We start from the raw sequence: 56,026 nt of genomic DNA on the forward strand, positions 1-56,026 counted from the left end.
GACCCAGCACCTTCGCCGCGCCTTGCGAGGAAAAGTACATCGACATCGCAAGGCCGATGAACGCGTACATCGGCGCGGCGGTCGAGAGATATTGATGGCTGGTCGCCCGCACGTGCGGATCATTGGTGAACAGATTGACCCAGAGGTCGGGGAAGACGGCGATGAAGCTGCCGACCACGCCGACCGCAAGGAACGACACCGTGCCAGCGGTCCAGGCAATGCGCCGGGCCCGCGCGACACGCTCGGCGCCGACCGCCATGCCGATCATCGGTACTGAGGCGATGCCGACCGCGAAGGCAACCGAAGTCAGCATGAATTCGAGCCGCGCGCCGATGCCGTAGCCGGCGAGTACCGCAGTGCCGAACTGCGCCAGCATGTGGGTGAAGATCGAGATCGTCAGAACCGACTGCAACGGCGAGAAGCAGGACACCGCGCCGACCTTGAGGATGTCGATCAACATCGCCCATTGCACGCGCAGCCCCTTGAATTTCGGCTTCACGCGCGCGCGGCCCGAGAACAGATACCAGCCCATCACGGTGATGCTGATCGAATAGGCGATCAGCGAACCCGCGGCGACGCCGCGCATGCCGAATTGCGGCACCGGACCGAGGCCGAGCCCGAGCGTGCCGCCGAGAATGATCTGCCACACCGCAGACGACAGGATCATGGTCGACGGCAGCTTCATGTTGCCGGTGCCGCGCAGGATGCCGGCCATGGTGTTCATCAGCCAAGGCAGGATCGCGCCGCCGAAGAAGATTTGCGAATAGGCGATCGCCTGCGCCAGCACATTGCCGCGGCCTCCGAGCAATTCGAGCAGGCGCGGGCCGAAGATCAGCATGCCCAGCATGAACGTCAAACCAAAGGTCAGGCCGATCAGCAGCGCATGCATCGCGAGCGTCGAGGCGCGCTCGATCTCGCCGGCGCCGAGCGCACGTGCGATCGCGGATGCCACGCCGCCGCCCATCGCGCCGCCGGACATCGTCATGGTGAGGATCACGCAGGGAAACACCAGCGCCATCGCCGCAAGCGACTCGACGCCGAGCCGGCCGATATACGAAGTCTCCGCGATGACGACGCAGGTGCCGGCGGAGAGCGCGATCACATTCGGCCAGGCGAGCCACAGCAGCGTGCGCAGGATCGGCCCGTCGAGCAGCGCATTGCGCGCCGGCTTGGTCACCGGCGGCGGCAGCGGCCGCTCTTGTTCGTCGACAGGAATTTCGGCGAGGCCGAGATCGGACATTTCTACTCCCACGCGCGATCTGGGGAGCCGCGCCATGGTGTTTCCCTACCATGGCAGCGGCGGAATCCACGTGCGCGGGGCGCAAGGGGGGCCTGCGCGATTGCAGGTGAACCCGGATGAACCTTGGCGCTAGCCGATCGACCAGACGAACGGCGCGCCGGCGGTGCGGTTCGGCTTCAGATGCACCGGAATATGCCGCCCGCAGCCGGCGGCCAGCCCTTCGAACAGGCCGGTCAGCACGCTGGCGCAGGCCGGATGATAGTCGGCGACATCGGCCATCAGCTTCCAGCCCTGCTGGCGGAATTCGAACTGGCCCTCGGATTCGCTGACGTCAGCGATATCGTCCTGCGACTCGAAGAGAGTGCGCAGGAATGCGGCAAATTCCGTGGCACGGCCACGGCGGCCGCCGAGCGCCTGCGCGACCTCGTCGTAATACTGCATGCCGATCAGTCTGCCGGTGAGATGCAGCAGATAGCTCGCATCCTCGGGGCCGAACACCTGCACGATGACCGGCGCGGCCGTCTTCACATATTCCATCGCGTAGTTGCGATAGGCCTTTTCCAGCCGCGGCTTCGGCCAGCTGTCGACCGGCAGCGCCGGCGCGGTTCTGGAATCGAACAGCGGCGCCTCGAGATGGCGCGCGAACACCAGGCGCTGGTCGAGCTCGAGCGGATGATCGTACTCGCAGTAATAGCCCTCGAGCCCGTCCTGGCCGTCGACACTCTGCTTGGTGCAGACGAAGCCGAGCCGCAAGTCCCCGAGCGCGACGCCGTTGTTGGCGTGCCAGCCGCGCAGCATCGCGCGCGAGACCTCGCCGGGCACGCCGCAGATCGCCGTGCCCTTCCAGATCCAGCGCGGCGGCGGATAGCGGATCCAGGCCTTGCGATCCGTCTCATACATGTATTCGACATGCACGCCGCCGATCCAGTTGGAGAGGTAATGATATTGCGCGGCCGCGACCGCCGGCGGCAGGCCGTCGAGGCCGAGCTTCTTCAAGCCGGGGAGAAAGCGTTCCTGCTGCTGGCGGCGAAACACACGGAAGACAAATTCCGCTGCATCAGCCGTGCCGCGCCGCGTGACCACGGTGAGGATCAGCCCGGTGAAGAAGGCATGATAGAGATCGGCGACGCTGCGCCACTTCCGCCACTGCGTTTCGCGCGCGTCCTGCTCTCCGGTCATGTCTGCTCCCGCTGTTCTTGTTGGCGAGATAAAGCTTCGCGCGCGCAATCGTAGCCCGGATGGAGCGAAGCGCAATCCGGGGCAGCTCAATGCGCGTATGCAGCGTCCCGGATTTCGCTAGCGCTTCATCCGGGCTACGGAATTAAGCGCGCACGAAACGGAATTAGACGCGAAAATGCTTGGAGAGCTTCAGGCCCTGCGCCTGATAGTTCGAGCCGATGCGCTGGCCGTACAGCGCATCGGGACGCTCCAGCATCCGCTCATAGACGAGACGGCCGACGATCTGGCCATGCTCGAGGATGAACGGCACCTCGCGCGAGCGCACCTCCAGCACGGCGCGCGCGCCCTTGCCGCCGGCGCCGGCATAGCCGAAACCGGGATCGAAGAAGCCGGCATAGTGGACGCGGAATTCCCCGACCAGCGGATCGAACGGCACCATCTCCGCGGCGTAGTCCGGCGGCACCTGCACCGCCTCTTTCGACGCCAGGATGTAGAACTCGCCGGGATCGAGAATGAGACTGCCGTCGGGCCGGGCCTTGATCGGCTCCCAGAAGTCGTCGACGGCATAGCCGCCGCGGCGATCGACATCGACCACGCCGGTGTGGCGCTTGGCGCGGTACCCGACAAAGCCGCCCGAGCTCTCGCCGGAAAGATCGACGGAAAGCGCAACGCCATCGGAGAGATCGGCATCGTCGATATCGACCAGCCGCTCGGCGGCATGCAGCGCATCGAGCTCGTCGGCGGTCAACGTGGCCTCGCCGATCCGGAAGCGGACCTGGCTGAGCCGCGAACCCTCGCGCAGCAGCACGGGAAACGTCTTCGGGCTGATCTCGGCATAGAGCGGGCCGTGATAGCCGGCGCCGATCATGTCGAAGCGGCGGGTGCCGTCGGCGATCACACGGGTGAAGACGTCGAGCCGTCCGGTCGAGCTCTTCGGGTTGGCCGCGGCCACGATCTCCGGCGGCAGCGCCAGGCTCTCCAACAGCGGCACGATGTAGACGCAGTTGGTCTCCAGCACCGCGCCGTCGGACAGATCGATCTCGTGCAGCTTCAGCTCGTCGATCCGCTCGGCGACAGTGGCATCGGGCCCCGGCAGGAAGCTGGCGCGGACCCGGTAGGCGATGTCGCCGAGGCGGAGATCGAGGCTGGCCGGCTGGATCTGGCTCTCGACGAAGTCATAGGCGGGCAGAATGAGGCCGGCCTCCGCCATCTCCGCGATCATGCGGTCGGGCAGGATTCCGTTGGATTCATCTTCCAGCGTGAACGACACGATGCGGTCCCTCGGCGATCCCTCGAGATGGCCCAAAAATCATACTCCAGGCGGCCATCAAGCCCCAAAATATGGGCTTTTACGGGTTATCCGATGACCGTCTTGACGGAAAGGGCGCGAGGGAATATCAGCTGCACTTATCCCGTGGTGATTTGAGCCGGCCGGCTTGCAGCCACGTTAAATAAGTCGCTAAACAGGCCGGGGACAGTGTGATCCCGGCTTGTGGAGGTTGCTCCAGGCCGGTTTTTTTGTGGCCATTCTCCAGGGAAAATGGCCACCTCGGAGGTCACATGTCTGAATCTGAAACCACGGCCCGCTTTCGTCCCGAAACCCGCCTTGTCCATGGCGGCACGCTGCGCTCGCAATTCGGGGAGACGTCGGAAGGGCTGTTTCTCACCCAGGGCTACGTCTACGACACCGCCGAGCAATGCGAGGCGCGCTTCAAGGGCCAGGACCCCGGCTTCATCTATTCGCGCTATTCCAACCCGACCATTGCGATGTTCGAGCGCCGCATGATCGAGCTCGAGGGCGCGGAAGCCGCGCGCTCGACCGCGACCGGCATGGCCGCGGTGACCACCGCGATCCTCGCGCCGCTGAAGGCCGGCGATCATGTGGTGGCCTCGAAGGCCCTGTTCGGCTCCTGCCTCTACGTGGTGCAGGACCTGTTGCCGCGCTACGGCATCGAGACGACGCTGGTGGACGGCCTCGACCTCGACCAGTGGCAGCGCGCATTGCGGCCCAACACCAAGACCTTCTTCCTGGAGAGCCCGACCAATCCGACGCTCGACGTGCTCGACATCGGCGCGATCGCAGAGATCGCGCATAGCGGCGGCGCCCGGCTGATCGTCGACAACGTGTTTGCGACGCCGATCTGGCAGAGCCCCCTGTCGCTCGGCGCCGACGTCGTGGTCTATTCCGCAACCAAGCATATCGACGGCCAGGGCCGCTGCCTCGGCGGCGTCATCCTGTCGTCGGAGGCCTTCATCGCCGAGCACATCCACAATTTCATGCGCCAGACCGGGCCGTCGCTATCGCCGTTCAACGCCTGGGTGCTGCTGAAGGGGCTGGAGACGCTCGGCGTCCGCGTCCGCGCCCAGACCGAGAACGCGGCGAAGATCGCCGAGGCGCTGGCCAAGCATCCGAAGATCACGCGGCTGGTCTATCCCGGCCGCCCCGATCATCCGCAGGCCGCGACGGTGAAGAAGCAGATGGGCGCCGGATCGACGCTGGTCGGCTTCGAGGTGAAGGACGGCAAGGCCGGCGCCTTCCGCTGCCTCAACGCGCTGAAGATCTCGCGCATCTCCAACAATCTCGGCGATGCCAAGAGCCTAGTCACGCATCCCGCGACCACGACGCATCAGCGCCTGACGCCGGAGGCCCGCGCCGAGCTCGGCATCAGCGAAGGTTTCATTCGCTTCTCGGCCGGGCTCGAGCATCCCGACGATCTGATCGAGGATTTCGAGCGGGCGCTGGAGCGGGTCTAGGGCGAACGCCTCTCGCGGGCGGCGTGCGCTGTTCCTTCGGCATCGTCATGGCCGGGCTTGTCCCGGCCATCCACGTCTTGCTCGCAGCAACCGCCAAAGACGTGGATGCCCGGCACGAGGCCGGGCATGACGAGATCGTGGGACGATTGCGCGCGATCTCTTAAAGCGATTGACCTTAGGTCGCCGCCGTCGTGACGCCACCGTCGACCACGATGGTCTGGCCGGTCATGAAGGTCGAGGCATCGGAGGCGAGATAGGCCACGGCGCCGGCGATCTCGTCGGGCTCGCCGATGCGGCGGAGCGGCGTCGACGCGGTGCGGCGCTTCAGATTATCCGGATCCTCCCACAGCGCGCGGGCGAAATCGGTCTTCACCAGACCCGGCGCCACGCAGTTGACGCGCACGCCCTTCGGGCCCCATTCGCCGGCAAGGCTGCGGCACAGCGCGAAGTCGGCGGCCTTGGAGATGCCGTAGGCGCCGATCACGGTCGAGCCGCGCAGGCCGCCGATCGAGGAGATGATCACGACCGAACCCTTGCCGCGCTCGGCCATCTGCGGGATCGCCAGTGCGGACAGCCAGATGTTGCTCTTGACGTTGGAGCCCATGATCTTGTCGAACGCCTCGTCGGTGATGTCGAGCAGCGGGCCGTAATACGGGTTCACCGCGGCGTTGCACACCAGGATGTCGATCTTGCCGTAATGCTTGATCGTACCCGAGACCAGCGCCTCGACCTCGTTGCGGCGCGCGATGTTGCAAGGGATGACGAGCGCATCGCCGCCCGCCTTCTTGATGCCGTCGGCGACTTCCTGGCAGGCATTCGCCTTGCGCGAGGAGATCACGACCTTGGCGCCGAGTTTTGCCAGAAGCTCGGCCGAGGCGCGGCCGATGCCGCGGCTCGAGCCGGTGATGACCGCAACCTGGCCGGTGAGATCGAACGGGGTGTTTTTCATTGTTGTTGTTTCCCTGAGTTCTACGAAGACTCGTCATGCGCGGGCTTGACCCGCGCATCCATCTTTTGAAAAGCGATGGGTTGCCGGGTCAAGCCCGGCAACGACATCTCAGGCCAGCAGCCCGCCGCCCTCGCTGACGCGACGGAGGTGGTAGTCGGTGTCACCGAGCGTGTTCTCGATCATGGTCAGCCGCTTGAAGTAGTGGCCGATCTTGGCTTCCATGGTCATGCCGATGCCGCCATGAAGCTGGATCGACTGCTGGCCGACGAACTTCAGGGACTTGCCGACCTGCACCTTGGCGGCCGCGACCGCGGATGAACGCTCCTTGGCATCGCTGAAGTCCGACGCCATGGTCGCGAACATCGACATGCTGCGGGCCTGCTCCAGCGCCACGAACATGTCAGCGGCGCGGTGCTGCAGGCTCTGGAACGAGCCGATCGCAACGCCGAACTGCTTGCGGGTCTTGATGTACTCGACCGTCTCCTTCAGCGACTCGTCCATCGCGCCGACGGCTTCCGCGCACAGCGCAATGCGGGCTTCGTCGGCGACGCGCTCGATCAGCGGCAGGCCGTTCTCGGGATCGCCGATCGCGGCGTCAGCACCGACCTCGACATTGGTGAAGGTGATGTCGGCCGCGTGCAGGCCGTCCTGGGTCGGATAGCCCTTCCTGGTGACGCCCTTGGCGTCCGCCGGAACCAGGAACACGCCGATGCCGGTCCTGTCGCGCTGGCCGCCCTTGGTGCGCGCGGTCACGATCAAGGTGTCGGCGTTCTCGCCGTTGAGCACGACGAACTTCTCGCCGTCGATCACGTAAGCGTCGCCCTTCTTCTTGGCCGTGGTCACGACGTCGAACAGGTCGTAGCGCGAGTTCTTCTCGAGCTGGGCGAAGCCGAAGGTCTTGCTGCCGTCGATGATGCCGGGGATGTACTTGGCCTTCTGCTCGGCCGAGCCGCCATGGCGCAGGAAACCGCCGGCGACCACAACGGTGGCCAGATAAGGCTCGACCACCAGCGCCTTGCCGAGCGCTTCCATCACGATCATGGTCTCGACCGCGCCGGCGCCGAAGCCGCCGTCGGTCTCCGCGAAGGGCAGACCAAGCAGGCCCTGCTCGGCGAGCTTGCCCCAGACGGCTTTGCTCCAGCCGCCCTTCTCCTTCATGTACTTCTTGCGCGCATCGAAGTCGTAGGCATCCGCCAGCAACCCGTCGACGCTTTCCTTGAGAAGCCGCTGCTCCTCGGACAGATCAAAATCCATTTTATCATCTCTCCAAAATCACGCGGGCGCCTGCCCTGATCTCCACTCGTCATTCCCGCGAAAGCGGGGATCCAGTACGCCGCGGCCCTCATTGGGAATCACGATCGGCTCGGCGTACTGGGTCCCCCGCCTGCGCGGGGGACGACATCGAACTTGTGGCTTAGAGCCCCAGCACGGCCTTGCTGATGATGTTGCGCTGGATCTCGTTGGAGCCGCCGTAGATCGAAACCTTGCGGTTGTTGAAGTAGCTCGGCGCGATCTGCGCGGTCCAATCCATGCTCTCGTTCGAGCCGGCGTCGCCGTGCTCGTCATAGGGCGCGGCGAACGGACCGATGATCTCCATCAACAGCTCGGTCGTGGTCTGCTGGATCTCCGAGCCCTTGATCTTGAGCACCGAGGACGCCGGATTGGGCTTGCCCTTGCCGTGCTTGCCCTCGTCGGCGACGACGCGGAGCTGGGTCAGCTCGAGCGCCTTCAGCTCGATCTCGCAGGCCGTGAGCTTCTCGCGGAACGCCGGATCCTCGATCACCGGACGGCCGCCGGCCTCGACCTTGGAGGCCAGCGCGCGGATGCGACGCAGCCGCTCCTTCGAAACGCCGACCCGGGCGATGCCGGTGCGCTCATTGCCGAGCAGGAATTTTGCGTAATCCCAGCCCTTGTTCTCCTCGCCGATCAGGTTCTCGTAGGGCACCTCGACGTCGTCGAAGAACACTTCGTTGACCTCGTGGCCGCCGTCGATGGTCTGGATCGGGCGCACGGTGACGCCCTTCGACTTCATGCTGAACACGATGAAGGAGATGCCCATCTGCTTCTTCGCGGCCGGATCGGTGCGGCAGAGGCAGAAGATCATGTCGGCGTGCTGGGCGAGCGTGGTCCAGGTCTTCTGGCCGTTGATGATCCACTTGTCGCCACGGCGCTCGGCCTTGGTCTTCAGCGACGCGAGGTCCGAACCCGAACCCGGCTCCGAGAAGCCCTGGCACCACCAGTCGTCGACATTGGCGATGCGCGGCAGGTATTCCTTCTTCTGCTTCTCGTCGCCGAAGGTGTAGATCACCGGGCCGACCATGCTGACGCCGAAGGCGAGCGGCTGCGGCGCGGGATAGGACTGCAGCTCCTCGTTGAAGATATAGTGCTGCACGGTGCTCCAGCCGGTGCCGCCATATTCCTTCGGCCAGTGGGTGACGCCCCAGCCCTTCTTGTTGAGGATGCGCCACCAGGTGACCATCTCGTCCTTCGACAGATGGCGGCCTTCCTGCAGCTTGCGCCGGGTCTCCGGCGGCACGTTGTTCTTGAAGAACTCCCGCACCTCCTCGCGAAACGCTATCTCTTCCTTGGTGAAAGCGAGATCCATCGGATCCTCCTTTTGAGCGAAACCTAACGTCTTGTTTTATCGTCGTCCTGGCGAAAGCCAGGACCCATTACCACCGGCCTTCGTTGTCTTGCGAAGGCGACTACCGTCCGTGCCCCTTACCCCGGCCGCGGGGTATGGTCCTGGCTTACGCCAGGACGACGGTGAATTACTGCAGCACCTCGAACAGGCCGGCCGCGCCCATGCCGCCACCGACGCACATGGTGACGACGGCGTATTTGGCCTTGCGGCGGCGGCCCTCGATCAGCGCGTGGCCGGTGAGCCGCGCACCCGACATGCCGTAGGGATGGCCGACCGAAATCGCGCCGCCATTGACGTTGATCTTCTCCGGATCGATGCCGAGCTTGTCGCGGCAATAGAGCACCTGCACCGCGAAGGCCTCGTTGAGCTCCCAGAGATCGATATCGTCGACCTTGAGGCCATGGCGCTTGAGCAGACGCGGCACCGCGAACACCGGACCGATGCCCATCTCGTCCGGCTCGCAGCCGGCGGAGACGAAGCCGCGGAAGATGCCGAGCGGCTTCAGCCCGCGCTTGGCGGCTTCCTTGTCGCTCATGATCACGGAGGCGCTGGCGCCGTCCGAGAGCTGGCTGGCATTGCCGGCGGTGATGGTGAAGCCCTCGCCGCGCACCGGCTTGAGGCTGGCAAGCCCTTCGGCCGTGGTCTCCGGCCGCGGACCTTCGTCCTGCGACAGCGTCACCTCTTTCATCGTGACCGCACCGGTCGCCTTGTCGATGACCGCCATCATGGTGGTGATCGGCGCGAGCTCTTCCTTGAACTTGCCGCCCTGCTGCGCGGCCGCGGTGCGGCGCTGGCTTTCCAGCCCATACTCGTCCTGCTTCTCGCGCGAGATGTTGTAGCGCTTGGCGACGATCTCGGCGGTGTCGATCATGGGCATATAGACCTCGCCCTTGATCTTGAGCAGCGCCGGATCCTGGGCGTGGAACGAGTTCATCTTGTCGTTCTGCACCAGCGAGATCGATTCACCGCCGCCGCCGACCGCGATCTCGACGCCGTCGAAGATCACCGAGCGCGCGGCAAGCGCAATCGCCTGCAGGCCGGAGGCGCACTGGCGGTCGATCGTAGTGCCGGCGACCGTCACCGGCAGGCCGGCGCGGAGCAGCGCCTTGCGCGCGATGTTGCCGCCGGTCGCGCCCTGCTGCATCGCCGCGCCCATCACCACGTCCTCGATCTCCTTCGGATCGACCTTGGCGCGCGCCACCGCTTCGCCGATCGCGTGCCCGAGCAAGGTCGCACCCTCGGTGACGTTGAGCGCGCCGCGATAGGCCTTGCCGATCGGCGTGCGGGCGGTGGAGACGATAACGGCGTCGGTCATGAGCGGGATCCTGATGCGGTCTGTTGTTGCGTGGATTGAGATGTCTCGGTTTGAGCGGTCTTGGGCCGCTGCTGGCGCAATTCGTGACGCGACAGCTTGCCGACCGGGGTACGCGGCAATTCGTCGACGAACTCGACGGCCGCCGGCAATTCATGCTTGCCGACCTTGCCGGTGAGGAACGCGCGCAGCTCGTCGATCGAGAACGCCGGCTGCCCGTCGCGCAGCTTGATGAAGGCCTTTGCCGCCTCGCCGCGGTAATCGTCGGGAATGCCGATCACGATCACCTCCTGCACGGCGGGATGGGTGTAGATCGCCTGCTCGATCATCTGCGGATAGACGTTGAAGCCGCCGGAGATGATCATGTCCTTCTTGCGGTCCACCAGATAGAAATAGCCGTCGGCGTCCATGTAGCCGATGTCGCCGGTGAGGAAGCGGTCGCCGACGAAGGCCTCGGCGGTCTCCGCCGGCCTGTTCCAGTAGCCCTTGGTGACGTTCGGGCCGCGGATACGGATTTCACCGACCTCGCCGACCGGCATCACCCTGGTGGAATCCTCCAGCGACACCACGTCCATCTCGATGCCGGGCAGCATCAGCCCGATCGAGCCCGGCTTCTCCGGTCCCTCCTTGGGATGGCCGGTGCCGGGCGAGCAGGTCTCGGTCATGCCCCAGCCGCTCTTCAGCTTCATGCCGACGCGGCGCTCGAAGATCTTCGCGACCTCCACCGGCAGCGGCGCGCCGCCGGAGCCGGCGACCACCAGCGAAGAGAGATCGCGCTTGTCGAGATCGGGCAGCGAGGCGATCGCGATCCACATCGTCGGTACGCCGGGAAACACCGTCGCGCGCTTGACCTCGATGTCGCGCATCACGGCCTCGACGTCGAAGCGCTGGTGCAGCGAGATCAGATGACCGCGCCTGATTGCCGACAGCAGCACGACGGTCAGTGCGTAGATGTGAAACAGCGGCAGCACGCAGATCACGCGCTCGATCGCATTGCGTTCGAGCCGCCCGGGCTTGCCCCAGACGTCGTAGATCGACACCGCCGCGGTGAGATTGCCGTGGCTGAGCATGGCGCCCTTGGGCAGGCCCGTGGTGCCGCCGGTGTATTGCAGCAGCGCGACGTCCTCGACGTCGACCGCCGGCCATTGCGACGGCCTGGTCGCGCCGTCGATGAACTGGCGATGGGTGATGATCGCGGGATTGTCGGGCAGCGCGGTTTGCGGCGTGCCGACCTTGCCCCAATTGTCGTCCTCGCAGACGATCAGACGATCGAGCAGACCCTTGGCGACGAATTTCAGCGCGGTCGGCAACAGCGCCGATAAATTGCTGGTGACCAGCACCCGTGCGCCGGAATCGGACAGCTTGTGCGACAGCGCGATTTCGCCGTCGAGCGGCGACAGATGCACGACGCGGGCGCCGGCCTTCAGCGCACCGAAGAAATTGATCGGATGGTCAGGCGAATTGCCGAGGAACAGCGCGACCGACGTGCCCTTGCCGTAGCCGGCCCGCATGAAGGAAGCGGCGGCGGTCTCGACCAGGGCCTCCAGTTCGGCGTAGCTGATCGGCCGGTCGCGGAATTCGAGCACCGGGCGCGCGCCGAACTCGGCGGCGGCGCTCGAGAGCAGGTCCGGCAGCGTGCCGCGCGTGATCTCGTCGCTCCACTGCACGCCCTTGGGATAATATTGTTCGCCGGGATAGGTCATGAAAACCAGACTCTGGAAACTGTCATTCCGGGGCACGCGCAGCGTGAACCTAAGATGCGCAATTTGCGCATCGGGGAATCTCGAGATTCCGGGTCTGCGCCTTACGGCGCATCCCGGAATGACACGTGGTTACAGTCGCTCGATCACGCCGCCTTCGACGGCGCGGCGAGCGAGGCGAAGGTCTTGCCCTCGTCGGCGAGCTTCTTGAGCAGCGGCGCCGGCTCGAGCGAGGGATCGTTGGTCTCCTTGGCGTAGAAGGCCAGGCGATCGGCGATGTGCTTGAGGCCGACAGTGTCGGCCCAGAACATCGGACCGCCGCGATAGATCGGCCAGCCATAGCCATAGAGCCAGACCACGTCGATATCCGACGGACGCGCCGCGATGCCCTCGGCGAGGATCTTCGCGCCTTCGTTGATCATCGGGTACATCATGCGCTCGAGGATCTCGTCGTCACTGACGACGCGCTTCTTGCGGCCGAGGCGCGCCAGCGTCTCGTCGATCAGCTTCTCGACCTCCGGATCGGGCAGCGCCGCGCGCGAGCCCTGCTCGTACTTGTAGTAGCCCTTGCCGGTCTTCTGGCCGAAGCGGCCGGCTTCGCAGAGCGCGTCGGCGATCTCCGACTTGATGCCGCGGTCCTTGCGCGAGCGCCAGCCGATATCGAGACCGGCGAGATCGCCCATCGCGAACGGGCCCATCGGCATGCCGAACTTGGTCACCACGGCGTCGACCTGCTGCGGCAGGGCGCCTTCGAACAGCAGCTTCTCGGACTGCTTGCCGCGCTGCGCCAGCATGCGGTTGCCGACGAAGCCGTCGCAGACGCCGACCACTGCCGGCACCTTGGCGATCTTGCGGGCGATCGAGACGGCGGTGACCAGCGCGTCCGGCGCGGTCTTGTCGGCGCGCACGATCTCGCACAGCTTCATGACGTTGGCCGGCGAGAAGAAGTGCATGCCGAGCACGTCCTGCGGACGCTTTGTCGACTTCGCGATCTCGTCGATGTTGAGATAGGAGGTGTTGGAGGCCAGCACCGCGCCCGGCTTGGCGTACTGGTCGAGCTTGCCGAACACTTCCTTCTTGACCGCCATGGTCTCGAACACCGCCTCGATCACGAGATCGGCGTCGCCGACGTTCTCGATGCCGACGACGCCGTTGATCAGCGCCATCCGCTTGGCGGGCGCGTCCGCCGGGATGCCACCGCGCGCGGCGGTCGCCTCGTAGTTCTTCTGCATGATGCCCATGCCGCGCTTGAGCTGCTCCTCGCCGGTCTCGATCAGGGTGACCGGGATGCCGGCATTGGCGAACGACATCGCGATGCCGCCGCCCATGGTGCCGGCGCCGAGGATAGCGACGCGCGCCACGTTGCGGCCCTTGGTGCCCTCGGGGACACCGGAGATCTTGGCGGCCTCGCGCTCGGCGAAGAAGGCGTAGCGCTGTGCCTTGGACTGGTCGCCGTTCATCAGCTTGAGGAAGCCCTCGCGCTCCTTCTTCAGGCCCTCGTCGAACGGCAGGTCGATCGCGGCGCCGACGGCGTCGGCAGCGGCGAACGGCGCCTCGAGGCCACGCGACTTCTTGGTCAGCGCAGCGACCGCATTGGTGAAGATCGAGCGATCGGCCTTGGCCGCGGCGAGCTTGCTGTCGTCATCGCGCAGCTTGCGCAGCGGACGCTTCTCGGCGACCACCTTGCGCGCAAACGCCTCACCGCCCGAGGCCGGACCCTCGACGATCTCTTCTATCAGACCGGCCTTCAGCGCCGCGTCCGCGCCGATCGGATCGCCACCGACGATCATCTTGACCGCGAGCTCGGGACCGACCGCACGCGGCAGGCGCTGGGTGCCGCCGGCGCCCGGCAGCAGGCCGAGCTTCACCTCGGGCAGACCAAGCTTGGCGTCCTTGGTGGCGACACGGTAGTGGCAGGCCAGCGCGACCTCGAGGCCGCCGCCGAGCGCGGTGCCGTGGATCGCGGCAACGATCGGCTTCGGCGAGCTCTCCATCAGGCTCAGCACTTCGGCGAGCCCGGGCGGCTTCGGCGGCTTGCCGAATTCGGTGATGTCGGCGCCGGCGATGAAGGTGCGGCCGGCGCAGGTCAGCACGATGCCCTGGACCTGCGCATCATCGATCGCGCTCTTGATGCACTCGAAGATGCCGCCGCGCACCGCGGCGCTCAGCGCATTCACAGGCGGACTGTTAACCGTGACGACGGCAATATTGTCATGACGTTCGAGCTTGACGACTTCACTCACCGGGACTCTCCCTGGATGCTTGTTCTTGGACTTGTGTTGAGTAGCTGCACGACTTGCGTTGAGCCGCTACGATTAGACCAATTTCGCACTGCGAAATTTAATTCCACATCTTGACATGGAGGGTTATTTTGAAGCACGTGCCTTGTCAACGAGCATGACAAGGGCAGGGCAAGGATAGGGATGAAGCGCGCTAGCAAGAAAGCCGCGACCGATCGCAATTTCGTCGTCGCGCTTTCCCGCGGACTGGACGTCCTGCGCGCATTCCAACCCAATGACGGGCTGCTCGGCAACCAGGAGATTGCGGCCCGCACCAAGTTACCGAAGCCAACCATTTCCCGGCTGACCTACACGCTCACCAAGCTGGGATACCTTACACCTGTACCGAAGTTCGAGAAGTACCAGCTCGCGCCGTCGGCGATGGCACTCGGCTACGCCGCGCTCGCCAATCTCGGCGTTCGGCATTTGTCCGAGCCCTATCGAGAAGAAGTGATGCGCGCGACCGGCGGCGCGGTCGCCGTCGGCGGCCGCGACCGCCACAGCATGATCTATTTCGGCCAGAGCCGGAACGGCCTGGCGCTCGGCGTGCAACTCGACGTCGGCTCGCGGGTACCGATCGCAACCACCGCGATGGGACGTGCCTATATTTGGGCATTGCCGCCCGACGAGCGCGCGGCTTTACTGCGTGAGCTGCGGGATCACTACGGCAGCCGCTGGGCCAAGATGCGCGACGGCATCGAGCGCTCCGGCGAGACGGTCGCGAAGCACGGCTTCACGATGTCCGCAGGCGACTGGCAGAACGACGTCGCCGCAGTCGGCGTTGCATTGAGATTGAACGACGGAACCGGTCCTTACGCCTTCAATTGCGGCGCGCCGGCATTCCGCTTCACGGAAGACAGATTGCTCAACGACATTGGACCTCGTCTTGTCGCGATGGTAAGGAACATCGAGCAGGCGCTCGGTGGAATGGCGCCGCAATCCAAAAAAGAAGAACGCAAAAAGACCAGAGTAGGAGGGAAAGTTGCACGTTTGGCCGAGGGGATCAGATAGCCTCCATCACGTCCAGCGAAACGCATCGCAGGGCCGCTCGCACCGCTCGAAGACGGCGGGCGAGACGAGATGACGCAGGCACAGCTCGCGCAGGGGAATGATCCCCTGCTCGCGGTTCGCGACGTCAGCGTCGTGTTCGGCGGCATCATCGCATTGAACGGCGTGTCGTTCGACATGCGCCATGGACAGATCCTCGGGCTGATCGGGCCGAACGGCGCCGGCAAGACGACGCTGTTCAATTGTCTGTCGCGGCTCTATCAGCCGTCGTCCGGCGATATCCTGATGGAAGGCAAGAGCATCCTGTCGCGCCCGCCGCACCGGATCGCCGAGATCGGCATCGGCCGCACCTTCCAGAACGTCGCGCTGTTCCCCAACCTGTCCGTGATCGACAATGTGCGCGTCGGCGCGCATGCGCGCACCTCGAGCGACATCGTCAGCGACTCGCTGCGCCTCGCCTGGGTCCGCCGCGGCGAGACCGACATGAACAAGAAGGTGCACGACATCCTCGGCTATCTCGATCTCGAGGACGTCGCCCACACCGTGGTCTCGGGACTTCCGTTCGGCACCCAGAAGCGCGTCGAACTGGCGCGCGCCCTGGCCGCGGACCCGAAGATCCTGCTGCTCGACGAGCCGGCCGGCGGCCTCAATCACGAGGAAGTCTACGTGCTCGGCGACCTGATCCGCAAAATCCGCGACGACCGCAAGATCACCGTGCTGCTGGTCGAGCATCACATGGGTCTCGTGATGTCGATCGCCGACCACGTCGTCGCGCTCAATTTCGGCCGCAAGCTTGCCGAAGGCACGCCGGCCCAGGTCCAGGCCGACCCTGATGTCATCAAGGCCTATCTGGGGAGCAAGGACCAATGACCACGATGCTCAACGTCAAGGACCTGCGCGCCTATTACGGCCAGGTCCAGGCCCTGCACGGCCTCTCCTTTTCGCTCAACGAGGGCTCGCTGACCACGCTGCTCGGCGCCAACGGCGCCGGCAAGACCACCACGCTGCGGGCGATCTGCAACATGGTGCGCTCCACCGGCGCGATCGAGTTCGAGGGCAAGCCGATCGGCACGCGCTCGACCGAAAACGTGGTCCGCCTCGGCATCGCCCATGTGCCGCAGGGCCGCGGCACCTTCACCAACATGACGGTGGAGGAAAACCTGCAGCTCGGCGCCATCAGCCGCCCGGACAAGAAGGCGATCGGCGCTGACATCGAACGGATGTACGAGCATTTCCCGGTGCTGAAGCAGCGCTACACCCAGCAGGCCGGCACGCTGTCCGGCGGCGAGCAGCAGATGCTCGCGGTGGCGCGCGCGCTGATGCTGCGGCCGCGCCTGATGCTGCTCGACGAGCCGTCGTTCGGCCTCGCGCCGCTGATCGTGCGCGACCTGTTCCGCATCCTCGGCAAGATCAATCGCGAGGAAAAGGTGACCATCCTGGTGGTCGAGCAGAATGCGCAGCTCGCGCTCGAGCTCGCCGACCAGGCCTACGTGATCGAAACCGGACGGATCGTGATGTCGGGCAATGCCAAGGACATCGCGAACAACGAAGACGTCCGCAAATCCTATCTCGGCTACTGAGGGAGCTGGCACAATGGAGCTTTTTGCCAACCAGGTCCTGGCCGGCATCGCCACCGGCGCGATCTATGCCTGCATGGCGCTCGCGGTGGTCATGATCTACCAGGCCATCGACCATCTGAATTTCGCCCAGGGCGAAATGGCGATGTTCTCGACCTTCGTGTCCTGGCAGCTGATGCAATGGGGCGTGCCATATTGGGGCGCCTTCGTGCTCACCGTCGCCTTTTCGTTTGCCGCCGGCATCGTCATCGAGCGGTTGCTGTTCAAGCCGCTGGCGAAGGCGCCGATCCTGACCAACGTCGCCGGCTTCATCGCGCTCTACGCGATCATCAACTCGGTCGCCGGCCTGATCTGGGACTTCACCATCAAGCAGTATCCGACGCCGTTCGGTTCTTCACCGTTCCTCGGCAGCCAGCTGATCTCGACCCATCAGGCCGGCATGATCGGCATCACGCTGTTGATGCTGCTCCTGCTGTTCTTCTTCTTCCGCTTCACCCGGGTCGGTCTTGCGATGCGCGCCGCCGCATCGCTGCCGGAATCGGCCCGGCTGGTCGGCATCAACACCTCGTGGATGATCGCGCTGGGCTGGGGCATGGCCGCCTCGATCGGCTCGATCGCCGGCATGATGATCGCACCTGTGGTGTTCCTCGAGCCTAACATGATGCTCGGCGTGCTGATCTATGGATTTGCCGCAGCCGTGCTCGGCGGCCTGTCGAGCCCGTTCGGCGCCGTCATGGGCGGCTTCCTGGTCGGCGTCTTCGAGAACCTCGTCGGCACCTACATCCCCGGCGTCGGCAATGAACTGAAACTTCCGATCGCGCTTGCGCTGATCATCGTCGTCCTGGTCGTGAAACCGGCAGGCCTGTTCGGCCGCGCCATCGTGAAGCGAGTTTGATCATGAGCGCCGCTGAAGAAGTCGAAGTCGTCACCGAAGGCCAGGCCGTCGAGGCCGTTCCCAAGCGCGCCATGACGCTGGGCTACGGCACCTCGTTCGTCGTGCTCGCCGCGCTGATCCTGATCCCGCTGTTCGTCAAGAACTTCATCATCTTCCAGATGACGATGCTTCTGATCTACGGCCTCGCGGTGCTGGCGCTCAACATCCTGACCGGTGGCTCCGGCCAGTTCTCGCTCGGCCAGAGCGCATTCTACGCCGTCGGCGCCTACACCTCGGCGATCCTGATGGAGCATGCGGGCATGAACTATGCCCTCACGCTGCCGATCGCCGGCATCGTCTGCTTCGGCTTCGGCTTCCTGTTCGGCCAGCCGGCGCTGCGGCTTTCCGGCGTCTATCTGGCGCTCGCGACCTTTGCGCTAGCCACCGCGATGCCGCAGCTTCTGAAGCTGGGCTATTTCGAGCACTGGACCGGCGGCGTGCAGGGTCTCGTGGTCACCAAGCCGGATGCGCCGTTCGGCCTGCCGATGGGGCAGGACATGTGGCTGTATTACTTCACGCTGGTGGTCACGATCGCGATCTATATCGCTTCGGTGAACCTGCTGCGCTCGCGCTCGGGCCGCGCCTTTATGGCGATCCGCGACAACGAGATCGCGGCTTCCGCGATGGGCGTCGACGTCGCGCTGTACAAGACGCTGGCGTTCGGCGTCTCGGCCGGCATCACCGGCGTTGCCGGCGGTCTCGGCGCCATCGCGGTGCAGTTCGTGGCACCCGACGGCTACACCATCCAGCTCGCGATCTCGCTGTTCCTCGGCATGGTGGTCGGCGGCGTCGGCTGGCTGCCCGGCTCGATCGTCGGCTCCGCCTTCATCATCTTCGTGCCCAACATCGCCGAGGGTATTTCGAAGGGCCTTTCGGGCGCGGTGTTCGGCGTGCTGCTGTTCCTCGTCATCTTCCTCGTGCCGCACGGCGCCAGGCAGGTTGCGATCGTTGCCCAGCAACTGGCCGCAAAGTTCAAGAAAAACTGACAGCCTATAGAAGCAAACCAGGAGATATTATGCTTTCTACCGTTCGGATCGCCGCGATTTCCGCGGCGATCGTCGCTGTTGCCGCGACGTCCACTGCCGCATTCGCCCAAAAGAAATACGACACCGGCGCAAGCGATACCGAGATCAAGGTCGGCAACATCATCCCCTATTCGGGACCAGCCTCCGCCTACGGCGTGATCGGCAAGACCGAAGAAGCCTACTTCAAGATGATCAACGATCGCGGCGGCATCAACGGCCGCAAGGTCAATTTCGTCAGCTATGACGACGCCTATTCGCCGCCGAAAGCGGTCGAGCAGGTGCGCAAGCTGGTCGAGAGCGACGAGGTATTGCTCGTCTTCAACCCGCTCGGCACCCCGTCCAACACCGCGATCCAGAAATACCTGAATTCCAAGAAGATCCCACAGCTGTTCGTCGCGACCGGCGCCACCAAGTGGAACGACCCGAAGAACTTCCCGTGGACCATGGGCTGGCAGCCGAGCTACCAGAGCGAAGCGCAGATCTACGCCAAGTGGCTGATGAAGGAGAAGCCCGACGCCAAGATCGCGATCCTCTATCAGAACGACGATTTCGGCAAAGACTACCTCAAGGGCACCAAGGACGGCTTTGGCGCCAAGGCGGCCTCCAGCATCATCATGGAGGAGAGCTACGAGATTTCGGAGCCGTCGATCGACGGCCACATCGTCAAGATCAAGGCCGCCAATCCCGACGTGCTGCTGATCTACACCACGCCGAAGTTCGGCGCGCAGACCATCAAGAAGACCGCCGAGCTCGGCTGGAAGCCGCTGCAGATCATCACCAACGTGTCGGCCTCGGTCGGCAGCGTGATGCAGCCGGCCGGCTTCGACAACGCGCAGGGCGTGCTGTCGGCGGCCTACGCCAAGGACGGTGCCGACGCACAGTGGAACAACGACCCCGGCATGAAGAAGTGGGCCGAGTTTCTCGACAAGTACATGCCGGGCGCCGACAAGACCGACGGCGGCTATGTGTACGGCTATGGCGCCGCACAGACGCTCGCCAAGGTGCTCGAAATGTGCGGCGACGATCTCACCCGCGCCAACGTCATGAAGCAGGCGGCGAGCCTGAAGGACTTTACGCCCGACACCCTGCTGCCCGGCGTCAAGATCAACACGTCGGCCACCGACTTCGCCCCGATCGCCCAGCTGCAGATGCAGCGTTTCAAGGGGCAGAAGTGGGAACTGTTCGGTGACATCATTTCCGGCGACGTCCCCTCCGAGTGACGTTGCACTGCGGGAATAAAACAACAGCCTCCGCGATATCCGTCGCGGGGGCTTTTTGTTGACGCCCCGCGCCGATGGTATTGAATACTCCAAACAAAGAACCCGAGGTGGGGAAACCATGACTGCCGCACGTCCGTCCCTGACGGCGCTGTTGTCCGCATTCGCTCTGATCCTGACGAGCTGCAATGTCGCGCTGGCGCAGAAGAAATACGACACCGGGGCCAGCGACACCGAGATCAAGATCGGCAACACCATGCCCTATAGCGGCCCCGCCTCGGCCTATGGCACGATCGGCAAGACCGAGGCCGCCTACTTCAGGATGATCAACGATGCCGGCGGCATCCACGGCCGCAAGATCAAGTTCATCTCCTACGATGACGGCTACTCGCCGCCCAAGACGGTGGAGCAGGCGCGCAAGCTGGTCGAGAACGACGAAGTGCTGCTGCTGTTCGGCTCGGTCGGGACCGCGACCAATGCGGCGATCCGGAAATACATGAACGAGAAGCAGGTGCCGCAGCTGTTCATCGCCTCCGGCGCCTCGAAGTGGAACGACCCGAAGGATTATCCGTGGACCATGGGCTGGCAGCCGTCCTACCAGGACGAGGCGCGGGTCTACGCAAAATACATCATGAAGCACAAGCCCGACGCCAAGGTCGCCGTGCTCTACCAGAACGACGATTTCGGCAAGGACTACCTCAAGGGCCTGAAGGACGCCTTCGGCGACAAGGCATCGATGATCGTCGCCGAGGAGGCCTACGAGACATCCGAGCCCACGATCGACAGCCACATCGTCAAGCTGAAGGCCACCGGTGCCGACACCTTCGTCAGCATCACGACGCCGAAATTCGCGGCACAGGCGATCAAGAAGGCCGCCGAGATCGCGTGGACGCCGTTGCAGATCGTCGCCAACGTCTCGGCCTCGGTCGGCGGCGTGATGCAGCCGGCGGGCTTCGAGAATTCGCAGGGTATCCTGTCGGCATCCTATCTCAAGGACGGCGCCGATCCGCAGTGGGACAAGGATCCCGGCATGGAGAAATTCCTCGCCTTCCTCAAGAAGAATTATCCCGACGCCAACAAGCTCGACGGCGCCACCTCGTTCGGCTACGCCGCCGCACAGACCATGGTGCAGGTGCTGGAGATGTGCGGCGACGACCTCACCCGCGCCAATGTCATGAAGCAGGCCGCAAGCCTGAAGGATTTCGTCCCCGGCACGCTGCTGCCGGGCATCAGCATCAACACCTCGGCCACCGATTTCGCACCGATCAAGCAACTGCGCCTGATGCGGTTCAAGGGCGAAAAGTGGGAGCTGTTCGGGGACATCATTTCGAGCAATCTGAGCAACTGATCGACACGTCGGTCTGTTCGATCCGCGTGCTCAACTCAACGGCGTCGCTTTACTCGTCCGCAATCTCTGCGGTTGGCTTCACGCACACGCGAACGCGTTGGCGGATTTTTGAGCAGCGGCCCGCCTTGAGGGTGGTCGACTAAAGACGCAGCCCCTGCGGCAACGCCGCAGGGGCTTTTCATTGAGACACCCCAGGTAAGATGATAGTTTTTACGACCAATAATGAGCCCTCGAAACAGGGGGCCGCGACACATCATCGGCAATCAGGGAGAGAAACGGCATGTCTGCAATACGACAATTGACGGCATTTGCTGCTGCGCTTGCGCTCGTCGCCGCATCCGGCAGCGCTGCGCTTGCCCAGAAGAAATACGACACCGGTGCCAGCGATACCGAGATCAAGATCGGCAACATCATGCCCTATAGCGGAGCGGCCTCTGCCTATGGCGTGATCGGCAAGACCGAGGAGGCCTATTTCCGTAAGATCAACGCCGAGGGCGGCATCAACGGCCGCAAGATCACCTTCATCAGCTACGACGACGCCTACACTCCGCCGAAGACGGTCGAGCAGGCGCGCAAGCTGGTCGAGAGCGACGAGGTACTGCTGATCTTCAATTCGCTCGGCACGCCACCGAACTCGGCGATCCAAAAATACATGAACCAGAAGAAGGTGCCGCAACTGTTCGTCGCCACCGGCGCCACCAAGTGGAACGACCCGCAGAATTTCCCCTGGACGATGGGCTGGCAGCCCAACTACCAGAGCGAGTCCATCATCTATGCGAAGTACATCCTGAAGAACAAGCCGGATGCCAAAATCGCGGTGCTCTACCAGAACGACGACTACGGCAAGGACTATCTGAAGGGATTCAAGGACGGGCTCGGCGCCAAGGCCGCGTCGATGATCGTCGCCGAGGACAGCTATGAGGTGACGGAGCCGACCATCGACTCCCACATCGTCAGGCTCAAGGCCTCCGGCGCCGACGTATTCTTCAACATCACGACGCCGAAGTTCGCCGCGCAGGCGATCAAGAAGAATGCCGAGCTCGGCTGGAAGCCGCTGCACTTCCTCAACAACGTCTCCGGATCGATCGGCAGCGTGATCAGGCCCGCGGGCTTCGAGAACGCCCAGGACATCGTCTCGTCGCAATATTTCAAGGATCCGACCGACGCGCAGTGGAAGACCGACAAGGCGATGATCGCCTGGAACGAATTCCTCGATAAGTACTATCCGGAAGCGAACCGGGCCGATGCCTCCGTGATGTACGCCTATATCGTCTCGCAGGGCCTGGTCCACGTGCTCAAGGCCTGCGGCGACAATCTGACCCGCGAGAACATCATGAAGCAGGCGGCCAGCATTCGCGATTACGAGCCCGGCGGCCTGCTGCCCGGCGTCAAGGTCAACACCTCGGCGACCGATTTCGCGCCGCTTTCGCAACTGCAATTGATCCGCTTCAAGGGCGAGACCTGGGAGCGCTTTGGCGAAGTCTTGAGCGCCGACGTCGGCGGTTAGGCCGGAAAGGTCGACCAAAGATACCGCCCCTGCGGCGTTTGCCGCAGGGGCTTCTCATTGAGACGAACCGCCTAAAATGATAATCACTGCAGCCAAATAAAGAGCTCTCCAAGCAAGAGGGCCGAGACACATGACAAACAGGGAGAGAGACATAGATGTCCGCTACCAAAAAACTTGCGGTCCTCGGGGCCGCGCTCGCGCTCGTCGCGACATCCGGCAGCGCTGCGCTTGCCCAGAAGAAATACGACACCGGCGCCAGCGATACCGAGATCAAGATCGGCAACATCATGCCCTACAGCGGCCCGGCGTCCGCCTATGGCGTCATCGGCCGCACCGAGGCTGCCTATTTCAAGAAGGTCAACGACGCCGGCGGCATCAATGGCCGCAAGATCAACTTCATCTCCTACGATGACGCCTACTCGCCGCCGAAGGCCGTGGAACAGGCCCGCAAGCTGGTCGAGAGCGACGAGGTGCTGCTGATCTTCAACTCGCTCGGCACGCCGTCGAACTCGGCGATCCAGAAATACATGAACTCGAAGAAGGTGCCGCAGCTGTTCGTCGCCACCGGCGCCACCAAGTGGAACGACCCGAAGGACTTTCCCTGGACCATGGGCTGGCAGCCCAACTACCAGAGCGAGACCCAGATCTACGCCAAGTACATCCTGAAGAACATGCCGAACGCCAAGATCGCGGTGCTCTACCAGAATGACGATTACGGCAAGGATTATCTGAAGGGCCTGAAGGACGGGCTCGGCCAGAAGGCCGCCAGCATGATCGTCGCGGAAGAAAGCTTCGAGACGTCCCAGCCGACCATCGACAGCAACATCGTCAAGCTGAAGGCGAGCAACGCCGACGTCTTCATCGACATCGCGACGCCGAAATTCGCGGCGCAGGCGATCAAGAAGGTCGCCGAGATCGGCTGGAAGCCGACCCACTTCCTCAACAATGTGTCGGCCTCGGTCGGCAGCGTGATCAAGCCGGCCGGCTTCGAGAACGCGCAGGACATCATCTCCGCCGCCTACCTGAAGGACGCATCCGACAAGCAATGGGACAATGACCCCGGCATGAAGGAGTTCTACGCCTTCATGGCCAAGGACTTCCCCGAAGGCGACAAGCTCGACGGCGGCACCGTGGTCGGCTTCGGCGTCGCGCAGACGCTGGTCCAGGTGCTGAAGCAGTGCGGCGACAACCTCACCCGCGAGAACATCATGAAGCAGGCCGCAAGCCTGAAGGACTTCCGCACCGAGGTGCTGCTGCCTGGCGTCAAGATCAACACCGCGGCAAACGATTTCGCGCCGATCAGCCAGCTGCAGCTAATGAAGTTCAAGGGCGAGAAATGGGAACTGTTCGGCGAGGTCATCAGCGCCGACGTCGGCGGCTGATTTCCCGCCGCCCCTCGACCGGGAAAGGCCCCCTGCGATACCGTCGCAGGGGGCTTTTTGTTGGCGCGTTTTCGAACGAAGCGGGCACCGGTCCGCGCGGAGAAAACGCGTCGGAAACCGGAATTTAAAGCCATGGCCCTGCTCGCAGGCCGGCCCGGGCAATGCCTGCTTACACTTTACCCGGCAATACGCTAGGTAAACCGGCAAGACCCCCGACAAGAAACCGGCGCCCTTGCGCGGCGGCAACAACAAGGAGATTTCGGGAAATGCCGATGCCGATCCGACACCGTGTCGCAACCGCCCTGCTCGGCCTCGCCGTCGCCGCCGCGACCGGCAATGCCGCATGGGCGCAGAAGAAATACGACACCGGTGCGAGCGACACCGAGATCAAGATCGGCAACATCGTGCCCTATAGCGGCCCGGCGTCGGCCTATGGCGTGGTCGGCAAGGCGATGGCCGCGGTGTTCAAGAAGGTCAACGACGACGGCGGCATCAACGGGCGCAAGATCACTTTCGTCTCCTATGACGACGCCTACTCGCCGCCGAAGGCCGTCGAGCAGGCCCGCAAGCTGGTCGAGAGCGACGAGGTGCTGTTCCTGTTCGGTACGCTCGGCACCGCCTCCAACACCGCGATCCAGAAGTATCTCAACGCCAAGAAGGTACCGCAGCTGTTCGTCGCCACCGGCGCGACCAAGTGGAACGATCCGAAGGCCTTCCCATGGACCATGGGCTGGCTGCCCAGCTACCAGAGCGAGTCGCGGATCTACGCGAAATATCTGCTCAAGGAGAAGCCCGCCACCAAGGTCGCGGTGCTCTACCAGAACGACGACATGGGCAAGGACTACCTCAAGGGCCTGGAAGACGGCTTCGCCAGCGACCCCGCGCGCGTCGTCGCCAAGGAGAGCTATGAAGTCGCCGAGCCGACGATCGATTCCCATGTGGTGCGGCTGAAATCCTCCAATCCCGACGTCATCGTCTTCTTCACCACGCCGAAATTCGGCGCCCAGGCGATCAAGAAGCTCGGCGAGATGAACTGGAAGCCGGTGACCATCGTCTCCAACGTCTCGGCTTCCACCGCGACCGTGATGCGTCCGGCCGGCCTCGACAATGCGCAGGGCGTGATCTCGGCCGCCTACGCCAAGGACGCCAGCGATCCGCAATGGAAGGACGACGCCGGCATGAAGGCGTTCGACGAACTGCTCGCCAAATACATGCCCGACACCAACCGCGTCGATGCCTCCGCGATGACCGGCTACAACATGGCGACCACGATGGTCGAGGTGCTGCGCCGCTGCGGTGACGACCTCACCCGCGCCAATGTGATGAAGCAGGCGGCGAGCCTGAAACAATTCGCGCAGGGCGGCCTGCTGCCCGGCGTGACGCTGTCGACCGGGCCTGCCGACTTCCAGCCGATCGAACAGCTGCAACTGATGCAGTTCAAGGGCGAACGCTGGCAATTGTTCGGCGACGTCATCAGCGGCGAAGTCGGTGGACACTGACCGCGTTACATAAGGCACAACCATGACCGACCGTCGTCCTTTCCTGCGTTCGATCTTCGATGCCGCGGTGGCGGCTGCGCATCCCGATGTCGTGCTGGCTTCGCGGTTGCGGCCGGTGCCGAAGGGACGGGTGATCTGTCTCTGCGCAGGCAAGGGCGCCGCGGCGATGGCCGCGGCGGCCGAGCGGCATTATCTCGACGCGCTCGAGCTCGATCCGTCGCGGCTGGTCGGCATCGCCACCACCCGCCACGGCCATGGCGTGCTGACCCGCCGGATCAAGGTGGTCGAGGCTGGCCACCCGGTGCCCGACGAGGCCGGGCTCAAGGCGGCGGACGACACGCTGCGGCTCGCCGCCACAGCGACCCCGGACGATCTCCTGCTGGTGCTCTTGACCGGCGGCGGTTCGGCGAACTGGATCGCGCCGGTCGACGGCGTGAGCTTTGCCCAGAAGCAGCAGGTCAACCGCGCGCTGCTGCGTTCCGGCGCGCCGATCGGCGAGATGAACACCGTGCGCAAGCATCTCTCGCGCATCAAGGGCGGACGGCTGGCGCGCGCCGGCCAGCATGCGGCCGAGATCGTCACGCTGGCGATATCGGACGTGCCGCATGACGATCCCTCCGCGATCGCCTCCGGGCCGACGGTGCCGGATCCGACCACGCTGGCGGACGCCCGCGCACTGGTCGCCAAATACAATCTCTCCATCGACGACGCGGTCCGCCGCGCGCTCGACGATCCCGCGAACGAAAGCTGCAAGCCCGGCGATGCCGCCTTCGCGCGGGCGACATTCGAACTGCTGGCAAAGCCGAAGGCCTCGATCGACGCCGCGGTGAAGGTCGCACGGGACGCCGGCTACGAGACCATCGCGCTCGGCGCCGATCTCGAAGGCGAGGCCCGCGAGATCGCGGCCGAGCATGCGCGGCTGGCGCTGAAGGCGCGCAGCGAAGGCAAGCGCGTTGCGATCATCTCCGGCGGCGAGCTGACGGTGACGGTGCGCGGCAATGGCCGCGGCGGCCCCAACCAGGAATACGCGCTGGCGCTGGCCGGCCTGCTGAAGGATACGCCCGACGTCGCGGCATTGGCCGCCGATACCGACGGCGCCGACGGCGGCGCCGGCAGCGCGACCGACCCGGCCGGCGCCGTGATCGACCAGGCGACATTCGCGAAGATGAAATCGATCGGCCTCGATCCGAAGGCCTATCTCGAGAACAACGATGCGACGGGGTTCTTCGCCCAGACCGGGGATTTGTTGCTGACCGGACCGACGCTGACCAACGTCAATGACGTGCGGGTGATTTTGGTGGATTAGGCCGTATCCTTGACGGACCCAAGGCCAGTCTCGGGCTGCGCCCAAAGCTCCTGATAGTTACGAAACTTCGCAAGCGTCTCGTCATATCGCGTCGGCTCGAGCACCGGCAAAATGCGCTTCAACACTGAGTTGATTGGCGCGGAGGTGTGCCGAACGTATAAGTCGATCGGATCAAGCAAGTGCCTCAGGTGCAGCTTTGGATCATAGTTCAGCCCGCTGCTGCGAAACCATTTGTACCCGTTGGCGATTGCCCAGCTCACCATGTCGCGAAACACATAATGATAGAGGTGCAGGTCTAAGGCGACATCGTAGTCGAGACCTATGTACTCCGCATAGATCGCGTCACCATGTACCATGCATGCGGCAAACGCGACGATCCGCTCGTTCTGACGCCAGAGGAAGAAGCGGACCTTGTCCCCCATCCGCCGCCCCAAGTCGCAGAAGTATTGTTCCGTCAGCCTCTCGAAGTGCAGTTTCGAACGCTGATAGACTTGGAAATACAATGGATAGATCTGCGCGATCACCGGCGTCGCGTCGTTGACGACGTTCATCTCGACGGATGGAGAGGCCCGCGCTGTCGCCTCAAACTTCTTGCGAAGTTTCTTGCGGGTTGCGCTGTTGAGCGCATGATTCATATAGTCATCGAAATTGGCGTAATCGATGCAAAGCCTGGTCATGGGCAGGCTGGGGATGCGGGTGAAGCCGTGAGCGATCAAGCAGTCGAGGATTGGTCGGTATCGCGCCGGAAACTCCTTGAGCACGATCAGCCGCGCCCCGAGCCTGCGAGCATGTATTGCAATCGTAGAGGCCAGCAGTTCCGCGCAGCCTCGATGGCAGGCCTCGTCCCCGTCAAGATGACCTTCCCCTGCGACACACCCCACCATGAGCGCACGGGCGCGCATCAAACCTGGCCACATCCGGCGAATGGCGTCGATGAGTACGCCAAACCGCGGGCTCGCACCGGCCAGCAAATCCAGGTCCATTAGGAAGAATGGCTGTACAGCACAAACCTGATCAACCGCATCTTTGATGAGGAAATACCGGTAATCGAACTCGGGATGAAGGGTATCCTCGACCAACTCATAGTATCGATGATCCTTGCGCTCGCTCGCGAAGGCCAGCTGCCAGCGCGGACAATGCTCCAAATCGTTCCGCACGATGACTTGGAGACGCGGCGGACATTGCATCGGCTCGCGTCTCGTGAGGTCGCCGATTTGGCTCGTCAAGTGTGCTGTTGCAGCTTCCGGCACGATCTCACGCTCGCCACGGATCCCTGCCCTAGGCAGCATTTATCATGGCGCCAAAACAAAGCAGCTAACATATCCGTCAGAAACTAACTCGTTAGTCATTTGCGATTTGGCGTTGGAGCAGAACACTCCTGATACGACCCGCATGCGCGGACACCCGCCGTCCAGCGCGTCATCCGGGGAGCGGACTCATGGCAGCGGTGATTGGAGTCACGGGACTTGCATTTGAGGCGCGGATCGCTGCAGACCTGCATACGCAGGCGATCTGCAGTGGCGATGGCAGCACGCTCGCGGAGTCTCTCGCGTCGGCAATTGCTGAGGATTGCTACGGTCTTATCAGCTTTGGCGTCGCGGGCGGCCTTTCGCCCGACGTCCCGGCAGGCGCATGCGTCGTAGCATCGACGATCGTTTCGGAAACGATTCAGCTCTTCACTGATCGGGACTGGTCGCAAGCCTTGCTTCGACTCATCCCCGGTTCGATTTATGGCCCTATTGCTGGTGTGACCACGGTCGCCATGCATCCAGAAGCGAAGCGCTCGCTGCATATGAGTACAGGCGCGCTGGCGGTCGATAACGAATCCCATGTGGCGGCGAGTGTCGCTGCAGCGCGCGGCCTCCCTATGGCTGCCGTCCGCGTGATCATGGATCCGGCCGGTCGGCAGCTTCCTGCCGCCGCCCTGTCCGCAGTGCGTGCAAACGGGACGATCGATCTCGCCGCGCTGGTCCGTGCGACAATGAAACAGCCGAGCGAGTTACCGATGCTGCTTCGGACCAGTCTCGACGCACTGTCCGGATTTGCGGCGCTGCTTCGCTGCCGTCAATTGCTTGGCCCTGGATTAGGGCTGCCTTCCTTGCAAGCAGAAGAGTCGGAGCCAAGCTCAAGTATCGTAGCGGAAGATCGTATGATCGCCCTCTAGTCGCTTTTTTAGCCGAATGGGCTGCCATACCTGCCGACTGCGTGACCTCAACGCGCACTGAAAGTGAGGCCGGCGCGCTCCTTTAGACGCTTGCGCAAGGCCGGCCCCATCAGCGCGCCCGGCGTCCAGATGCCGCCCTCGCCCTGCACATCGCGCACGACGCAGAGAGCGCTTTCGGTGATCATCTTGCTGGTCGAGCCATAGCCCGGATCGCGGTCGCCGGTGACAACGGCTTCGACCCGTCCGCCATCCGGCACCTCGCCCAGAAAGAAGATGTCGTAGAAGCCCCTCTCGCGCGCTTCCCGGGTCGGGCCTGCGCCGCGTTTGAGACCGCCGGTCCCGAACAAGGACACCACCGTGGCGAACGTCTCCGTCGTCACGCTCGCGATGTCCCCAAGTCCCGGCGCCACCATCATCTCGTCATAAACGAAGTCCCTGCCGTAGGGATGGCCCAACAGGAAGTTCGTGCGGTGCACGTTCTTGGTATTGATCGGCGCCATCGGGAACGGCACGAGCCACGCGTGCATGCTTGTGTCATATTCGGGGACGAGGCCCGACGGCTGAGACGGCCCAGTGAAGCCCGGCGTCAACGCGAAGGGATCGGTCAGCAGCCGGATCAGGGCCGGGTCGCGCGCCGCGGCGGCCAGCGTCGCCTGAGCGCTCGCCGCGGTGCCGCCAGACATGCCACCCCTCACCTTGCGTAGACGGGCCTTCACCCGCCGCGCCGGGCGTCCGAATTTCTCGCGCGCCTTCTCCTGCAACGTGAGCACACCGAGATCGAATGGGATGGAATCGAAGCCACAGGAGAAGACGATGCGCGCGCCGGTCCGTTTTGCCTCTTCGTGATGGGCGTCGATCATAGCCCGCATCCAGCCCGGTTCGCCGCAAAGATCAACATAGGCCGTGCCGGTGGCCGCGCATGCCGCCACTAGCTCGGGACCGTGAAGCTGATAGGGCCCGACCGTGGTGACGACCACGGTCGCGCGCTCGCACATCGAACGCAGGCTGGCCGGCTCGGCGGCATCCGCCTTCACTAGCGGCAAATCGTCCGGTGCGCCGATGTCGGCACGCACTTTCTGGAGTTTGTCGGTCGAGCGTCCCGCAATTGCCCAGGACGGAGCATCGTCGCCGCGATAGGATGTCGCCAGATATTCGGCGATGAGACCCCCGGTGTAACCCGTCGCGCCATAGACGATGAGGTCGAAGTCCCGCTTCACGGCGTTGATCCTCCTCGAGCCCCCGGAAGCGCTCCCTTCAGATCCGTTAGCAACGCTCGGTACGCTTCGCGGCCATTTGCGAGGGGCCGGGCAACATACGGGCCATCGCGCTTGACGGAGGATACCACAATTGCCGCCCTTCGGCGCGCAACCTCCCGGCGATTTCCGGTCCCCCTTGAGAGCCGTCGTGAGTACGGACGCTGGTCGGCGTGAGCCGAAGCAGACAGCCGGCACATTTGAGCGCCTGTGGCCGCTTGCAAACGCCCTCCGACGGCCTACCATGGATTGGGGAGTTCGCGTGCAGGAGCGAAGCCATGGAACTCACCGTGGTGCCCATCGTCAAGCCGGATGAGACCAACTTCATCTTCGGCCAGTCGCATTTCATCAAGACCGTGGAAGACCTTCACGAAGCGCTGGTGGGCACGGTTCCGCGCATCCGCTTCGGGTTGGCTTTCTGCGAGGCCTCCGGCAAGCGGTTGGTGCGCTGCTCCGGTAACGACGACGCCTCGCTCGCCCTGGCACGCGACAACGCATTGGCGATCGGCGCCGGTCACACCTTCCTGATTTTCCTCGGCGACGGGTTCTTTCCCGTCAACGTGCTGCCGGCGGTGCGCGCAGTGCCGGAGGTCTGCCGCATCTATTGCTCGACGGCCAATCCAACACAGGTGATAGTCGCGCAGACGGAGCTCGGGCGCGGCGTGCTCGGCGTGGTGGATGGCGCCTCGCCGCTGGGTGTCGAAACCGACGCCGACATTGCGTGGCGGAAGGATCTGCTGCGGAACATCGGCTACAAGCTTTAGACCGCGATGGTTCGCCGCCTGGCGGCGCCCGCATGCCGGATATGTGTCAACCCAACGCGTCATTGCGAGCGGACGGGCCGTCACGCCCCCTCAAAACTCCTGCGCGAGCTTCGCCAGCATCTCCAGCAGCGCGGCGTGGTTGGCCGGACCGAGCACCTCGATCAGCCGCGCCTCGTGCTTGTTGGCGACCAGCTTCTTGGCGCGCGCCAGCACGGCGCGGCCCTTGTCGGTCAGGACGAGGATGTGGGAACGGCGGTCGTTGGTGGAGCGCATCCGCGCGCAAAGGTCGCGGCTCTCCAGCGCGTCGAGCATCGCGACGAAATTCGGCCTGAGGATGCCGAGCGTGTTGGCGATCTCTGTCTGGTTGCGGCCCGGATTCTTGTCGAGCAGAAGCAGCACCGAGAACTGCGCCGGCGTCAGCTGCAGCGGCGCGACGCAGCGCAGGAAGTCCTCGAATACCCTGAGCTGCGCGCGCTTCAACGAATAGCCCAGCAATCCGGACAGTTCGCCCAGTTGCAGCATGCTGTCGTCCCCGGCAGAATCGGCCGGTTCCCTGCGCAGGGCCCGCGACGAACGGAGGGCATCGGTGGCGGTCTTGGAAACAGTCATCGCTCCAGGCTCGCAATCCCGGTACAAGAATCCCGCACGACACTCGGGGACCTTGAGATTATATCTAATAATTGTTATGGACTATATCAAATGTCGGCAGCTTTCAACAGCCGATATCGGCCGACCTGACCGGCACAACCGGTCGAGGCGGTCCGACGCTTGAGGGGGAGCGCTCGGCCTTGAACACAACGATCATGCTGTTCCTGCTGCAGGACGGCATCACCAATGGCGCGATCTACGCACTGCTGGGGCTGGCCCTGGTGCTGGTGTTTGCAGTCACGCGGGTGATCCTGATCCCGCAGGGCGAATTCGTCACCTACGGCGCGCTGAGCTACGCCATGCTGGCGACCGGCCAGGTGCCCGGCACCGCACGGCTTGCGGTCGCGATGGGCCTCGTCGCCTTCGCCCTCGACCTGTTCTTCGCCCGCAACGCGCTGCATGCGCGGCTGGTGATCCGCTCGGTCGCGCTCAACATCGCCTTTCCCGTCGCGCTGCTCGGTCTGATTTACGCGCTGGTCGGTCCCGGCACGCCGATCGCCGTCAACATCGCGCTCGCGCTCCTGATCGTGGCGGCGATCGGGCTGTTCCTCTACCGCATCGCGTTCCAGCCGATCGCGCACACTTCCGTGCTGGTGCTGCTGATCGCCTCGGTCGGCTGCCATCTGGCACTGCAGGGCCTTGGCCTGGTGTTCTTCGGCGCCGAAGGCCTGCGCGCGCCTGCGCTGTCGAATGCCGCAGTAACCGCCGGCCCGCTGCGCTTCACCGGGCAGAGCCTTGCGGTCTACGGCCTGACGATCGGCTTCATCGTCGCCCTGTGGCTGTTCTTCGGCTACACCAAGACCGGCAAGGCGCTGCGCGCCACCGCGGTCAACCGCCTCGGCGCCCGCCTGGTCGGCATCCGCACCACGCTGTCCGGCCAGATCGCGTTCCTGCTCGCCTCCGTCATCGGCGCGATCTCCGGCATCCTGATCGTGCCGATCACCACGCTCTATTACGACACCGGTTTCCTGATCGGCCTGAAGGGCTTCATCGCCGCCATCATCGGCGGCCTGGTCAGCTATCCCCTGACCGCGGTCGCCGCCATCGTGGTCGGCATCGTCGAAGCCTTCTCGTCGTTCTACGCCAGCAATTTCAAGGAAGTCATCGTGTTCACGCTGATTCTCCCCGTGCTCGTGTTGCGCTCGCTCGCGGCGCCCGAGGTCGAAGAAGAGAAGGATTGAGCGCGATGACGCAGCGCCTTCCCCTCATCATCTTCGCGCTCGTGATGGCGGTGATTCCGCTTGTCCCGGGCATCCCGCCGTTCTGGATCGTGCTGCTCGACAATATCGGCCTCGCCGCGCTGGTGGCGATGGGCCTCGTGCTGCTCACCGGCGTCGGCGGCCTGACCTCGTTCGGCCAGGCCGCGTTCTGCGGGTTCGGCGCCTACACCACGGCGGTGCTGACCACCGCCTACGGCGTCTCGCCCTGGCTGACGCTGCCGGCTTCGCTCTTGGTCAGCGGCATCGCCGCCGTGCTGCTCGGCATCGTCACGGTACGGCTATCCGGCCATTATCTGCCGCTCGGCACCATCGCCTGGGGCATCGGGCTGTTCTATCTGTTCAGCAAGCTCGAATTCCTCGGCCGCAACGACGGCATCTCCGGCATTCCCCCGCTGTCGATCGGCTCGTTCAAGATGCTGGGCCCGGATGCGATCTACTACGCGATCTGGGTCGCGGTGCTGCTGTCCGCGCTGCTGACCATGAACCTCTTGGACTCCCGCACCGGGCGCGCGATCCGCGCCTTGCGGCGCGGCCATGTTGCGGCGGAAGCGTTCGGCGTGCAGACGCCCCGCGCGAAGCTGCTGGTGTTCATCTATGCCGCGGTGCTGGCCGGCCTGTCCGGCTGGCTCTATGCGCATTTCCAGCGCGCCGCCAACCCGACGCCGTTCGGCGCGCAGGCCGGCATCGAGTATCTGTTCATCGCCGTGGTCGGCGGCGCGGGCTACGTCTGGGGTGGCGTGCTCGGCGCCGGCATCGTCGTGATCCTCAAGGAGGTGCTGCAGAGCTACCTGCCCTACATCTTCGGCGGCCAGAGCCAACTCGAGACCATCGTGTTCGGCATCATGCTGGTGCTGCTGCTGCAACTCGCGCCTCAGGGCGTCTGGCCCTGGCTGATGTCGCGGCTGCCGTTCAAGCCCGCCCGCAAGACGCCGGACACGTCCGTGAAGCTGGAGCACCGCGAACGGGCGCCCGGAACGTCTCCGATCCTTCTGCACATCGACAAGGCGCGCAAGCAGTTCGGCGGCGTGCTCGCGGTCAACGACGTCTCGTTCGACGTCAACGCCCGCGAGATCGTCGCGCTGATCGGCCCGAACGGCGCCGGCAAGAGCACGACCTTCAATTTGATCACCGGTGTCCTGACCGCAACCAGCGGCAAAATCTCCGTGCTCGGCAACGAGGTCGCGAACGCTCCGCCGCAGGAGGTGGTCAAGCTCGGCGTTTCCAGGACTTTTCAGCACGTCAAGCTGGTGCCCGACATGACCGTGCTGGAGAATGTCGCGATCGGCGCGCATCTGCGCGGCAATTCCGGCGCGATCTCCAGCATGCTGCGGCTCGACCGCGCCGACGAGGCGAAGCTGCTGGCGGAAGCCGCGCGGCAGATCGCGCGCGTCGGCCTGTCAGACCAGATCGACCAGCTGGCGGGCTCGCTGTCGCTCGGACAGCAACGCATCGTCGAGATCGCCCGCGCGCTGTGCGTCGATCCGATGCTGCTGCTGCTCGATGAGCCGGCCGCCGGCCTGCGCCACATGGAGAAGCAGCGGCTCGCCGCGCTGCTCCGGCAATTGCGCGACGGCGGCATGTCGGTGCTGCTGGTCGAGCACGACATGGGGTTCGTGATGGATCTCGCCGACCGCATCGTGGTGCTGGATTTCGGTACCAAGATTGCCGAGGGCACGCCGGCCGCGATCAAGCGCAACCCCGACGTGATCAAGGCCTATCTCGGAGCCGCCGCATGAGTGCGCTGCTATCGGTGACTGACGTCCACATCTCCTACGGCAAGGTCGAGGCGGTGCGCGGCGTATCGCTCGACGTCGCCCAGAACGAGATCGTCACCATCATCGGTGCCAACGGCGCCGGCAAGACCACGCTGCTCAACGCCATCATGGGCGTACTGCCGCTGAAGGGCCGCACCAGCTTCGCCGGCGTCGACATGGCGCCGCTCGACATCGAGGACCGCGTCGCCACCGGCCTCAGCCTGGTGCCCGAGCATCGCGAACTGTTCGGCACCATGAATGTCGAGGACAATCTCGAGCTCGGCGCCTTCCGGATTGCGAAGGCCGTCGCGGCGGCGTCGCTGGAGCGGGTCTATGCGCTGTTTCCGCGGCTCAAGGAGCGGCGCAAGCAGCTTGCCGGCACGCTGTCCGGCGGCGAGCAGCAGATGCTGGCGATGGGCCGCGCGCTGATGGGCGCGCCGAAGCTCCTGATGTTGGACGAGCCGAGCCTCGGCCTCGCTCCGATCATCGTCGCCGACATCTTCCGCATCGTCGGCGAGTTCCGCGCCGCCGGCGTCTCGGTGCTGCTGGTCGAGCAGAACGCCCAGGCCGCATTGCAGATCGCCGACCGCGCCTATGTCATGGAGCTCGGCGAATTCGTGCTGTCAGGCCCCGCGACGGAGATCGCCGCCAACAAGGGCGTCGCCGCGAGCTATCTCGGCTTCCAGCACGAAGGCGAAAGTGCGATTTAGGACGCGCAACTCCACCGCGGAGAGACCGTCACCCCACCTCGCCGCGCATTACATGCGCGGCGATCCTCTCCCTCCAGGGGAGGATGAAGGCAGGTGCGCCTTCCGGGAAATGATTTCTGACCGCGCTTGCATTCGCGCAAGGATTGCGCTCCACTTCGCCCTCCCCTGGAGGGGGAGGGTCGATTGCGCGCGCGATGCGCAGCATCGCGGGTGCGATCGGGGTGGGGTGAAGCCACACAAATGGTCTCAACATCAATCCGCAGAGCCGCCGCGAAGAAGCTGCGTGCCAACACGACGCCGCATGAACGAATCCTGTGGCGCGCGCTGAGAGAGCTGCCAACGGACGGAACGCATTTTCGAAGGCAGGCACCGATTGGCCCTTACGTCGTCGATTTCTTCTGCCCGGCCAAGCGACTCATCGTCGAGCTGGACGGTGGACACCACAGCGACGATGAAGTGGCGAAGCGCGATCGTGCGCGACAAGAGTGGCTGGAGCGGGAAGGATATCGCGTCGTCAGGTTCTGGAATTCGGAGGTCAGTGAGGTTTTGAATGCCGTGCTCGAACGGATCTATGTCGAGCTCTATGGCGCTCGCGAAGCGGAAGCTGTGCCGCTGAAGCACTACCGACGGCGATAGACCACCACCCCACCCCGCTTCACATCGCTACTTGCGATGCGAAGCGACCCTCCCCCTCCAGGGGAGGGTAAGAAAAAGCCGGCCCATTATCGGGACCGGCTTCTTCGTTTCAGAGATCGCGACCGGCTTACATCGCCGGGACGTATTTGCCGTCCTTGACCGTCAGCAGGATACGCGAACGGTCGTCGAGGCCGTAGCGATCCTTTTCGGTCCAGTTGTAGACGCCCTGGGTCGCGACGATCTCCTTCTCGGAGATGAAGGCCTTGCGGATCGCCTCGCGGAATTCCGGCGTGCCGGGCTTGGCGGTCTTCAGCGCCACCGGGATGATGCGCTTCATCACCTCGAAGGCATCGTACGAGTGGCCGGCGAACTGGCTGCGGCTGTTGGCGCCGTACTTGGCTTCATAGGCCGTATTCAGCGCGAGGCCGGGCTTCTTGGTCAGCGCGCTGTCGGGCTGGGTTTCCGGCGACATGATCGGGCCGGCCGACATGATGACGCCTTCCGCGGCCGCACCGGCGATGCGGATGAAGTCCATGCTGGCGGCGCCGTGGGTCTGGTAGATCAGACCCTTGTAGCCGCGCTCGCGCAGCGCGGTCTGCGGCAGCGCCGCGGCGGTGCCGGAAGCACCGACCAGGATGGCATCGGGATTGGCGGCGACGAGCTTCAGCACCTGGCCGGCGACCGAGGTATCCGGACGCGCGAAGCGCTCCTCGTCGGTCATGGTCAGGCCCATCGGCACGGCCTGCGCCTTGAAGTCGTTGACCCAGAGATCGCCGTAGGAATCCGAATAGCCGATATAGCCGACGGTCTTGATGTTGTGCGCCTTCATGTGCTCGTAGAGCACCTTGCCCATGATCGGAATCGACTGCGGCAGGTCGACCGACCACTTCATGCGCGCCTCGTTGATCGGGAACGGCGCGAGGCCGAAATGCGGGATGCCGGCCTCGTTGGCGACCGTCGACACCGCGATCGACGGCGGCGTGGTGCAGGAGCCCATGATGATGTCGGCCTTGGACTCGGTGACGAAGCGCCGCGCGTTGGTCGTCGCGGCCGTCGGATCGCCACCGTCGTCGAGCACGATCAGCTTCAGCGGCACGCCGCCGATCTCCTTCGGCACGAAATCGAGCGCATTGCGCTCGGGAATGCCGAGCGCCGCGGCGGGCCCCGTGGTCGAGATCGAGATGCCGATGGTGATTTCATTGGTCTGCGCCAGTGCGGGCGCGCCCGGCAGCGCGATGGCTGCTGCGAGCGCCGCGGCGACAAGAGTGGCCTTCCTCATTCATTCCTCCCTGCAGTTAAGTTTTTTGGGTTTAAACCGGTTTTGCGGGCCAATTCAGCCCCTTCTTTAGAGCATGATCCGGAAAAGTGGAAACCGGTTTTCCGAGAGGATCATGCTCCGAAAGTCGAGTCATGAGCGGGTGCGAGTCAGCCCTTCATGAAGCGGTCAATGATCTCCTGCGGAAACGGCGCCGATTTCAGCTTGGCGGGATCGTCCGGGTGGCGGCCGACCAGCACCCTGGTCTCGAACGCCTCGATCGCCAGCGCCTCGCCCTTGAACACGCGGTGTACCACCTCGAAGCTCGAGCGCTTGATGCTCTCGACCCGGCTCTCGATGGTAATCCAGTCGCCATGGGTCGACGGGATGTGGAATTTCGCCCGCGTGTCGACCATGGGAATGCCGACCAGGCCGTATTTGTGGACGAGGTCCTGCTTCGAATAGCCGGCGGCCTCGAACATGATCGAGGTCGAGTCGTCGAACATCGCGAAGTAGCGCGGGTAGTAGACGATGTTGGCGGGGTCGCAATCGCCCCATTGGATCTGCACGTCGCGCCGATTGACGAACATGGTTTATCCTCGATCGAGCATGAGCGATCCGGAAGGGCGTTCATGCTCTTCCGGATCATGCTTCAGCGCGGCGCCATCCGGAGCGCGGCATCGAGCCGCACCACTTCGCCGTTCAGATAGGGGTTGTCGATCATGTGCAGCGCCAGCGAGGCGAACTCGTCGGCCTGGCCGAGCCGGCGCGGGAACGGGATCGCTGCGGCGAGCGAATCCTGCGCTTCCTGCGGCAGGCCGGCCAGCAAGGGCGTCATGAACAGGCCGGGCGCGATCGTGAGCACGCGGATGCCGAATTGCGCGAGCTCGCGCGCGATCGGCAGCGTCATCGCGACGATGCCGCCCTTCGATGCCGAATAGGCCGCCTGCCCGATCTGGCCGTCATAGGCCGCGACCGAGGCCGTCGAGATCACGACGCCGCGCTCGCCGGTTGCGAGCGGCTCGAGCTTGGCCATGTCAGCGGTCGCAAGCCGCAGCATGTTGAAGGAGCCGATCAGATTGACCTTGATCACCTTGTCGAAGTCGGCCAGTGCCATCGGCCCCTCGCGGCCGATCACGCGTTTTGCCACGCCGATGCCGGCACAGTTCACCAGCACGCGCGCGGGGCCGTGCGCCTTGGCGGCGGCGGCCACCGCGGCCTCGGCCGCCGCAGCATCGGCGACGTCGCAGACGACGGGAATGCCGCCGATCTCCGCCGCGACGCTCTCGGCGAGCTTGGCGTTGAGATCGCAGACCGCGACCTTGGCGCCCTGCGCCGCGAGACGGCGCGCGGTCGCAGCGCCCAATCCCGATGCGCCGCCGGTGACGATGGCGGCCTGGTCCTTCAACTGCATGGCTTTCTCCTGTTCGAGAACTAGACGAGTGTGATCACCGATGCCGGCGGCACCGGCGCGTAAAGCGCTTCGATGATGTCCGTGCGATGCTCCAGCACCGCGCGCTGGTTGATCGAGCCCTTGTCGGTGACCTCGCCGCGATCGATCGACAGCGGCGTGTCGAGCAGGATCGCGCGCGCGATCCGGTTCGACGAGCCGGTGGCGCCGGCCAGGACGCGCGCGAAGCGCTCGCGGAAGGCCGCCCGCACCAGCGGATCATTGGCAGCGGCCGCGATGTCATTGGCGACCAACGCCGGATTGATCAGGCGGCAGCCATCGAGATCGAGGATCACGATCGCGGCGAGCTCGTCGCGGTTGAGCCCTGCGATCACGACGTCGCGCACCAGCGGCGCGCAGGTGCCGACGAAACGCGCCCTTAAGGGCCCGACGCTGACCCAGGTGCCGCTCGCCAGCTTGAAATCCTCGGCGATGCGGCCGTCGAAATCGAACCCGGCATCGAGATCACCAGCGTCGGCTGGCTTCAGCGCGTCGCCAAATTTATAAAAACCTTCCTCGTCGAACGCCTTGGCGGTCAGCTCGGGCTGCCGCCAGTAGCCCGGGGTCACGTTCGGGCCTTTGGCGCGGACCTCGAGCTTGCCGTTGTTCGGAACGAGCTTCGCATCATTGCCCGACACCGGAAGCCCGACATGGCCGGAGCGGCTGGTATCGGGGCGCACCGACATGAAGAACGGCGAGGTCTCGGTGGCGCCGAGGCCGGTCAGGACAGGCACGCGATAGCCCTTCTCCTGCACGGCGAGCGCATCGAGGCTGTTCCAGATGAATGGCGACAGCGCGGCGCCGGAGAAGAACATCGCATGCAGCCGGGCGAAGAATTTTGCCCGCAGACCGGCGTCGTCGCGCAGATAGGGCAGCAGCGATTCATAGCCTTTGGGCACGTTGAAATAGACCGTCGGCGAGATCTCGCGCAGGTTTCGCACGGTCTCCTCGATGCCGCCGGGCATCGGCTTGCCCTCATCGAGATACATCGAACCGCCGTTATAGAGCGTCAGCCCGACATTGTGGTTGCCACCAAAAGTGTGATTCCATGGCAACCAGTCGACGATCACAGGCGGCTCGTCCTTGAGGAACGCCAGCGTCTCACGCAGCATCACCTGGTTGGCGCAGATCATGCGCTGGGTGTTGATGACGGCCTTGGGATTGCCGGTCGACCCCGACGTCAGCAGGAATTTCGCGATCGTGTCCGGACCGATTGCTGCATGGGTCGCATCGAGGCGCGGGTCTTCCGGCGTCGCCAAGAGGCCGGCAAGGCGCGTCACCTCACGGCCGGGCACGGTGCCGCGGCTCGCGGCGATCTCGACATCGGATCCGACATTGGCACGCAGCGCGTCGGCGAATTTATCGGCATCGTCGACAAAGATGAGGCCCGGCGTCAGAAGCTTGATGACGAAGCTGAGCTTGCCATAGTCGCGCGACACCAGCGAATAGGCCGGCGACACCGGGCAGAACGGAACGCCGGCATAGAGCGCGCCAAGTGCCATCAGGGCATGATCGATCGAATTGCCCGACAGGATCACGATCGGCCGCTCGGGCGACAATCCCCGCGCGATCAAGGCGGAGGCAATGCGCCTGATAGCCTCGAGCAATTGCACGTAGGTGATTTGCCGCCAGCCGCCACCGGCGGCGCGCTCGGCCATGAACACGCGGTTCGGCTCGGCCATCGCCCAGTGGTGCAGGCGATCGGTGAGACGAACCGGAAAATCGGCGAGGCTGAGCTTTGGTCGGAGATAGATCGTGCCGTCGTCGCGGCGCTCGACGGTGACGTCGGGATTGCCGAACGAGATCGGGCGCAGCGGATGCGCGGTGCCGGCGGTTGCAGACGGCGCGGCACTCATGTCGGCTTCACCTTGGCGGTCTTGCGATCAAGAAACGCGCGGATGCGCTTCTTGGCTTCCTTGTCGCTCTGCGCCACCGTCGCCATCAGCGATTCCATCAACAGGCCGGTCTGCGGATTGGCCTCGGCGATCATCGGCAGCGCCTGCAACACAGCGAAGTTGGTCAGCGGCGCATTGGCGGCGACGCGCTCGGCAAGCTCCAGCGCTTTCGGCAGCGCGCCGTCGGCCTCGGTGAGATATTGCGAGAAGCCGTAGGCGGCGCCCTCGGTCGCCGAATAGACCCGCCCGGTCAGCATCATGTCCGCCATCCTGGGCACGCCGATCAGGCGCGGCAGCCGCACCGATCCGCCGCCGCCGACGAAGATGCCGCGCTGGCCTTCGGGCAGCGCGAAATAGGCCGACGGCTCGGCGACCCGGATATGCGCGGCGCAAGCCAGCTCCAGCCCGCCGCCGATCACCGCGCCCTTCAGTGCGGCGATGACCGGCACGCGGCAATACTGGATGCGGTCGAACACACGGTGCCACATCTGGGAATGCACAAGACCCTCGGTGGCGTTACGCTCGGTCAGTTCGGAGAGATCGAGGCCGGACGAGAAGTGATCGCCGATGCCATGGATGACGACGGCGCCGACCGCATCCGGTATCGCGGAAAAGCAATCCCGCAGCGCCAGGATGATGCCGTCGTTCAGCGCATTGCGCTTGGCGGGACGGTTCAGCCCGATCGTCAGCACCGCCCCTCGCGTCTCGATCCTGAGCAGCGAGGCGTCTCCCTCGCCGGCAGCGTTTCCCATGGCGTTATTGTTTCCCGTTCAGAATAGTTATGTTTTATAACGATTTGCGGGAGAGTCAATATGGGCGCGCCAGGCTGTCGATTCCGTCATCCTGAGGTGCACGCGCAAGCGGGCCTCGAAGGATGCACGGCCCGGGTGGTGGCTGTCGACCCTTCGAGACGGCCGCTGCGCGGCCTCCTCAGGGTGACGGTGATGGAGTTGATACGCGCGCCCCCTCCTCCCGTCGTCGCTGCGAAACCAGGGACCCATAACCACAAATGATTATTATTGGACGATGATGGAACGACGAGTCCCGTTCACGGCACAGACCGCGGAGTATGGGTCCCTGCTTCGCAGGGACGACACCGAATGTGTGGCGGATCCCGGCGGGTGAGACGGCAAGTGTGCGAAGCTACAGCACCTGATGCACGTCGATCACGACGCGGTCGGCGTGGCGGGCGGCGGAGCCGACGAAGATGTGCTGCATCAGCCAGCGGTAGTTTTCGGCGCCGGTTTCGAATTTCGGCACGGTGCGGAAATAGATCAGCTTCGGGTCGACCGGCTCGCCGCGCTTCAGCTTCTGCAACAGCTCGACCGGCCCGAAGCGGATGCCCTTGTTCTCGACATAGACGACGGCGCCGTCGTCGGTCTCGAACGCATACTTCGCCTCCAGCTCGATCAGCTCGTTGGGCCGGATGATCTGGAAGTCCGCACCGAACGCCAGCACCCTGCCGTTGACCTTCTCACCCCTCACCTCGCCGCCGATGATCGGAATGATGCGGCGGACGCCGGTGCCGATGTCTCCGGCGGACGTCACCTCCGCGATCCGGGCGGTGATGGTGAAGACGTATCTGGTCTGAAGCTCAGGTGCCATGGATTTAGCCAATCATGCGCTGCGGCAGCCAGGTCGCAAGCAGCGGGAACAGGATCAGGATCACCAGCCGGATCAGATCGGTGATGACGAACGGCAGCACCCCGACAAAGATCGTCGACATGTTGACGTCCTTGATGACGCTCTTGATCACGAACACGTTCATGCCGACGGGCGGATGGATCAGGCCGAGTTCGACCGTCATGACGATGATAATGCCGAACCAGATCGGATCGAAGCCGAGCGCGGTCACCACCGGAAACACGATCGGCACGGTGAGGATCACCATCGCCATCGCGTCCATCAGGCAGCCGAGCACCAGATACATCAGGAGGATCAGCGCCAGCACGCCATAGGGGCCGATGCCGAGCCCGGTGAGGAATTCAGTGACGTGCTGCGGCGTCTGCGTGATGGTGAGGAAATAGCCGAAGCAGAGCGCGCCGATCAGCACCGTGAACACGGCGGCCGCGGTGCGCGTCGCCTGCAGCAGCGATTGCAGGATGCCTTCCCTGGTCAGCTTGCCGCGGAGGATACCGATGATGAAGGCGCCCACCGCGCCGACCGCGCCGGCTTCGGTCGGGACAAAGAAGCCGCCATAGAGCCCGCCGATCACGAACAGGAACAGCAGCAGCGGCGACCAGACGTCGCGCAGCGCGACGAAGCGCTCGTGCCACGATGCTTTCTTTCCCGCCGGCAGGAAGCCGGGCCGCGTCACGCCGATGATGCCGATCGTGATCATGTGCATCACGATAGCGAGCAGGCCCGGCACTACGCCCGCGATGAACAGCTTGCCGATATCCTGCTGGGTGATGATGCCGTAGACCGCGAGCACGGTGGACGGCGGCAGCATCGCCCCGAGCGTGCCGCCGACCGCGATCACGCCGGCGGCGAACGACTGCGGATAGCCGAAGCGGCGCATCTCGGGATAGGCGACGGCCGAGAAGGTCGCGGCGGTCGCGACCGACGAGCCGGAGATCGCGGCGAAGCCGCCGCAGGCGGCGATCGTCGCAATGCCGAGCCCACCCTTCCAATGGCCGACGAAGGTGTTGGCGGCGCGGAACAGCTCGCGGCTGATTCCCGAGACCGACACGAAGGCGCCCATCAGCAGGAACATCGGGATCACGCCGAAGGAATAATCCGTCACCGTGCGCATCGTGGTCTGGCCGACCAGCTTGAGCGCCGGCGCGAAGCCGGTGAGATAGCCAAAGCCGGTGATGCCGACGAGGCCCATCGCCATGCCGACGGGGACACGGAGCAGCATCAGCACGAACAGGCTGACAAAGCCGATGACGGCGACGGTCTCGGGACTGAGGTCGAGACTCATGGCCGTCTACTCCGCGGTCTTGATCTTGGCGTCATGGATATCTTCCGGATGGAAGATCAGGCGGTAGGTGCGGATCGCGATCAGCAGCACCGCGGAGACGTCGCCGATCCACGACACCAGGAAGAACGGCCAGACCGGAACGCCGAGATCCATGGTGACGATATGGCTGTTCCTGGTGTCGATCACCTTGTCGACCAGCGTGTAGGTCTGCACGCTCACCACGAACAGCAGCACCAGCGTCGCGAAGATGTCGATCCAGCGCTGGTAGCGCGGCGAGGCGTTGGCCCAAACCAGATCCACGGTGATGTGGGTGCCGCGATAGCTCGTCGCCGCAATGCCCCAGAAGATCAGGATGCCGAGCAGGAACTGGCCAAAATTGTAATAGTCAGGGATCGTGACCGCGAAGAATTTTCGCATGAACACCGCGGTGAAGGTGTTGAGCGCAACGACGCCGACGAAGAAGGCTGCGACCCATTCGATCGAATCGATGAAGCGATCCATGAAATTCTTGCGCGCCGGCTCGGGTGGGCCGGTGATCGCGCCGTCTTGGGAAACTTCGGCAGATTGCGTCATGCGTTGCTTCGATGAGCTCCCTCTCCCCCGCTCTTGCGGGGAGAGGGTTGGGGTGAGGGGCTGCTTCCACGAGTCGTGAATGCGGTGAGACCTGTACCCCTCACCCGGATCGCATCTGACGATGCGATCCGACCTCTCCCCGCAAGCGGGGAGAGGTGAAGGGGAGCGGGATCAGATCCCCGCCTCGAACTTCTTCAGCGTGGCCTGCAGATCGGCATCGATCTTTGCCGCATCGCCGCCGGCCTTCTTCACCGCCTCGGCCCAGCTGTCGCGCAGCGGCTTGACCGCCTTCTTCCACTCGGCGAGCTGATCCGAAGTCAGCGGATAGACCTCGTGGCCTTCCAGCGCCTTCATCTTGGTGCGGCCATTGGCTTCGAAATCGGTCCAGGGATCGGTGACCTTGGAGGCCCATTCCGGCGTGCAGTGATCGTCGATCACCTTCTTCTGGGCAGCCGACATCGAATTATATTTGGCGAGGTTCATGTTGTAGGTGAACACCGTCGAATAGAGCGGCACGTCCATGTGGTACTTCACCACCTTGTCGATGCCGAACAGGAAGATCGAGCCCCAGGGGAAGGTGATCTCGTCGGCCACGCCGCGCTCGATCGCGTCGCGCGATTCCGGCGCGGAGGCCTGCACATTGGTGCCGCCGAACATCTTGACCATCTCGCCGATGGTGCTCTGCGCGGGACGCACCTTGACGCCGGAGAGGTCGCTCGGCAGCACGATCTTCTTCTTGCCGTGCAGCGCGCCCGGATCGTGGATGAAGGCGAAGCACAGCTTGGTGTCCTTCATCTCGGTCGGCGCATATTTGTGATACCACTCGTTCAGCGCCAGCGTGCCCTTCTTGCCGTCGGAGAAGGTGAACGGAAGCTGACCGGCGGCCGCGATCGGGAAACGGCCGGGCTGATAGCCAGGATTGACATAGGTGACGTCGGCGATGCCGTCGCGCGCCATGTCGTAATGGTCGAACGCCTTGCCGAGTTGCTCGGACGGAAACACGGTGACCTTGATGGTGCCGCCCGATGCCTTCTCGATGTCGGCGGCCCAGGCCTGGGTCGCGGGCACCAGCGGATGCGCCGGCGGCACCCATAGCGACACCTTGAGATTGACGGTCTTGTCCTGCGCGACGGCAGGTCCCGCGGCCGGCACGATGGCGGCGGCCATCAGCACCGCCAACACTGTCTTCCTCATCACGTCTCCTCCTCTCCAGGACGGGCTTGGTGCCCGGCTCATTACTTAACATGTTATCTAATTCGCGCGGATATTCAAGATGAAATCCGGCGGGCGGACGCCTCGTCGCACCCTCCGCCCGGTCCCGCGCCACCGCATCTTGCGCTGCGGCGAACGCGCGGGTCCCGCGCAAATCCGCCTTGCCAAAATCGTTATATGATATAGTTGCCTTGGCAAGTTGCCGGCGCGGGCACCGGCTAAAAGCCTATCCGATCGGGAGGACAAGGTATTGCGGACAAAAGTAGCAATCATTGGTGCAGGTCCGGCCGGACTGTTGCTTGGGCAACTACTTCATACTTTCGGCGTAGACAACATCATTCTTGAGCGGCAGACCCCCGACTATGTGCTGGGGCGGATTCGCGCCGGGCTGCTCGAGGAAGGCACCGTGTCGCTGCTCGAGAGCGTCGGCGCCGCTGCCCGGCTGCACCAGGAGGGCCTCGTCCATCACGGTCTCGAACTGGCGTTCGGCGGCGCACGGCACCGCATCGACCTGCATGGCTCGACCGGCAAGACCGTGACCATCTACGGCCAGACCGAGGTCACGCTCGACCTGATGAATGCCCGCAAGGCGGCCGGCCTGACCTCGATCTACTCGGCGGCCGACGTCAAGCCGCTTGATTTCGACACCGATCATCCGCGCGTCAGCTACGTCAAGGACGGCGTCACCCACGAGATCGCCTGCGACTTCATCGCCGGCTGCGACGGCTTCCACGGCATCAGCCGCTCCAGCGTGCCCGCGTCGGCGATCACCAGCTACGAACGGGTGTATCCGTTCGGCTGGCTCGGCATCCTCTCGGAGACGCCGCCGGTCTCGCCGGAGCTGATCTACAACAACCACGAGCGCGGCTTTGCGCTGTGCACGATGCGCTCGTCCCACCGCAGCCGCTATTACGTGCAGTGCCCGCTCGACGATCATGTCGACCAATGGTCGGACGAGCGGTTCTGGGACGAATTGAAGCGGCGCCTCGACCAGAAGGCCGCCGACGAGATCGTCACCGGCCCCTCGATCGAAAAGAGCATCGCGCCGCTGCGCAGCTTCGTCGCCGAGCCGATGCGGTTCGGCCGCATGTTTCTGGCGGGCGACGCCTCGCACATCGTGCCGCCGACCGGTGCCAAGGGCCTCAACCTTGCCGCCAGCGACGTGCATTATCTGTCGCAGGCGCTGCGCGAATACTACGACGAGAAATCCTCCGCCGGCATCGATGCCTATTCGGGACGCGCGCTGGCGCGGGTCTGGAAGGCGGTGCGCTTCTCCTGGTGGATGACCTCGATGCTGCACAAATTCCCCGACGAGGGCGAATTCGCCGCGCGCATCCAGATCGCCGAGCTCGACTACCTCGTCAGCTCGAAGGCGGCGTCGACCTCGCTGGCGGAGAATTACGTGGGGCTGCCGTTCTAGGCGGGCTCTTGGATGCTTTTGTCGAGCAGCACCCTCTCCGCAATCTCTGTCGTCATACCCCGTGCATGCGGGGTATCCAGTACGCCGCGGCTTCTCGAATCCAGCCGAAGTCTCTGGAATACTAGATCACCCGCTTTCGCTTTCGCGGGTGAGGACGAACCGGGCTTCAAACACCCACGCAAATCCCGTTTAAAACTTTGTAGGCGGTGAAACCGTCATCGACATCGCGTTCAATGGCGTCAACCCAACGTCATATGCGAGCTTCAGATGACCACCGATACGCAAGTCGTGCCCGACAATCCCCAAGACGTCCCTCAAGGCTTCGAGCCGCTGTTCCGCAAGAGCCCGCTCACCGAGCCCTGGGAGCCGCTTTACCAGAAGAAGACCGAGCGTGCCGTCATCATCGGCCTGCGGCTGGCGAGGCCGCACACCAACGGCCGCGGCCTGATCCATGGCGGCCTGATCGCAGCCCTTGCCGACAACGCGATGGGCTATAGCTGCGGCCAGGCGACCGGCTGGACCACCTCGTTCGTGACGATCTCGCTCGCGGTCGATTTCGTAGGCTCCGCCAATGTCGGGCAATGGCTCGCGATCGAGAGCGACGTGATCAAGACCGGCAGCACGATCTGCTTCGCGCAGAGCCTGATTAAGGCCGACGGGGTGACCATCGCGCGCGCCAACGGCACCTTCCGCGTGGTGCCGAAGAAGCCGCCGGTGAGCTAGTCGAAATACCAGTCGGTGATCTCGGTCACGAGATCGATGAAGGTCCGCACCTTGGCCGACAACAGCCGCGTCGTCGGATAGACGACGTGGATCGGCACCGCCGGCTGCTCGAACTCGGCGAGCACGATCTGGAGCCGCCGCGCCTTCAGCGATTCGGCGGCCTGGTAGGCCATCACGCGGGTCAGTCCGCCGTCCTGCTCGGCGTACTGGATGGCGGCGTCCGAGCTGTTGCTGGTGAAGCGCGGCGTAGGGGTAATGCGGACTTCGCGGCCATCCTCCATGAAGCGCCAATCCGGTGTCGCGGTCATGGCGCCGAACTGGATCGTGTCGTGGGCGGTGAGGTCTGCCGGCCGCTTCGGCTCGCCGCGACGCCTGAGATAGCCGGCCGACGCCACCACGATGCGGCGCATCCGGCCGACATGCCGCGCCACCAGCGTCGAATCCGGCAGGTGCCCGAGCCTGACCGCGAGGTCGACGCCGTCCTCGACCAGATTGATCCTGCGGTCCGACAGCCGCAGGTCGACGCCGACGCCGGGATAGCGCTTCAGATAGGCGCTCACCACCGGGCTGACATGGAGCCGCCCGAAGCCGAACGGTGCCGAGATCACGAGGCGCCCCTCGGGGCGGGTGCGCTCGTTCTCCACCGCGTCCTCGGCCTCCTCGACATCGGCGAGGATCCGGCGCGCCCGCTCCAGATAGCGCGAGCCGGCGTCGGTCAGCGTCACCTGCCGCGTGGTCCGCTGCAGCAGCCGAGCGCCGAGCCGCTCCTCCAGCGCCGCGATCAGCCGCGTGATGGCGGACGGCGACAGGCCGAGCTTGCGGGCGGCGGGGGCGAACCCCTCGAGGTCCGCCACCGCGACGAAGGCCTGCATGGCGTCGATCCGGTCCATGGCACTATTGCATAATCGGCAACAGTGAAGTGTCAATGCACAAGATTGCTTACGATCTGGGAATGTCCATCTTAAGCGGCGAGGACAACCACTCAGGCGCCCGTCATGGGAGGCTCCGATGTCAGATGGTCACAGCTCTGCGAGCGACGTCGCATTCAGTCCGGCGGTGAAGGCGATCCAGACCCGCAAGGGCTCACGCGCCACCTACGCCGAAGTCGAGGCACATGGCGGCTGGCGCAGCGAGATCGACGAGAACCTCGCCGGCTTCCTCGGCGAGGTGAACAGCTTCTATCTCGCGACCGCCTCGGCCGACGGCCAGCCCTACATCCAGCATCGCGGCGGACCGAAGGGCTTCATCAAGGTGCTCGACAAGCACACCATCGCGTTCGCCGACTACAGCGGCAACCGCCAGTTCATCACCCAGGGCAATCTCTCGGAGAATGCCAAGGCCTATATCTTCGTGATGGATTACGCGCACCGCCGCCGCGTCAAGCTGTGGGGCGAGGCGAAGGTGGTGGAGGACGATCCGGCGCTGACCCGCACGCTGATGCCGCGGGGCTACCGGGCGCGGCCCGAGCAGGTGATCCTGTTCAAGGTCACGGCGTGGGACACCAACTGCCCGCAGCACATTCCGCAAAAGTTCGACGCGGCCGATGTCGCGGCAGCGCTGGCCTCGCGCGACCAGCGCATCGCCGAGCTCGAGGCGGAGCTGGCCGCATTGAAGGGCCAGCCCGCCCCTGCCGCGCCGGCTTAGGCCGCCTGCTGCTGCAGCGGCGCCCAGGCGAATTCCGGATAATATTGCCGCATCATCCGGCCGACATAGGCGGTGAGATTGTCGAACTTCTCGGTGCGCTCGCGCAGCGGCGAATCGAAGAACGGGGTGAGGATTCCCGCCAGCGCGCCGAACGCGGTGGCATCGGTGCCGCACGGCGCATCGCCCATCAGATACGGCTTGTCGCCGAGATGCACCGACAGCGCGAACAGCGAACGGATCGCGAGATCGACGTCTTCGTCCGGTCCGTGACGGCCAAGCCCGCTCAGCAGATAGTTCTCGGCAACGCGGAACTGGGCGTCCTCGCGCATCTTGTCGCGCATATGGTCGGGCGCGCCGTCGAAGAAATGCGCGGGCCCCTTGGCGAAATTGGTGTCGTCGACCCAGCGCGCGCCGACCAGCGCCCAGTAGACGTGATGCTCGATCATGCGCTCGAAGGCCCACGCCTGGGCGCGCGCCTGCAGGCTGAGCGGCGCGTCGAAATCGAAGCCGTATTTGCCCTCGATATGGGCACGGATGAAGGTCGAATCGGCGATCGTCTCGCCGTCGTCGGCGATGAATGGCAGCTGGCCCTTGGGAGACGCCGGCGGCATCGCCTTCTCCTTGCGATAGTCGAGCCCGGCCATCTTGAGCTGGACCTCGGTTTTGGTCACGAAGGGGCTGATTTCCGGCAAGCCGAAGCCCGTGCCAAAGCCAAAAAGCGTAATCATATGAAGCTCCCGATCGCCTGTGGTCGTGAGTTGAAGCTAGCTGTCCCCTGCTGCCAGCATGGTGTCAGCAGTAGTGGCATTCACTGTCGAACGGGCCGACGGGTGCGAGGCGGCGAACCGCCTCGCGAACGCGCTTGACCAGGCGTGCCCGCCCGTAGGACCAGACCGTGCTGATCGACTGTGCGATCAGCGCGACCAGGGCCCAGCGCAGGTCGCCGGAAGTGGAGTAGACCGTGACCAGCTGTTCCAGCGCAAAGCCTTGCGCCTGCCGGAAACCGAGTTCGTCAAGATTCGTCATGGACAAATTCCCTTCACTTGAGGTGTTGTCCTGATATAGCCCCCACCTGCTGCCAACATGCTGTCAGCAGTAGCCGGACGGGGCCCAGAAAAGCCTGCGCACCGAGAGACGACGAGACCCGTCAAGACACTCGTCAAGACGGCTGCCAAAACAGCCACCGAGACACTCGACAAGACACGTGCCAAGAGAGCGATCGAGAGAGTTGCCATGAGACGCGCCGACCGGCTGTTTCAGATCATCCAGGTGCTCCGACGCACCCGTAAGCCTTTGACTGCCGATGCAATCGCAGCCGAGCTCGAGACATCGAAGCGGACGATCTATCGCGACATCGCCAGCCTGATCGAGCAGCGGGTGCCGATCCGCGGCGAGGCCGGCATGGGCTACATCCTGGAGAAGGGATTCGACCTGCCGCCCTTGATGCTGACACCCGACGAGATCGAGGCCTGCGTGCTCGGCGCACAATGGGTGGTCGGCCACGCCGATCCGGCGCTGGCCCGCGCGGCCGAGGACCTGATGGCCAAGATCGCCGAGACCGTGCCCGACCGACTGCGGCCGTTCGTGCTGGAGCCGGCAAGCCGGGCCCGCTCGGCCTGGAACCGGGAGCCCGACCGCATCGACATGGTCAGGACCCGCAGCCAGATCCATGAGGGCAAGAAGATCACGCTGAACTATCGCGACGAGCATGGCCGCGACTCTGAGCGCACGATCTGGCCGATCGCGGTCGGCTATCACGAGGCGGTGCGGCTGCTCGCCGCCTGGTGCGAGCTGCGCAAGGATTTCCGCAGCTTCCGCACCGACCGCGTGGTCACGGCGGTCTATCACGACGAGAAATATCCGGAGCGGCGCGACCTGCTCAGGGCGCGCTGGCGGCGCAGCCTGGTCTGGGAAGCGCCGAGGGACACCTGATGGCCGACAACGCGATCGACGCAGCCGACGCAAGCCCCTGCCAATCCTGCGGTGCCTGCTGCAGCTATTCGGAGAACTGGCCGCGCTTCACCATCGAGGACGACGCGCAGCTCGATCTGATCCCACCGCAATTCGTCAATGCGCGACAATCAGGCATGCGCTGCGAGGGCGACCGCTGCTCGGCGCTAGCGGGCCGGGTCGGAGAAGCAACCCGCTGCGAGGTCTATGCGGTGCGGCCGGAGGTATGCCGGACCTGCCAGCCGGGCGACGCGGAATGCGCGATGGCGCGGCGCCGGCACGGGCTGCCGCTCATCGCGAGCGCGCAGCCGATCTAACAGACGTTACGCCGAGACCTTGTCGCTGACGTCCTCGTCGTCGAGTTCGTCATCGACGATCGGCGCGAAGGTCGTCAACGGCTTGGTCGACAGCGTGATCGGCTTGCGGCCACCATGCGAAACGGTCGCGGCGCGGGCCGGCTCGCGCGACAGCGCGTAGAGCGTCGAGCCGACACGGCCGCCTGAATTCGCCAGCTCCCACTCGCTGCAGCTCGACGCGATCGCGACCGCGAGCGCGTGCAGATGGCTGCGGCGATAGCAGAACAGCGCGAGCCTCGCCCTGACATCGGGCGCGACATTAGCAACCAGCAACGAGAGCCCGTTCGGATTGGCGCGATACATCTGGCCGAGCAGGTCGTCGGCAACCGGGCAGGCATCGTTCTCGAAGGCGTCGCGGCTTGAAAACATTTGCAAATCCCCCTCGATCGGGAAGATGCCGCGTAATCCTCTAACGAAAGGTTAACCACGGCCTCCGGTCGCCTCCGGAGGGTCTTGCCCGTTGCGCGCGAATCACATCCGCCCGCCGCAGCCCGGCTGGATTCGTGGTCCAGGATGGAAGGAAAGGTGCGCGCGAGCCGTTCAGTTCGCGGCCATATAGATCGACAGCGCGAAGCCGGTGAGGTGGTGCAGCGCCTGGTCGACCCCGATCAGGGTCCAGAACCAAGGATGGCCGGATTCCAGCGTCACGCCGAAATGCGAGGCGCAGATGCCCTTGGCCCGATCGACGATGATGTGGATCAAGAAGTCGATGAAGGCGACGTACCAGAACCGCGGCGCCACCACCAGGATCAGCGCCAGGGCGACCGCGAGATGCACCAGGCAGTGCGCCAGCAGCGGCAGCGCCCAGCCGGTTTTCTGGTCCTTGCCGATCGCCATCCAGGCGTTCTGCAGCATGAAGTCGGCGATGATGTGCTTTGCGGTGAGAAGCAACATCCATCCCACCAGGGCACCAACCGACACCGACGATGACATGGAGGGAAACAACAAGCTGACGCCCTTTTACTTCGATGAATGTGATTGCAAGAAATCCGGGTCAGGCCGTCAGCACAATTCCGCAAACCGAAGCGTGTCTCATTTATGACATCTCCGGCGCCAGAATGCACCTGCGCCTCCTCGAAAATCACATCTCGGTCCGACCGTCGATAGTGGCAATGGTCATGTGGCATCGCGGCGCAGGCCGGCCGAGATTAAGGTTACGGCCGGCGGCCGGTTTGCATTCCCCCCGGGGAGGTATATCGTCGGCAACATAGGAAATTTTCTTTCTTTTATAGCCATTTACGGATTCACCGGGCAGCGCCGCGCCGATCGGGTTGCGGCAACGGGCCGTCCCGGACGGGTGATGAGCCAGGTAATCAGCCATGAGTGCCGAAGCCCCCTCGCCTGCGCCGATGCCGCCGCGCCCACCGGTCGCCAAACCGGTCGTCAAGACCAACCGCGCGCAGATCATCGTCTTCACCCTGCTGACGCTGCTCCTGAGCGCGATCACCGTGATCGGCGGCCGGCTCTGGCTGCGCAATTCCGAAACGCTGGTGTTCGCGGTCGGCGATGCCAAGGGTCCGGAGGCGAAATTCGCCGCCAAGCTCGCCACCGTGCTGAAGAACAATTCGTCGCGGCTGCGGCTGAAGATCGCGCCGAACCTCGACAACGCCAAGGCGCTGGCGCAATTCGATCGCCGCGACGCCTCGCTTGCCATCCTGCGCACCGACGCAAGGGTGCCGCCGCGTGCCCGCGCCATCGCGATCCTCGAGCATGACGTGGTGCTGGTGCTCAGCCCCGGCGGCAAGAAGATCAAATCGCTGAGCGAGCTCAAGAAGAAGCGGATCGCGGTCGTCGGCGACGGCGAAAACAGCGTCAATTTCGTCCGCAGCGCGCTCGAGATTGCCGACAGCCCCGACGCGGCGCAGCGGGTACAGCAGGCGCCGCCGAACACACCTTTCGACAAGCTGTTCGCCTCCGGCTTTGCTGCTGTGATCGCGATCGAGCATGCCTCGAAGATCGTGAAGGACAAGACCTACGAGCAATATGCCAAGCGCGCCGGCGGCTTCACGCTGAATGCGATCGACGCGGCCAAGGCACTGGCGCGCAAATACCCGGCGATTTCGGAGGAGACGGTCTCGACCGGCATGCTGTCGTCCTCGCCGGCGATCCCCGATGACGAGGTCGACACCATCGGGCTGGAATGGCTGCTGGTCGCGCAATCCTCGATGTCCACGACGACAGCCGCCGAGCTCGCCCGCATCATCTACGAGAACAAGTCGGAACTCGCGCTCGACGACGGCTTCGCCTCCAAGATCGAGCCGGCGGCGACCGACAAGGACGCCTTCATCGTCGCCCATCAGGGCGCCGCCGAATACATCAACGACGATACCAAGTCGTTCATGGATCGCTACAGCGACGTGATGTATCTCGCTGCCGCCGCGCTCAGCATCATCGGCTCGATCTTCGCCGCGATCTACACCAAGATCACCCGCGTCGCACCGGAGAAGGCCAGCGAGCTGGCGGGCAGGATCCTCGACATCGGCGAGCGCGTCGAGCACGCCACTTGCGCCGAACATCTCGACGAATTGCAGGATGAGCTCGAGGCAATCCTGCGCGGCGCGGTGACCGGCCTGCGCGACGGCACCGTTTCCGGCGACGGAATGGACACGTTCAAGCTCGGCTACGAATTGGTCCGCGACGAGATCGCACTGCGCCGCGATCACCTCAAGCGCCACCCGGCCGTGCCGGACGAGAACCTCGTGGTGGTGAAGGCGGCGAACGGGTGAAACCAAGCCGTTGGTTGCGCCACAGATACAACTGTCGTCCGTGCGATCACGCCACATGCACCACTGTCGTCCTGGCGAAAGCCAGGACCCATTACCACCGCTTTTGCTGATGAACGGGATCGCGGCCCCAGCATCGCGCAACAATTGAGACTTGGGGTAATGGGTCCTGGCTTTCGCCAGGACGACACCGCCTATGTTAAACGGCCGGTGAACCATACATCCGCACGCTCTCGACATGCACCGGAGCGCAGCGCTTACTACCCGACCGCCGCGTCCGTCGGCGTCGCAGCGGCGTCGAGCTGCCGTCCCTCGTGATCCATATGCAGGTAGTTCGGGTTGAACAGGCCGGCGTGCATCAGCCGCTCGAGATTGGGGACGACCAGGGTCTTTCCCTTGAGTACGATCAGGCCGCCGGCGCGCAATTCCTGCAGCGTTCGGTTGACGTGAACCTTGGAGAGCCCGGTGGCATCGGCGAGATCGCCCTGGGTCAGCGGGAAATCACAGCTGTCGCCCTGGGTCAGGCCGGCGGCACGCAGCCGGAGCCAGATCTCGCACAGCAGATGGGCCATCCGCTCCAGCGCCGTTCGCTGGCCGAGGCTCATGGTCCATTCGCGCTGGATCGCCGCGTTGACCAGGGTTTCCCACCAGAACGCGGTCACGATGCGCGGATGTCCGGCCGCGACCTTGTCGAAGAATTCGCGGGAGAGGTCGGCGATCGACACTGCCGTGACGGTACCGATCGAATGATCCATCTCGCGCAGGATGAAGACGTTCACGTCGCAAATGTCGCCGGGCAGAAAGAAGGCCACGATCTGACGCCGGCCGTCCTCGAGCTGCTTGTAGCGATAGGCCCAGCCGGACAGGATCAGATGGACGTCCTTCGGCTTCTCGCCCTCGCGGACGATGTCGACCCGCGGACCAAAATGGCGGACGCGCTCGGTAGACGCGCGATTGAGAAGGACCTGGTCTACCGGCGAAAGCCGTGCAAACTGCTCCAATTTCCGGATTAGCGACGCCAACGATTGGTCTCCCGCATGTTTAATCGGGCAACTGCAGGACCGACTTCAATTACGTATGTTACCTTGCACAGCTATTGACGTATGTTCACTAGTGTACAGACGTCCCAAGGATGCGACGGTTACATCCCGAGCATCAGGCACACCTCGGCTCCCGGTGGGTACCACCGGTGAAATACGGGTCCCCCGGCTCGGGGGGACGTCTAAGGGACGTTCAGACGAACGGCACGCCGTAGTAGTCGTTCACCGCGCGCGTGGTGCCGATATCGGACCAATTCCACTCGCGCTCGCTGCCGTATTTCGGCGCGCCGCGCAGCTGGCTCTCGGTGACGCCGGTGACATAGCCGCCCAGTCTCGTGTCGTATTTGAGCGACTGCCAGGGCAGCGGATAATGGTCGTTGCCGAGACCGAGAATGCCGCCGAAGCCGAGTACGGCGTAAGACACCCGCCCGCTCTTCTTGTCGATCATCACCCGTTCGATCGAGCCGATCTTGCGCTCGTCGGAGCCATAGACCGCGGTGCCCTCGACCTTGTCGCTGCCGATCAGGTTTCCGACCTCCTTCTCGTCCATCGCCATGACACTTCTCCATTGATCCCTCGACGCCAACGATCGGCCCGAGTCATCGTTCCTGCCGCATTGCCGCGATTGCTGCAGAGCGAAACGCCGTTCAGCCCGTTGGAGGATCGCCGCGGTCGTCTGATGTCATGCCGGATCCCGGCGTCTTGTCGGCATCGTTCAATTTCGGATCACGCGTCGCTTCGCGCGCATTCGACTTTCGCGGGTCGGTCTTTTGCGCGGTCTGCGCGCGCTGCTTGTCGGCCGGCTGCTCCTGCCCCTTGTTGTCTTTCACGATGCCCTGATTGGAATGTG

The 56,026-nt window shown here is 64.3% G+C and carries 54 protein-coding genes and 1 riboswitch (2 of these 55 running past the window's edge); of the genes, 24 read left to right on the top strand and 30 right to left on the bottom strand.

All coding sequences use genetic code 11. The features are described from left to right. The 3 genes from QA635_RS39230 to QA635_RS39240 all read right to left on the bottom strand — a co-directional run. Nucleotides 1-1,240, bottom strand: the 5' portion of a protein-coding gene (locus QA635_RS39230; protein WP_283065276.1) for an MATE family efflux transporter. Its footprint begins 203 nt before the window's first position; only the first 1,240 of its 1,443 coding nucleotides appear in the window; it begins with the start codon at nucleotides 1,238-1,240; its stop codon lies beyond the left edge, outside the window. A 129-nt stretch (nucleotides 1,241-1,369) separates the two neighbouring features. Further along, a complete protein-coding gene (locus tag QA635_RS39235) occupies nucleotides 1,370-2,419 on the bottom strand; it encodes a hypothetical protein (protein WP_283065278.1) in 1,050 nt (349 codons plus the stop codon). Between the two features lie 163 nt (nucleotides 2,420-2,582). Then, nucleotides 2,583-3,641 carry a 2'-deoxycytidine 5'-triphosphate deaminase gene (locus tag QA635_RS39240; RefSeq protein WP_233285858.1) on the bottom strand — a complete coding sequence of 353 codons (1,059 nt, stop codon included), beginning with the start codon at nucleotides 3,639-3,641 and terminating at the stop codon, nucleotides 2,583-2,585. Between the two features lie 182 nt (nucleotides 3,642-3,823). Beyond that, nucleotides 3,824-3,903, top strand: a riboswitch (SAM riboswitch). A 76-nt stretch (nucleotides 3,904-3,979) separates the two neighbouring features. Between QA635_RS39240 and QA635_RS39245 the strand changes: the two genes are divergently transcribed. Next, nucleotides 3,980-5,173, top strand: coding sequence for an O-succinylhomoserine sulfhydrylase (locus tag QA635_RS39245; protein WP_283065280.1), 1,194 nt, complete (start codon nucleotides 3,980-3,982; stop codon nucleotides 5,171-5,173). Nucleotides 5,174-5,348: 175 nt separating this feature from the next. Here QA635_RS39245 and QA635_RS39250 read toward each other — a convergent pair whose 3' ends face one another. From QA635_RS39250 to QA635_RS39275, 6 genes are all read right to left on the bottom strand, one after another. Then, nucleotides 5,349-6,122: an SDR family NAD(P)-dependent oxidoreductase gene (locus tag QA635_RS39250; RefSeq protein ID WP_283065282.1), complete on the bottom strand. Its 774-nt coding sequence runs from the start codon at nucleotides 6,120-6,122 to the stop codon at nucleotides 5,349-5,351. 108 nt (nucleotides 6,123-6,230) lie between these two features. Further along, complete coding sequence (gene pimD / locus QA635_RS39255) at nucleotides 6,231-7,376, bottom strand: pimeloyl-CoA dehydrogenase small subunit (RefSeq protein WP_283065284.1); 1,146 nt, start codon at nucleotides 7,374-7,376, stop codon at nucleotides 6,231-6,233. Between the two features lie 160 nt (nucleotides 7,377-7,536). Beyond that, nucleotides 7,537-8,727, bottom strand: a complete 1,191-nt coding sequence (gene pimC, locus QA635_RS39260; protein WP_283065286.1) for a pimeloyl-CoA dehydrogenase large subunit — start codon at nucleotides 8,725-8,727, stop codon at nucleotides 7,537-7,539. A 166-nt stretch (nucleotides 8,728-8,893) separates the two neighbouring features. Beyond that, a complete protein-coding gene (locus QA635_RS39265; RefSeq protein WP_283065288.1) occupies nucleotides 8,894-10,081 on the bottom strand; it encodes an acetyl-CoA C-acyltransferase in 1,188 nt (395 codons plus the stop codon). After that, nucleotides 10,078-11,781 carry a dicarboxylate--CoA ligase PimA gene (gene pimA / locus QA635_RS39270; RefSeq protein ID WP_283065290.1) on the bottom strand — a complete coding sequence of 568 codons (1,704 nt, stop codon included), beginning with the start codon at nucleotides 11,779-11,781 and terminating at the stop codon, nucleotides 10,078-10,080. Before pimA ends, QA635_RS39265 begins: the two co-directional genes overlap by 4 nt. Before the next feature lie 143 nt (nucleotides 11,782-11,924). After that, nucleotides 11,925-14,021 (bottom strand): 3-hydroxyacyl-CoA dehydrogenase NAD-binding domain-containing protein, encoded by a 2,097-nt coding sequence (locus QA635_RS39275; RefSeq protein ID WP_038384531.1) that lies wholly within the window; start codon nucleotides 14,019-14,021, stop codon nucleotides 11,925-11,927. A 180-nt stretch (nucleotides 14,022-14,201) separates the two neighbouring features. On the opposite strand from QA635_RS39275, the gene QA635_RS39280 reads away from it, so the two are divergent. The 11 genes from QA635_RS39280 (at nucleotide 14,202) to QA635_RS39330 (ending at nucleotide 26,860) form a co-directional block, all read left to right on the top strand. After that, complete coding sequence (locus QA635_RS39280; RefSeq protein WP_018269093.1) at nucleotides 14,202-15,068, top strand: IclR family transcriptional regulator; 867 nt, start codon at nucleotides 14,202-14,204, stop codon at nucleotides 15,066-15,068. Nucleotides 15,069-15,137: 69 nt separating this feature from the next. Next, complete coding sequence (locus QA635_RS39285; protein ID WP_016847575.1) at nucleotides 15,138-15,935, top strand: ABC transporter ATP-binding protein; 798 nt, start codon at nucleotides 15,138-15,140, stop codon at nucleotides 15,933-15,935. Beyond that, nucleotides 15,932-16,645, top strand: coding sequence for an ABC transporter ATP-binding protein (locus QA635_RS39290; RefSeq protein ID WP_038384532.1), 714 nt, complete (start codon nucleotides 15,932-15,934; stop codon nucleotides 16,643-16,645). The genes QA635_RS39285 and QA635_RS39290 overlap by 4 nt, the downstream gene beginning before the upstream one ends. Nucleotides 16,646-16,658: 13 nt before the next feature. Beyond that, nucleotides 16,659-17,537: a branched-chain amino acid ABC transporter permease gene (locus tag QA635_RS39295; protein WP_028339071.1), complete on the top strand. Its 879-nt coding sequence runs from the start codon at nucleotides 16,659-16,661 to the stop codon at nucleotides 17,535-17,537. 2 nt (nucleotides 17,538-17,539) lie between these two features. Next, nucleotides 17,540-18,562 carry a branched-chain amino acid ABC transporter permease gene (locus QA635_RS39300; protein WP_283065297.1) on the top strand — a complete coding sequence of 341 codons (1,023 nt, stop codon included), beginning with the start codon at nucleotides 17,540-17,542 and terminating at the stop codon, nucleotides 18,560-18,562. 29 nt (nucleotides 18,563-18,591) lie between these two features. Beyond that, a complete protein-coding gene (locus QA635_RS39305; protein ID WP_283065299.1) occupies nucleotides 18,592-19,821 on the top strand; it encodes an ABC transporter substrate-binding protein in 1,230 nt (409 codons plus the stop codon). Nucleotides 19,822-19,939: 118 nt separating this feature from the next. Next, nucleotides 19,940-21,166: an ABC transporter substrate-binding protein gene (locus tag QA635_RS39310; protein WP_283065301.1), complete on the top strand. Its 1,227-nt coding sequence runs from the start codon at nucleotides 19,940-19,942 to the stop codon at nucleotides 21,164-21,166. Between the two features lie 280 nt (nucleotides 21,167-21,446). Further along, entirely contained in the window at nucleotides 21,447-22,673 is a 1,227-nt protein-coding gene (locus QA635_RS39315) for an ABC transporter substrate-binding protein (RefSeq protein WP_283065302.1), read from the top strand. A gap of 155 nt (nucleotides 22,674-22,828) precedes the next feature. Then, nucleotides 22,829-24,055 (top strand): ABC transporter substrate-binding protein, encoded by a 1,227-nt coding sequence (locus QA635_RS39320; RefSeq protein ID WP_057016010.1) that lies wholly within the window; start codon nucleotides 22,829-22,831, stop codon nucleotides 24,053-24,055. A gap of 266 nt (nucleotides 24,056-24,321) precedes the next feature. After that, nucleotides 24,322-25,554 (top strand): ABC transporter substrate-binding protein, encoded by a 1,233-nt coding sequence (locus QA635_RS39325; RefSeq protein WP_028338255.1) that lies wholly within the window; start codon nucleotides 24,322-24,324, stop codon nucleotides 25,552-25,554. A 22-nt stretch (nucleotides 25,555-25,576) separates the two neighbouring features. Then, nucleotides 25,577-26,860: a glycerate kinase type-2 family protein gene (locus tag QA635_RS39330; RefSeq protein ID WP_283065304.1), complete on the top strand. Its 1,284-nt coding sequence runs from the start codon at nucleotides 25,577-25,579 to the stop codon at nucleotides 26,858-26,860. Here QA635_RS39330 and QA635_RS39335 read toward each other — a convergent pair. Further along, nucleotides 26,857-28,086 carry a GNAT family N-acetyltransferase gene (locus QA635_RS39335; RefSeq protein WP_425249222.1) on the bottom strand — a complete coding sequence of 410 codons (1,230 nt, stop codon included), beginning with the start codon at nucleotides 28,084-28,086 and terminating at the stop codon, nucleotides 26,857-26,859. The genes QA635_RS39330 and QA635_RS39335 overlap by 4 nt on opposite strands. A 212-nt stretch (nucleotides 28,087-28,298) precedes the next feature. Between QA635_RS39335 and QA635_RS39340 the strand changes: the two genes are divergently transcribed. Then, nucleotides 28,299-29,024: a phosphorylase family protein gene (locus QA635_RS39340; RefSeq protein ID WP_283065308.1), complete on the top strand. Its 726-nt coding sequence runs from the start codon at nucleotides 28,299-28,301 to the stop codon at nucleotides 29,022-29,024. Nucleotides 29,025-29,071: 47 nt separating this feature from the next. Here QA635_RS39340 and QA635_RS39345 read toward each other — a convergent pair whose 3' ends face one another. Then, nucleotides 29,072-30,241 carry a saccharopine dehydrogenase family protein gene (locus tag QA635_RS39345; RefSeq protein ID WP_253604885.1) on the bottom strand — a complete coding sequence of 390 codons (1,170 nt, stop codon included), beginning with the start codon at nucleotides 30,239-30,241 and terminating at the stop codon, nucleotides 29,072-29,074. Nucleotides 30,242-30,555: 314 nt separating this feature from the next. On the opposite strand from QA635_RS39345, the gene QA635_RS39350 reads away from it, so the two are divergent. After that, entirely contained in the window at nucleotides 30,556-31,041 is a 486-nt protein-coding gene (locus tag QA635_RS39350; protein ID WP_076832491.1) for an adenosine-specific kinase, read from the top strand. 90 nt (nucleotides 31,042-31,131) lie between these two features. Here the strand turns inward: QA635_RS39350 and QA635_RS39355 are convergent, their stop codons facing one another. Further along, complete coding sequence (locus QA635_RS39355; protein ID WP_028336531.1) at nucleotides 31,132-31,650, bottom strand: MarR family winged helix-turn-helix transcriptional regulator; 519 nt, start codon at nucleotides 31,648-31,650, stop codon at nucleotides 31,132-31,134. 179 nt (nucleotides 31,651-31,829) lie between these two features. Between QA635_RS39355 and QA635_RS39360 the strand changes: the two genes are divergently transcribed. From QA635_RS39360 to QA635_RS39375, 4 genes are all read left to right on the top strand, one after another. Next, complete coding sequence (locus QA635_RS39360; RefSeq protein ID WP_028336532.1) at nucleotides 31,830-32,870, top strand: branched-chain amino acid ABC transporter permease; 1,041 nt, start codon at nucleotides 31,830-31,832, stop codon at nucleotides 32,868-32,870. A 5-nt stretch (nucleotides 32,871-32,875) separates the two neighbouring features. Next, complete coding sequence (locus tag QA635_RS39365; protein WP_283065312.1) at nucleotides 32,876-34,645, top strand: branched-chain amino acid ABC transporter ATP-binding protein/permease; 1,770 nt, start codon at nucleotides 32,876-32,878, stop codon at nucleotides 34,643-34,645. After that, nucleotides 34,642-35,373, top strand: a complete 732-nt coding sequence (locus QA635_RS39370) for an ABC transporter ATP-binding protein (RefSeq protein WP_283065314.1) — start codon at nucleotides 34,642-34,644, stop codon at nucleotides 35,371-35,373. Before QA635_RS39365 ends, QA635_RS39370 begins: the two co-directional genes overlap by 4 nt. A 240-nt stretch (nucleotides 35,374-35,613) precedes the next feature. After that, on the top strand, nucleotides 35,614-36,009 hold the full coding sequence (locus tag QA635_RS39375; protein ID WP_283065315.1) for an endonuclease domain-containing protein: 396 nt from the start codon (nucleotides 35,614-35,616) through the stop codon (nucleotides 36,007-36,009). Nucleotides 36,010-36,136: 127 nt separating this feature from the next. Here QA635_RS39375 and QA635_RS39380 read toward each other — a convergent pair whose 3' ends face one another. The 9 genes from QA635_RS39380 to QA635_RS39420 form a co-directional block, all read right to left on the bottom strand. Continuing rightward, nucleotides 36,137-37,288 carry an ABC transporter substrate-binding protein gene (locus QA635_RS39380; protein WP_092085353.1) on the bottom strand — a complete coding sequence of 384 codons (1,152 nt, stop codon included), beginning with the start codon at nucleotides 37,286-37,288 and terminating at the stop codon, nucleotides 36,137-36,139. Nucleotides 37,289-37,434: 146 nt separating this feature from the next. Then, nucleotides 37,435-37,854 carry an acyl-CoA thioesterase gene (locus QA635_RS39385; RefSeq protein ID WP_092085351.1) on the bottom strand — a complete coding sequence of 140 codons (420 nt, stop codon included), beginning with the start codon at nucleotides 37,852-37,854 and terminating at the stop codon, nucleotides 37,435-37,437. Nucleotides 37,855-37,916: 62 nt separating this feature from the next. Next, nucleotides 37,917-38,678 (bottom strand): SDR family NAD(P)-dependent oxidoreductase, encoded by a 762-nt coding sequence (locus tag QA635_RS39390; RefSeq protein ID WP_028339085.1) that lies wholly within the window; start codon nucleotides 38,676-38,678, stop codon nucleotides 37,917-37,919. A gap of 20 nt (nucleotides 38,679-38,698) precedes the next feature. Beyond that, nucleotides 38,699-40,570, bottom strand: coding sequence for a feruloyl-CoA synthase (locus QA635_RS39395; protein WP_283065320.1), 1,872 nt, complete (start codon nucleotides 40,568-40,570; stop codon nucleotides 38,699-38,701). Beyond that, nucleotides 40,567-41,361, bottom strand: coding sequence for a crotonase/enoyl-CoA hydratase family protein (locus tag QA635_RS39400; protein ID WP_283065322.1), 795 nt, complete (start codon nucleotides 41,359-41,361; stop codon nucleotides 40,567-40,569). The genes QA635_RS39395 and QA635_RS39400 overlap by 4 nt, the downstream gene beginning before the upstream one ends. A gap of 391 nt (nucleotides 41,362-41,752) precedes the next feature. Next, entirely contained in the window at nucleotides 41,753-42,214 is a 462-nt protein-coding gene (locus QA635_RS39405) for a DUF3237 domain-containing protein (protein ID WP_283065324.1), read from the bottom strand. Between the two features lie 4 nt (nucleotides 42,215-42,218). Then, on the bottom strand, nucleotides 42,219-43,535 hold the full coding sequence (locus QA635_RS39410; protein ID WP_016847481.1) for a TRAP transporter large permease: 1,317 nt from the start codon (nucleotides 43,533-43,535) through the stop codon (nucleotides 42,219-42,221). A 6-nt stretch (nucleotides 43,536-43,541) separates the two neighbouring features. Then, the gene (locus QA635_RS39415; protein ID WP_057015996.1) at nucleotides 43,542-44,108 is read right to left on the bottom strand and encodes a TRAP transporter small permease; all 567 of its coding nucleotides are present in this window, start codon (nucleotides 44,106-44,108) and stop codon (nucleotides 43,542-43,544) included. Between the two features lie 171 nt (nucleotides 44,109-44,279). Beyond that, complete coding sequence (locus QA635_RS39420; RefSeq protein WP_253604895.1) at nucleotides 44,280-45,302, bottom strand: TRAP transporter substrate-binding protein; 1,023 nt, start codon at nucleotides 45,300-45,302, stop codon at nucleotides 44,280-44,282. A 268-nt stretch (nucleotides 45,303-45,570) separates the two neighbouring features. Between QA635_RS39420 and pobA the strand changes: the two genes are divergently transcribed. Together pobA and QA635_RS39430 are read left to right on the top strand one after the other, a co-directional pair. Beyond that, the gene (gene pobA / locus QA635_RS39425; RefSeq protein WP_283065328.1) at nucleotides 45,571-46,740 is read left to right on the top strand and encodes a 4-hydroxybenzoate 3-monooxygenase; all 1,170 of its coding nucleotides are present in this window, start codon (nucleotides 45,571-45,573) and stop codon (nucleotides 46,738-46,740) included. 267 nt (nucleotides 46,741-47,007) lie between these two features. After that, nucleotides 47,008-47,463, top strand: coding sequence for a PaaI family thioesterase (locus tag QA635_RS39430; RefSeq protein WP_076832511.1), 456 nt, complete (start codon nucleotides 47,008-47,010; stop codon nucleotides 47,461-47,463). Here QA635_RS39430 and QA635_RS39435 read toward each other — a convergent pair. Then, nucleotides 47,460-48,353, bottom strand: coding sequence for a LysR family transcriptional regulator (locus tag QA635_RS39435; protein ID WP_225160899.1), 894 nt, complete (start codon nucleotides 48,351-48,353; stop codon nucleotides 47,460-47,462). The two genes, QA635_RS39430 and QA635_RS39435, sit on opposite strands and share 4 nt — an antisense overlap. A 118-nt stretch (nucleotides 48,354-48,471) precedes the next feature. Between QA635_RS39435 and QA635_RS39440 the strand changes: the two genes are divergently transcribed. Next, on the top strand, nucleotides 48,472-49,107 hold the full coding sequence (locus QA635_RS39440; protein WP_283065331.1) for a pyridoxamine 5'-phosphate oxidase family protein: 636 nt from the start codon (nucleotides 48,472-48,474) through the stop codon (nucleotides 49,105-49,107). Here the strand turns inward: QA635_RS39440 and QA635_RS39445 are convergent. Both QA635_RS39445 and QA635_RS39450 read right to left on the bottom strand, forming a co-directional pair. Beyond that, complete coding sequence (locus QA635_RS39445) at nucleotides 49,104-49,835, bottom strand: glutathione S-transferase family protein (RefSeq protein ID WP_283065333.1); 732 nt, start codon at nucleotides 49,833-49,835, stop codon at nucleotides 49,104-49,106. The genes QA635_RS39440 and QA635_RS39445 overlap by 4 nt on opposite strands. Before the next feature lie 64 nt (nucleotides 49,836-49,899). Then, nucleotides 49,900-50,133, bottom strand: a complete 234-nt coding sequence (locus QA635_RS39450; protein ID WP_028336548.1) for a hypothetical protein — start codon at nucleotides 50,131-50,133, stop codon at nucleotides 49,900-49,902. A gap of 207 nt (nucleotides 50,134-50,340) precedes the next feature. Here QA635_RS39450 and QA635_RS39455 point away from each other — a divergent pair, with 207 nt between their 5' ends. Both QA635_RS39455 and QA635_RS39460 read left to right on the top strand, forming a co-directional pair. Further along, nucleotides 50,341-51,039 carry a helix-turn-helix transcriptional regulator gene (locus QA635_RS39455; protein ID WP_028336549.1) on the top strand — a complete coding sequence of 233 codons (699 nt, stop codon included), beginning with the start codon at nucleotides 50,341-50,343 and terminating at the stop codon, nucleotides 51,037-51,039. Beyond that, on the top strand, nucleotides 51,039-51,374 hold the full coding sequence (locus tag QA635_RS39460) for a YkgJ family cysteine cluster protein (RefSeq protein WP_016847471.1): 336 nt from the start codon (nucleotides 51,039-51,041) through the stop codon (nucleotides 51,372-51,374). The genes QA635_RS39455 and QA635_RS39460 overlap by 1 nt, the downstream gene beginning before the upstream one ends. 6 nt (nucleotides 51,375-51,380) lie before the next feature. Here QA635_RS39460 and QA635_RS39465 read toward each other — a convergent pair whose 3' ends face one another. The 3 genes from QA635_RS39465 to QA635_RS39475 form a co-directional block, all read right to left on the bottom strand. Then, nucleotides 51,381-51,782, bottom strand: coding sequence for a hypothetical protein (locus tag QA635_RS39465; protein WP_283065337.1), 402 nt, complete (start codon nucleotides 51,780-51,782; stop codon nucleotides 51,381-51,383). A gap of 171 nt (nucleotides 51,783-51,953) precedes the next feature. Next, nucleotides 51,954-52,307 (bottom strand): DUF3307 domain-containing protein, encoded by a 354-nt coding sequence (locus QA635_RS39470; protein ID WP_283065339.1) that lies wholly within the window; start codon nucleotides 52,305-52,307, stop codon nucleotides 51,954-51,956. Between the two features lie 187 nt (nucleotides 52,308-52,494). Next, entirely contained in the window at nucleotides 52,495-52,734 is a 240-nt protein-coding gene (locus QA635_RS39475) for a hypothetical protein (RefSeq protein ID WP_125459242.1), read from the bottom strand. Here QA635_RS39475 and QA635_RS39480 point away from each other — a divergent pair. Next, nucleotides 52,733-54,139: a TAXI family TRAP transporter solute-binding subunit gene (locus tag QA635_RS39480; RefSeq protein ID WP_283065342.1), complete on the top strand. Its 1,407-nt coding sequence runs from the start codon at nucleotides 52,733-52,735 to the stop codon at nucleotides 54,137-54,139. The genes QA635_RS39475 and QA635_RS39480 overlap by 2 nt on opposite strands. A 257-nt stretch (nucleotides 54,140-54,396) precedes the next feature. On the opposite strand, the gene QA635_RS39485 is transcribed toward QA635_RS39480, so the two are convergent. The 3 genes from QA635_RS39485 to QA635_RS39495 form a co-directional block, all read right to left on the bottom strand. Further along, nucleotides 54,397-55,158 (bottom strand): Crp/Fnr family transcriptional regulator, encoded by a 762-nt coding sequence (locus QA635_RS39485; RefSeq protein ID WP_092085323.1) that lies wholly within the window; start codon nucleotides 55,156-55,158, stop codon nucleotides 54,397-54,399. Nucleotides 55,159-55,369: 211 nt separating this feature from the next. Beyond that, on the bottom strand, nucleotides 55,370-55,732 hold the full coding sequence (locus tag QA635_RS39490; protein ID WP_016847466.1) for a PRC-barrel domain-containing protein: 363 nt from the start codon (nucleotides 55,730-55,732) through the stop codon (nucleotides 55,370-55,372). Between the two features lie 91 nt (nucleotides 55,733-55,823). After that, a protein-coding gene (locus tag QA635_RS39495) for a hypothetical protein (protein ID WP_283065345.1) crosses the window boundary here: on the bottom strand, nucleotides 55,824-56,026 show its 3' portion. It continues 4 nt past the right edge of the window; 203 of the gene's 207 nt are visible here — the last part of the coding sequence; its start codon lies off the right edge, out of view; it ends in the stop codon at nucleotides 55,824-55,826.

It is taken from the genome of Bradyrhizobium brasilense (assembly GCF_029714345.1).
GTDB lineage: Bacteria > Pseudomonadota > Alphaproteobacteria > Rhizobiales > Xanthobacteraceae > Bradyrhizobium > Bradyrhizobium australafricanum.

Bases quoted from the DNA above. Each gene is read 5' to 3' on its own strand.
- QA635_RS39235 (WP_283065278.1), bottom strand. From the start codon at position 2,419: ATGACCGGAGAGCAGGACGCGCGCGAAACGCAGTGGCGGAAGTGGCGC.
- QA635_RS39240 (WP_233285858.1), bottom strand. From the start codon at position 3,641: ATGATCGCGGAGATGGCGGAGGCCGGCCTCATTCTGCCCGCCTATGAC.
- QA635_RS39245 (WP_283065280.1), top strand. From the start codon at position 3,980: ATGTCTGAATCTGAAACCACGGCCCGCTTTCGTCCCGAAACCCGCCTT.
- QA635_RS39250 (WP_283065282.1), bottom strand. From the start codon at position 6,122: ATGAAAAACACCCCGTTCGATCTCACCGGCCAGGTTGCGGTCATCACC.
- pimD (WP_283065284.1), bottom strand. From the start codon at position 7,376: ATGGATTTTGATCTGTCCGAGGAGCAGCGGCTTCTCAAGGAAAGCGTC.
- pimC (WP_283065286.1), bottom strand. From the start codon at position 8,727: ATGGATCTCGCTTTCACCAAGGAAGAGATAGCGTTTCGCGAGGAGGTG.
- QA635_RS39265 (WP_283065288.1), bottom strand. From the start codon at position 10,081: ATGACCGACGCCGTTATCGTCTCCACCGCCCGCACGCCGATCGGCAAG.
- pimA (WP_283065290.1), bottom strand. From the start codon at position 11,781: ATGACCTATCCCGGCGAACAATATTATCCCAAGGGCGTGCAGTGGAGC.
- QA635_RS39280 (WP_018269093.1), top strand. From the start codon at position 14,202: ATGAAGCGCGCTAGCAAGAAAGCCGCGACCGATCGCAATTTCGTCGTC.
- QA635_RS39285 (WP_016847575.1), top strand. From the start codon at position 15,138: ATGACGCAGGCACAGCTCGCGCAGGGGAATGATCCCCTGCTCGCGGTT.
- QA635_RS39290 (WP_038384532.1), top strand. From the start codon at position 15,932: ATGACCACGATGCTCAACGTCAAGGACCTGCGCGCCTATTACGGCCAG.
- QA635_RS39295 (WP_028339071.1), top strand. From the start codon at position 16,659: ATGGAGCTTTTTGCCAACCAGGTCCTGGCCGGCATCGCCACCGGCGCG.
- QA635_RS39300 (WP_283065297.1), top strand. From the start codon at position 17,540: ATGAGCGCCGCTGAAGAAGTCGAAGTCGTCACCGAAGGCCAGGCCGTC.
- QA635_RS39305 (WP_283065299.1), top strand. From the start codon at position 18,592: ATGCTTTCTACCGTTCGGATCGCCGCGATTTCCGCGGCGATCGTCGCT.
- QA635_RS39310 (WP_283065301.1), top strand. From the start codon at position 19,940: ATGACTGCCGCACGTCCGTCCCTGACGGCGCTGTTGTCCGCATTCGCT.
- QA635_RS39315 (WP_283065302.1), top strand. From the start codon at position 21,447: ATGTCTGCAATACGACAATTGACGGCATTTGCTGCTGCGCTTGCGCTC.
- QA635_RS39320 (WP_057016010.1), top strand. From the start codon at position 22,829: ATGTCCGCTACCAAAAAACTTGCGGTCCTCGGGGCCGCGCTCGCGCTC.
- QA635_RS39325 (WP_028338255.1), top strand. From the start codon at position 24,322: ATGCCGATGCCGATCCGACACCGTGTCGCAACCGCCCTGCTCGGCCTC.
- QA635_RS39330 (WP_283065304.1), top strand. From the start codon at position 25,577: ATGACCGACCGTCGTCCTTTCCTGCGTTCGATCTTCGATGCCGCGGTG.
- QA635_RS39340 (WP_283065308.1), top strand. From the start codon at position 28,299: ATGGCAGCGGTGATTGGAGTCACGGGACTTGCATTTGAGGCGCGGATC.
- QA635_RS39350 (WP_076832491.1), top strand. From the start codon at position 30,556: ATGGAACTCACCGTGGTGCCCATCGTCAAGCCGGATGAGACCAACTTC.
- QA635_RS39355 (WP_028336531.1), bottom strand. From the start codon at position 31,650: ATGACTGTTTCCAAGACCGCCACCGATGCCCTCCGTTCGTCGCGGGCC.
- QA635_RS39365 (WP_283065312.1), top strand. From the start codon at position 32,876: ATGACGCAGCGCCTTCCCCTCATCATCTTCGCGCTCGTGATGGCGGTG.
- QA635_RS39370 (WP_283065314.1), top strand. From the start codon at position 34,642: ATGAGTGCGCTGCTATCGGTGACTGACGTCCACATCTCCTACGGCAAG.
- QA635_RS39375 (WP_283065315.1), top strand. From the start codon at position 35,614: ATGGTCTCAACATCAATCCGCAGAGCCGCCGCGAAGAAGCTGCGTGCC.
- QA635_RS39380 (WP_092085353.1), bottom strand. From the start codon at position 37,288: ATGAGGAAGGCCACTCTTGTCGCCGCGGCGCTCGCAGCAGCCATCGCG.
- QA635_RS39385 (WP_092085351.1), bottom strand. From the start codon at position 37,854: ATGTTCGTCAATCGGCGCGACGTGCAGATCCAATGGGGCGATTGCGAC.
- QA635_RS39390 (WP_028339085.1), bottom strand. From the start codon at position 38,678: ATGCAGTTGAAGGACCAGGCCGCCATCGTCACCGGCGGCGCATCGGGA.
- QA635_RS39395 (WP_283065320.1), bottom strand. From the start codon at position 40,570: ATGAGTGCCGCGCCGTCTGCAACCGCCGGCACCGCGCATCCGCTGCGC.
- QA635_RS39400 (WP_283065322.1), bottom strand. From the start codon at position 41,361: ATGGGAAACGCTGCCGGCGAGGGAGACGCCTCGCTGCTCAGGATCGAG.
- QA635_RS39405 (WP_283065324.1), bottom strand. From the start codon at position 42,214: ATGGCACCTGAGCTTCAGACCAGATACGTCTTCACCATCACCGCCCGG.
- QA635_RS39410 (WP_016847481.1), bottom strand. From the start codon at position 43,535: ATGAGTCTCGACCTCAGTCCCGAGACCGTCGCCGTCATCGGCTTTGTC.
- QA635_RS39415 (WP_057015996.1), bottom strand. From the start codon at position 44,108: ATGACGCAATCTGCCGAAGTTTCCCAAGACGGCGCGATCACCGGCCCA.
- QA635_RS39420 (WP_253604895.1), bottom strand. From the start codon at position 45,302: ATGAGGAAGACAGTGTTGGCGGTGCTGATGGCCGCCGCCATCGTGCCG.
- QA635_RS39430 (WP_076832511.1), top strand. From the start codon at position 47,008: ATGACCACCGATACGCAAGTCGTGCCCGACAATCCCCAAGACGTCCCT.
- QA635_RS39435 (WP_225160899.1), bottom strand. From the start codon at position 48,353: ATGGACCGGATCGACGCCATGCAGGCCTTCGTCGCGGTGGCGGACCTC.
- QA635_RS39440 (WP_283065331.1), top strand. From the start codon at position 48,472: ATGTCAGATGGTCACAGCTCTGCGAGCGACGTCGCATTCAGTCCGGCG.
- QA635_RS39445 (WP_283065333.1), bottom strand. From the start codon at position 49,835: ATGATTACGCTTTTTGGCTTTGGCACGGGCTTCGGCTTGCCGGAAATC.
- QA635_RS39450 (WP_028336548.1), bottom strand. From the start codon at position 50,133: ATGACGAATCTTGACGAACTCGGTTTCCGGCAGGCGCAAGGCTTTGCG.
- QA635_RS39455 (WP_028336549.1), top strand. From the start codon at position 50,341: ATGAGACGCGCCGACCGGCTGTTTCAGATCATCCAGGTGCTCCGACGC.
- QA635_RS39460 (WP_016847471.1), top strand. From the start codon at position 51,039: ATGGCCGACAACGCGATCGACGCAGCCGACGCAAGCCCCTGCCAATCC.
- QA635_RS39465 (WP_283065337.1), bottom strand. From the start codon at position 51,782: ATGTTTTCAAGCCGCGACGCCTTCGAGAACGATGCCTGCCCGGTTGCC.
- QA635_RS39470 (WP_283065339.1), bottom strand. From the start codon at position 52,307: ATGTTGCTTCTCACCGCAAAGCACATCATCGCCGACTTCATGCTGCAG.
- QA635_RS39480 (WP_283065342.1), top strand. From the start codon at position 52,733: ATGAGTGCCGAAGCCCCCTCGCCTGCGCCGATGCCGCCGCGCCCACCG.
- QA635_RS39475 (WP_125459242.1), bottom strand. From the start codon at position 52,734: ATGGCTGATTACCTGGCTCATCACCCGTCCGGGACGGCCCGTTGCCGC.
- QA635_RS39490 (WP_016847466.1), bottom strand. From the start codon at position 55,732: ATGGCGATGGACGAGAAGGAGGTCGGAAACCTGATCGGCAGCGACAAG.